General features: G+C 61.3%; 48 protein-coding genes (1 of these 48 running past the window's edge). 22 read left to right on the plus strand and 26 right to left on the minus strand.

Features of this window, described 5'->3' with window-relative positions:
- Both purL and ACQ7C1_RS19180 read left to right on the plus strand, forming a co-directional pair.
- Nucleotides 1-2143, plus strand: partial view of a phosphoribosylformylglycinamidine synthase subunit PurL gene (gene purL, locus ACQ7C1_RS19175; protein WP_430959444.1) — the 3' portion only. Its footprint begins 89 nt before the window's first position; the window shows 2143 of its 2232 coding nt (coding positions 90-2232); the start codon falls outside the window, past its left edge; its stop codon occupies nt 2141-2143.
- A 19-nt stretch (nt 2144-2162) separates the two neighbouring features.
- Nucleotides 2163-2396 carry a BolA/IbaG family iron-sulfur metabolism protein gene (locus ACQ7C1_RS19180; protein WP_004676237.1) on the plus strand — a complete coding sequence of 78 codons (234 nt, stop codon included), beginning with the start codon at nt 2163-2165 and terminating at the stop codon, nt 2394-2396.
- Between the two features lie 255 nt (nt 2397-2651).
- On the opposite strand, the gene ACQ7C1_RS19185 is transcribed toward ACQ7C1_RS19180, so the two are convergent.
- From ACQ7C1_RS19185 to ACQ7C1_RS19230, 10 genes are read right to left on the minus strand one after another with little or no spacing between them, the layout of a single operon-like run.
- A complete protein-coding gene (locus ACQ7C1_RS19185; RefSeq protein ID WP_430959445.1) occupies nt 2652-3689 on the minus strand; it encodes a Gfo/Idh/MocA family protein in 1038 nt (345 codons plus the stop codon).
- A gap of 2 nt (nt 3690-3691) precedes the next feature.
- Nucleotides 3692-4141 carry a type II 3-dehydroquinate dehydratase gene (gene aroQ, locus ACQ7C1_RS19190; RefSeq protein WP_064712615.1) on the minus strand — a complete coding sequence of 150 codons (450 nt, stop codon included), beginning with the start codon at nt 4139-4141 and terminating at the stop codon, nt 3692-3694.
- Between the two features lie 31 nt (nt 4142-4172).
- The gene (locus ACQ7C1_RS19195) at nt 4173-4541 is read right to left on the minus strand and encodes a 5-carboxymethyl-2-hydroxymuconate Delta-isomerase (protein ID WP_430959446.1); all 369 of its coding nucleotides are present in this window, start codon (nt 4539-4541) and stop codon (nt 4173-4175) included.
- Between the two features lie 15 nt (nt 4542-4556).
- Nucleotides 4557-5417, minus strand: a complete 861-nt coding sequence (locus tag ACQ7C1_RS19200) for a shikimate dehydrogenase (RefSeq protein WP_430959447.1) — start codon at nt 5415-5417, stop codon at nt 4557-4559.
- Between the two features lie 17 nt (nt 5418-5434).
- On the minus strand, nt 5435-6208 hold the full coding sequence (locus ACQ7C1_RS19205; RefSeq protein ID WP_430959448.1) for an amino acid ABC transporter ATP-binding protein: 774 nt from the start codon (nt 6206-6208) through the stop codon (nt 5435-5437).
- 7 nt (nt 6209-6215) lie between these two features.
- Nucleotides 6216-7040, minus strand: a complete 825-nt coding sequence (locus tag ACQ7C1_RS19210) for a transporter substrate-binding domain-containing protein (RefSeq protein WP_430959449.1) — start codon at nt 7038-7040, stop codon at nt 6216-6218.
- 43 nt (nt 7041-7083) lie between these two features.
- Nucleotides 7084-7734 (minus strand): amino acid ABC transporter permease, encoded by a 651-nt coding sequence (locus ACQ7C1_RS19215; RefSeq protein ID WP_430959450.1) that lies wholly within the window; start codon nt 7732-7734, stop codon nt 7084-7086.
- A gap of 9 nt (nt 7735-7743) precedes the next feature.
- Nucleotides 7744-8412: an amino acid ABC transporter permease gene (locus ACQ7C1_RS19220; protein WP_430959451.1), complete on the minus strand. Its 669-nt coding sequence runs from the start codon at nt 8410-8412 to the stop codon at nt 7744-7746.
- A 48-nt stretch (nt 8413-8460) separates the two neighbouring features.
- The gene (locus ACQ7C1_RS19225) at nt 8461-9282 is read right to left on the minus strand and encodes a sugar phosphate isomerase/epimerase family protein (protein WP_430959452.1); all 822 of its coding nucleotides are present in this window, start codon (nt 9280-9282) and stop codon (nt 8461-8463) included.
- A complete protein-coding gene (locus tag ACQ7C1_RS19230) occupies nt 9282-10016 on the minus strand; it encodes a GntR family transcriptional regulator (protein WP_430959453.1) in 735 nt (244 codons plus the stop codon). Before ACQ7C1_RS19230 ends, ACQ7C1_RS19225 begins: the two co-directional genes overlap by 1 nt.
- Nucleotides 10017-10270: 254 nt before the next feature.
- Here ACQ7C1_RS19230 and ACQ7C1_RS19235 point away from each other — a divergent pair, with 254 nt between their 5' ends.
- From ACQ7C1_RS19235 to ACQ7C1_RS19250, 4 genes are read left to right on the plus strand one after another with little or no spacing between them, the layout of a single operon-like run.
- On the plus strand, nt 10271-11164 hold the full coding sequence (locus ACQ7C1_RS19235) for an intradiol ring-cleavage dioxygenase (protein ID WP_430959454.1): 894 nt from the start codon (nt 10271-10273) through the stop codon (nt 11162-11164).
- Nucleotides 11165-11185: 21 nt separating this feature from the next.
- Nucleotides 11186-11968 carry a 2-oxo-hept-4-ene-1,7-dioate hydratase gene (hpaH, locus tag ACQ7C1_RS19240; protein ID WP_430959455.1) on the plus strand — a complete coding sequence of 261 codons (783 nt, stop codon included), beginning with the start codon at nt 11186-11188 and terminating at the stop codon, nt 11966-11968.
- 7 nt (nt 11969-11975) lie between these two features.
- Nucleotides 11976-12740 carry a 4-hydroxy-2-oxoheptanedioate aldolase gene (gene hpaI, locus ACQ7C1_RS19245; protein WP_430959456.1) on the plus strand — a complete coding sequence of 255 codons (765 nt, stop codon included), beginning with the start codon at nt 11976-11978 and terminating at the stop codon, nt 12738-12740.
- Nucleotides 12741-12752: 12 nt separating this feature from the next.
- Entirely contained in the window at nt 12753-13433 is a 681-nt protein-coding gene (locus ACQ7C1_RS19250) for a transporter substrate-binding domain-containing protein (protein ID WP_430959457.1), read from the plus strand.
- Between the two features lie 90 nt (nt 13434-13523).
- Here ACQ7C1_RS19250 and ACQ7C1_RS19255 read toward each other — a convergent pair whose 3' ends face one another.
- Nucleotides 13524-14714, minus strand: coding sequence for a hypothetical protein (locus ACQ7C1_RS19255; protein WP_430959458.1), 1191 nt, complete (start codon nt 14712-14714; stop codon nt 13524-13526).
- Between the two features lie 161 nt (nt 14715-14875).
- Between ACQ7C1_RS19255 and ACQ7C1_RS19260 the strand changes: the two genes are divergently transcribed.
- From ACQ7C1_RS19260 to ACQ7C1_RS19280, 5 genes are all read left to right on the plus strand, one after another.
- Nucleotides 14876-15100 (plus strand): hypothetical protein, encoded by a 225-nt coding sequence (locus ACQ7C1_RS19260; protein ID WP_097599236.1) that lies wholly within the window; start codon nt 14876-14878, stop codon nt 15098-15100.
- A gap of 168 nt (nt 15101-15268) precedes the next feature.
- Nucleotides 15269-15604, plus strand: a complete 336-nt coding sequence (gene grxD, locus ACQ7C1_RS19265; protein WP_011425564.1) for a Grx4 family monothiol glutaredoxin — start codon at nt 15269-15271, stop codon at nt 15602-15604.
- Between the two features lie 137 nt (nt 15605-15741).
- Nucleotides 15742-16947, plus strand: a complete 1206-nt coding sequence (locus tag ACQ7C1_RS19270; RefSeq protein ID WP_430959480.1) for a multidrug effflux MFS transporter — start codon at nt 15742-15744, stop codon at nt 16945-16947.
- Nucleotides 16948-16982: 35 nt separating this feature from the next.
- Nucleotides 16983-18260 (plus strand): multidrug effflux MFS transporter, encoded by a 1278-nt coding sequence (locus ACQ7C1_RS19275; RefSeq protein ID WP_430959459.1) that lies wholly within the window; start codon nt 16983-16985, stop codon nt 18258-18260.
- 34 nt (nt 18261-18294) lie between these two features.
- Complete coding sequence (locus ACQ7C1_RS19280) at nt 18295-18768, plus strand: GNAT family N-acetyltransferase (protein WP_430959460.1); 474 nt, start codon at nt 18295-18297, stop codon at nt 18766-18768.
- Between the two features lie 43 nt (nt 18769-18811).
- Here the strand turns inward: ACQ7C1_RS19280 and ACQ7C1_RS19285 are convergent, their stop codons facing one another.
- The 10 genes from ACQ7C1_RS19285 to ACQ7C1_RS19330 all read right to left on the minus strand — a co-directional run bounded on the left by ACQ7C1_RS19285 (nt 18812) and on the right by ACQ7C1_RS19330 (nt 29227).
- Nucleotides 18812-19636 carry an inositol monophosphatase family protein gene (locus ACQ7C1_RS19285; RefSeq protein WP_430959461.1) on the minus strand — a complete coding sequence of 275 codons (825 nt, stop codon included), beginning with the start codon at nt 19634-19636 and terminating at the stop codon, nt 18812-18814.
- A gap of 33 nt (nt 19637-19669) precedes the next feature.
- Nucleotides 19670-20497, minus strand: coding sequence for an inositol monophosphatase family protein (locus tag ACQ7C1_RS19290; RefSeq protein ID WP_430959462.1), 828 nt, complete (start codon nt 20495-20497; stop codon nt 19670-19672).
- Between the two features lie 48 nt (nt 20498-20545).
- Nucleotides 20546-21418, minus strand: a complete 873-nt coding sequence (ttcA, locus tag ACQ7C1_RS19295) for a tRNA 2-thiocytidine(32) synthetase TtcA (protein WP_430959463.1) — start codon at nt 21416-21418, stop codon at nt 20546-20548.
- 58 nt (nt 21419-21476) lie between these two features.
- Nucleotides 21477-22406, minus strand: a complete 930-nt coding sequence (locus ACQ7C1_RS19300) for a glutaminase (RefSeq protein WP_430959464.1) — start codon at nt 22404-22406, stop codon at nt 21477-21479.
- 71 nt (nt 22407-22477) lie between these two features.
- A complete protein-coding gene (gene rpsD, locus ACQ7C1_RS19305; RefSeq protein WP_064685423.1) occupies nt 22478-23095 on the minus strand; it encodes a 30S ribosomal protein S4 in 618 nt (205 codons plus the stop codon).
- Between the two features lie 225 nt (nt 23096-23320).
- Nucleotides 23321-24832, minus strand: coding sequence for a helicase HerA domain-containing protein (locus tag ACQ7C1_RS19310; protein WP_430959465.1), 1512 nt, complete (start codon nt 24830-24832; stop codon nt 23321-23323).
- Between the two features lie 128 nt (nt 24833-24960).
- Nucleotides 24961-25761, minus strand: a complete 801-nt coding sequence (gene murI / locus ACQ7C1_RS19315; RefSeq protein WP_430959466.1) for a glutamate racemase — start codon at nt 25759-25761, stop codon at nt 24961-24963.
- Nucleotides 25742-26572 (minus strand): RNA methyltransferase, encoded by an 831-nt coding sequence (locus ACQ7C1_RS19320; protein ID WP_430959467.1) that lies wholly within the window; start codon nt 26570-26572, stop codon nt 25742-25744. The genes murI and ACQ7C1_RS19320 overlap by 20 nt, the downstream gene beginning before the upstream one ends.
- A gap of 4 nt (nt 26573-26576) precedes the next feature.
- The gene (locus ACQ7C1_RS19325; protein WP_430959468.1) at nt 26577-28610 is read right to left on the minus strand and encodes an FUSC family protein; all 2034 of its coding nucleotides are present in this window, start codon (nt 28608-28610) and stop codon (nt 26577-26579) included.
- 74 nt (nt 28611-28684) lie between these two features.
- On the minus strand, nt 28685-29227 hold the full coding sequence (locus ACQ7C1_RS19330; RefSeq protein ID WP_430959469.1) for a hypothetical protein: 543 nt from the start codon (nt 29225-29227) through the stop codon (nt 28685-28687).
- A gap of 188 nt (nt 29228-29415) precedes the next feature.
- Between ACQ7C1_RS19330 and ACQ7C1_RS19335 the strand changes: the two genes are divergently transcribed.
- The 3 genes from ACQ7C1_RS19335 (at nt 29416) to ACQ7C1_RS19345 (ending at nt 31833) form a co-directional block, all read left to right on the plus strand.
- A complete protein-coding gene (locus ACQ7C1_RS19335) occupies nt 29416-30627 on the plus strand; it encodes an NADP-dependent isocitrate dehydrogenase (protein ID WP_020921416.1) in 1212 nt (403 codons plus the stop codon).
- Nucleotides 30628-30692: 65 nt separating this feature from the next.
- Nucleotides 30693-31139: a GNAT family N-acetyltransferase gene (locus tag ACQ7C1_RS19340; RefSeq protein WP_085778341.1), complete on the plus strand. Its 447-nt coding sequence runs from the start codon at nt 30693-30695 to the stop codon at nt 31137-31139.
- Nucleotides 31140-31206: 67 nt separating this feature from the next.
- On the plus strand, nt 31207-31833 hold the full coding sequence (locus tag ACQ7C1_RS19345; protein ID WP_085778342.1) for a glutathione S-transferase family protein: 627 nt from the start codon (nt 31207-31209) through the stop codon (nt 31831-31833).
- A gap of 46 nt (nt 31834-31879) precedes the next feature.
- Here the strand turns inward: ACQ7C1_RS19345 and ACQ7C1_RS19350 are convergent, their stop codons facing one another.
- The 3 genes from ACQ7C1_RS19350 to recA form a co-directional block, all read right to left on the minus strand.
- Entirely contained in the window at nt 31880-32731 is an 852-nt protein-coding gene (locus tag ACQ7C1_RS19350) for an AraC family transcriptional regulator (protein ID WP_430959470.1), read from the minus strand.
- 140 nt (nt 32732-32871) lie between these two features.
- Nucleotides 32872-35526 carry an alanine--tRNA ligase gene (gene alaS, locus ACQ7C1_RS19355; RefSeq protein ID WP_430959471.1) on the minus strand — a complete coding sequence of 885 codons (2655 nt, stop codon included), beginning with the start codon at nt 35524-35526 and terminating at the stop codon, nt 32872-32874.
- Nucleotides 35527-35681: 155 nt separating this feature from the next.
- A complete protein-coding gene (gene recA / locus ACQ7C1_RS19360) occupies nt 35682-36770 on the minus strand; it encodes a recombinase RecA (protein WP_085780083.1) in 1089 nt (362 codons plus the stop codon).
- A 229-nt stretch (nt 36771-36999) separates the two neighbouring features.
- Between recA and ACQ7C1_RS19365 the strand changes: the two genes are divergently transcribed.
- Complete coding sequence (locus ACQ7C1_RS19365) at nt 37000-37944, plus strand: carbohydrate kinase family protein (protein WP_430959472.1); 945 nt, start codon at nt 37000-37002, stop codon at nt 37942-37944.
- 89 nt (nt 37945-38033) lie between these two features.
- Nucleotides 38034-38960 (plus strand): pseudouridine-5'-phosphate glycosidase, encoded by a 927-nt coding sequence (locus tag ACQ7C1_RS19370; RefSeq protein ID WP_430959473.1) that lies wholly within the window; start codon nt 38034-38036, stop codon nt 38958-38960.
- A gap of 78 nt (nt 38961-39038) precedes the next feature.
- On the opposite strand, the gene cckA is transcribed toward ACQ7C1_RS19370, so the two are convergent.
- Nucleotides 39039-41639, minus strand: a complete 2601-nt coding sequence (cckA, locus tag ACQ7C1_RS19375) for a cell cycle histidine kinase CckA (RefSeq protein ID WP_430959474.1) — start codon at nt 41637-41639, stop codon at nt 39039-39041.
- A gap of 306 nt (nt 41640-41945) precedes the next feature.
- On the opposite strand from cckA, the gene ACQ7C1_RS19380 reads away from it, so the two are divergent.
- Nucleotides 41946-42965, plus strand: a complete 1020-nt coding sequence (locus ACQ7C1_RS19380) for a flagellar biosynthetic protein FliO (RefSeq protein WP_430959475.1) — start codon at nt 41946-41948, stop codon at nt 42963-42965.
- A 405-nt stretch (nt 42966-43370) separates the two neighbouring features.
- On the plus strand, nt 43371-44006 hold the full coding sequence (locus ACQ7C1_RS19385) for a DUF1062 domain-containing protein (RefSeq protein ID WP_430959481.1): 636 nt from the start codon (nt 43371-43373) through the stop codon (nt 44004-44006).
- A gap of 91 nt (nt 44007-44097) precedes the next feature.
- Here the strand turns inward: ACQ7C1_RS19385 and dksA are convergent, their stop codons facing one another.
- Nucleotides 44098-44517 carry an RNA polymerase-binding protein DksA gene (gene dksA / locus ACQ7C1_RS19390; protein WP_008525884.1) on the minus strand — a complete coding sequence of 140 codons (420 nt, stop codon included), beginning with the start codon at nt 44515-44517 and terminating at the stop codon, nt 44098-44100.
- 275 nt (nt 44518-44792) lie between these two features.
- On the opposite strand from dksA, the gene ACQ7C1_RS19395 reads away from it, so the two are divergent.
- The 4 genes from ACQ7C1_RS19395 to ACQ7C1_RS19410 all read left to right on the plus strand — a co-directional run bounded on the left by ACQ7C1_RS19395 (nt 44793) and on the right by ACQ7C1_RS19410 (nt 48675).
- A complete protein-coding gene (locus tag ACQ7C1_RS19395; RefSeq protein ID WP_430959476.1) occupies nt 44793-45287 on the plus strand; it encodes a SixA phosphatase family protein in 495 nt (164 codons plus the stop codon).
- 75 nt (nt 45288-45362) lie between these two features.
- Nucleotides 45363-46838: a YcjX family protein gene (locus ACQ7C1_RS19400; protein WP_183700224.1), complete on the plus strand. Its 1476-nt coding sequence runs from the start codon at nt 45363-45365 to the stop codon at nt 46836-46838.
- Complete coding sequence (locus tag ACQ7C1_RS19405; RefSeq protein ID WP_183700222.1) at nt 46835-47914, plus strand: YcjF family protein; 1080 nt, start codon at nt 46835-46837, stop codon at nt 47912-47914. Before ACQ7C1_RS19400 ends, ACQ7C1_RS19405 begins: the two co-directional genes overlap by 4 nt.
- Nucleotides 47915-48123: 209 nt before the next feature.
- The gene (locus ACQ7C1_RS19410) at nt 48124-48675 is read left to right on the plus strand and encodes a hypothetical protein (protein WP_430959477.1); all 552 of its coding nucleotides are present in this window, start codon (nt 48124-48126) and stop codon (nt 48673-48675) included.
- Nucleotides 48676-48720: the final 45 nt, after the last annotated feature.

Consider the following 48720-nt stretch of genomic DNA (forward strand, 5'->3'; position numbering starts at 1 on the left):
GATCGGCCGCGAGCCGACCTTCACCGAGCTCGGCATCTTCTCGGCCATGTGGAACGAGCACTGCTCCTACAAATCCTCGAAGAAATGGCTGCGCACGCTGCCGACCAAGGGGCCACGCGTCATCCAGGGGCCTGGCGAGAATGCCGGCGTCGTCGATATCGATGACGGGGATTGCGTCGTCTTCAAGATGGAAAGCCACAACCACCCCTCCTATATCGAGCCATACCAGGGTGCTGCGACCGGCGTCGGCGGCATCCTTCGCGACGTCTTCACCATGGGCGCGCGCCCGATCGCCGCGATGAACGCGCTGCGTTTTGGCGAACCGGATCATCCGAAGACCCGCCATCTCGTCTCCGGCGTCGTTTCCGGAGTCGGCGGTTACGGCAATTCCTTCGGCGTTCCCACGGTCGGTGGCGAAGTCGAGTTCGATGCGCGTTATAACGGCAACATACTCGTCAACGCCTTTGCCGCTGGTATCGCCAAATCCAACGCCATCTTCCTCTCCGAAGCCAAGGGCGTCGGCCTTCCGGTCGTCTATCTCGGCGCCAAGACCGGCCGCGACGGCGTCGGCGGCGCGACAATGGCATCGGCCGAATTCGACGAATCGATCGAAGAAAAGCGCCCGACAGTTCAGGTCGGCGACCCCTTCACCGAAAAATGCCTGCTCGAAGCCTGCCTCGAGTTGATGCAGACCGGCGCCGTTATCGCCATCCAGGACATGGGTGCGGCCGGCCTCACCTGCTCGGCTGTCGAAATGGGCGCCAAGGGCGATCTCGGCATTTTGCTGGAACTCGACAAGGTGCCGGTCCGTGAAGAGCGGATGACCGCCTATGAGATGATGCTGTCGGAAAGCCAGGAGCGCATGCTCATGGTGCTGCAGCCGGAAAAGGAAGAGCAGGCCAAGGCGATCTTCGTCAAATGGGGCCTCGACTTCGCCATCGTCGGCAGGACGACCGACGACCTGCGCTTCCGCGTCATGCATCAGGGCGAAGAAGTCGCCAACCTGCCGATCAAGGATCTCGGCGACCAGGCGCCGGAATATGACCGCCCCTGGCGTGAATCCGGCAAGCCTGCGCCCCTGCCCGCCAATCTCGTCGCGGCGCCTAAGGATTACGGCCAGGCGCTGCTCCAGCTCGTCGGCTCCGCCAATCAGTCGAGCCGCCGCTGGGTCTATGAGCAGTATGACACGCTGATCCAGGGCAACTCGCTGCAGCTCCCCGGCGGCGACGCCGGCGTCGTGCGCGTCGATGGCCACAAGAGCAAGGCGCTTGCCTTCTCCTCCGACGTGACGCCGCGTTATGTCGAGGCCGATCCCTTCGAGGGCGGCAAGCAGGCGGTCGCCGAATGCTGGCGCAACATCACCGCGACCGGCGCCGAGCCGCTTGCCGCCACCGACAATTTGAACTTCGGCAACCCCGAAAAGCCCGAGATCATGGGCCAGTTCGTGCAGGCGGTGAAGGGCATCGGCGAAGCATGCCGCGCGCTCGACTTTCCGATTGTCTCCGGCAACGTCTCGCTCTACAACGAGACCAATGGCGTCGCCATCCTGCCGACGCCGACGATTGCAGGCGTCGGCCTGCTGCCGGACTGGCGCAAGATGGTCCGCATCGGCAGCGCCAATGACGGCGACAAGGTGATCATGATCGGCGTCGACGGCAGCCATCTCGGTCAGTCCGTCTATCTCAGAGACCTGCTCTCCAGTCGTGAAGGGCCGGCGCCAGAAGTCGATCTCTTCGCCGAGCGCCGCAACGGCGATTTCGTCCGCTCCGTCATCCGCAACGGCCAGGCGACCGCCTGCCACGACATATCCTCGGGCGGTCTGGCCGTCGCGCTCGCCGAAATGGCCATGGCCTCGGACAAAGGCATGAAGATCGATCTGGGCGAAGGCAAGGGTGCTGCGCATGCGCTGCTCTTCGGCGAAGACCAGGCCCGTTACGTGCTGACTGTGCCGGCCGATGTCGCCGATTTCATCTGCGTCAATGCAGAAGGCGCCGGCGTTCCCTTCCGTCGCCTCGGCACGGTCGGGGGCGATACACTTGATGTCGGCGATCTTATTTCACTGCCGATTCAGCAATTGCGCGATGCCCATGAATCGTGGTTCCCTGACTTCATGGAAGGCCGCGGCGAGCTTGCCGCGGAATGATGCGCAAGGAGTAACGATCATGGCCATGAAACCCGGCGATATCGAAGACATGATCAAGGCTGGGATTCCCGGTGCCAAGGTGACGATCCGCGATCTGGCGGGCGACGGCGATCACTACGCCGCCGAAGTCGTCGCCGAAGCCTTCCGCGGCAAGAGCCGCGTACAGCAGCACCAGATGGTCTACGAGGCGCTGAAGGGAAACATGGGCGGCGTATTGCACGCCCTCGCTTTGCAGACCTCCGCACCGGATTGACATGCCGGCTTCGGCCGGTCGAAGCTTTGAAATAAAGAGGCCCGGGTGGAAGGATTCTTTCCTTCCGGGTCTTTAGTTCTCTGCAAAGCGGTTTCTGCATGACAACGGTCTCCGGCCTCGCATGCGCCGTGCTTCAACCTCCCTAATTCCTGCCCTCGGGCTTGACCCAAGGGACATCCCAGGAATGCCGCCACCGCGCTTCAGCTCGGTGAAATGACTAATGCTCCCCGACCGCCGTAACCTGGCGCGAACGATTTAGGTCAGGCTGATATGCTTGCCCGCCGCGGCGGATCGCTTCAGGGCGTCGATAACTTTTAAGGTTTCTAGTCCCTCACGTCCGCTGACCAGCGGCGCTTCTTCCCCTCTGATGACCCTGCAAAGCTGGCGTATCTGAAGGACTAGCGGATCCTCGTTCTCGATTTCGGCGCGATGGCATTCGAACGGTTCCGTCCAGCCCCTGTTGCCGGGATTGCTCCACATGTTGAGCGACGGCACCGACAGCGACCCGTGGGTGCCGCCGATCATGTAGCAGGCCTCCTCTGTTTTAGGATAGGCGGGGTTTTCTCCGGTCGTCATCTCCCAACTCCATGGCGCGACGACGGAGTCCGAAACGGAAGCAGTCCCGAGAATTCCGTTCTTGAACTCGATAAGAATCACCGCGGTTTCCTCAACGGCGTTTCCGCGAACTGCGTTGGATTCGCACGCCTGGACGGCAGCGACATCTCCAAACAGGTAACGAAGGTTGTCGATGTCGTGGATCAGATTGAGAAAGACTGGTCCCGCGCCGCGTTCGCGCCGCCAGGAAGTGTCGAAGTATTCGTCTGGTTTGAATAGCCAGAACATGGCATTCACGACCAGTATTCGCCCGAGCTTTCCGCTTTCGATAATCTGTTTAGCCATTTGCATCATCGGATTATGTCGGCGATGGTGTCCGGTCAGCAGCGGAACGCCTTTGGCCTCGGCTATCTGAACGAGCTTCTCGCCAGCGGCAATATCGTCGGCGATTGGCTTCTCGATCAAGGCCGGGATGCCGGCCTCTACGGCCTCAAACCCGTTTCTGACATGGATCTGGTTGGGCGTCGCGACGATGACGCCGTCGGGGCGCCCCGTGGCGACCATCTCAGCGAAGCTCGAAAACCATCTGGTGCCGACCTCGCTTGCGATCGCCTCTCCAGCCGGGGTCGGATCGACGACGGCGACAAGCTCCGCCATCGGTTCGTCCAGCACATGTTTGATGTGACGCCTTCCGATAAGCCCCGCGCCGAGGACCGCCAGTTTGACTGCGGGAGCCATGGTCAGTCCTTCTTCGGCGCCTTGAGCATCGTCGCGACGCGGCGAATTCCGAGCTGATAACCTTCCGTACCAAGACCGGCGATGACGCCGTCGGCGCGATGGGAAACGAAGGAATGATGACGGAAGCTTTCGCGCTTATGCACGTTGGAGATATGAATCTCGATGACGGGACCCTCGAACGTGTTCAAGGCGTCGAGGATTGCAAGCGATGTGTGCGTGAATGCGGCCGGATTGATGACGATGCCGGCTCCGTCTTCGCGTGCTTCGTGGATCCAGTCGATGATTTCATATTCACGGTTGCTCTGGTGGAAACGGATCTCGTGGCCGAGTTCAGAGGCCAGTTTCCGGCAGTCTGCCTCGACGTCGGCCAGCGTCTCGTGACCATAGATGTGAGGCTGACGCTTGCCGAGCAAATTGAGGTTTGGGCCATTCAGAACGTAGATCAGGCTCATTGCAATTGTCCTTGTGAGGGCGTTGCCAAGTTTAGGCGAACGCTATTTCCTGGAATGCGAAATCCGGATCGGATTCGTAAAGGTCGGCCCGCAGGCCCAGCCGTCCCGCTTGCAGCGCGGGGGCCGCTACATCGCGCCCGGCTTCAAAGACAGCCTTCAACAACTCCCGCTTCGTTTCTGCCGGCCGGCCAGGCGCCATGCGCACAATTATCTGGATGAAGTGATTGTCCGGGTGCTCGTCGCCGACGCAGGAGAAGGTCGCCTCCCTGGCGAAGGTCCGCACGGCAGTGGGCTTCACCAGGCCTCCGTCGCGCACCCGATAGTGGACGGCTCTGGTCAATTCATCAATCGCCACCCTTTCGGCAGCACCCCGGCTATAGTCGATGATGATGTGCGGCAAGACATGTCCTCCCGGTCAGGCTGGAGCTCGACACAATTCTTCGAAGTGGCGCGACATGCGTTCCGCATCCGGTTTTACACCCGTGAACAGTTCAAAGGCCGCCGCGGCCTGGAACACGGTCATGCCGCCGCCCGGCAAGGTCCTGCACCCCTTCTCCTCCGCCAGGGCCAGAAGTTCGGTCACGAGCGGCATGTAGACGATATCGGCGACCCAGTGATGTCGGTGAAGCCATTCCGGGTCGATCGGGAGACCCGGGTGACTTCGCATGCCCGTCGGGGTAGCGTGGATCAGCCCATCCGCAGAATCGAGCGCCGCGCCGACGTCTCTGATCGGCTGCGCGCAGGTTCTTGAAAAGCGCCGGTTGAGCTGATCGGCAAGCGCGGCGGCGCGATTTGTGTCCTGGTCGAAGATCGAGAGCATCTCGATACCGAGCTTGATGGCCGCGTGCGCGACGGCGACTCCTGCGCCGCCTGCGCCGAGCAGGACAGCATGCGTTTTGGCGACACCGGGCATACCCCGCTCGAAATTCTTATAGAAGCCATACCAGTCCGTATTGTGCCCGATCCGCTTTCCGTCCCGAAGCACGACTGTGTTGACCGCTCCGAGCATCTCGGCGTCCTCGGACAGGCTCGTAAGATGAGCGATGACCGTCTGCTTGCACGGGTGCGTGATGTTGCTTCCTGCGAAGCCGCGGTCTTCGAGTTCTACGAGCAATTCAGGCAGCGCAGAAGCGGGTAAACTGCGCTCCGCGAGGTCGACGAGCTCGTAATGGTAATCCAGCTTCAGGTGCCGCGCCTCGGTTTCATGGATCGCGGGGGACTTCGACATCTGGATGTCGGCCCCGATGAGACCGACGAGGAATGTGTTGTTGTTCATTTGGAGACCCAATCGGCTCAGTGATGTGCGAGGATCTCGCCAAGGAAAGCCTTGGTGCGCTCATGCGTCGGAGACTTGAAGAAGACCTCGGGCTCGGCCTCCTCTATGATCTCGCCGGAAGCCATGAAGATGACCCTGTCTGCAACTTGACGGGCAAAACCCATTTCATGGGTCACGCAGATCATGGTCATGCCGTCGCGTGCGAGGCCGATCATCGTGTCCAGCACTTCCTTGACCATTTCCGGATCGAGCGCCGATGTGGGTTCGTCGAACAGCATCGCCTTGGGCTCCATGCAAAGCGCCCTGGCAATAGCGACACGCTGCTGCTGGCCACCGCTGAGCTGCGCGGGATACTTCTCCGCCTGATCAAGGATTCGAACCCGTTCCAGGTATTTTCTCGCCAGCCCCTCGGCGTCAGCCCGGCTGGTTCCGCGGACCCTCATGGGCGCAAGCGCGCAGTTCTGCAGAACGGTCATGTGGGGGAACAAATTGAAGTTCTGGAACACCATCCCGACTTCGCGCCGAATGGCGTCAACCGCCTTGCTCGTGCCGTCGAGCGATTGTCCGTCGACGACGATCCTGCCTTCGTGGATCAACTCGAGAGCGTTGATGCAGCGGATTAACGTCGACTTGCCGGAACCCGAAGGCCCGCAAAGGACGATCTTCTCGCCTTTGCGGACCGATAGGCTGATGTTTTTCAACGCATGGAAGGAGCCGTACCATTTCTCCACCTTCTCAAGGGATATCAATGTCGACTGATCATTAGCGGAACTGAGCACGGCGCCCTCCATGTATGCTTTACTTGACGGTGAACGGGATGTTGGGGATGGATTCCGGGAACTTCGGCAGATCGATCTTCATCCACTTCTTGGTAATGGCTGCAAGTTCGCCATTGGCCTTGATCTTGTCGAGGAACGCATTGACGGCCTCGTTCCAGTCCTTCTCGCCCAGTCGTGTTCCGACGCCATTGTAAGTCGTCAGGAAGTCGATCTTGCGCTCATAGGTGCCTGGGCTGGCGGCATCGAGCCGCTGTCCGTAGAACATGTTGCCTCCGACGGCCTTGACCTGTCCGGAGACCAGCGCCTGAATGGTCGAGGCGTCGTCGTCGAAGCGGCGGACGGTCGCCGTCGATCCCACGGCGTCGGTAATGGCCTTGTCCTGCGAGCTGGACTTCGGCACGCCGATTTCCCAGCCGGCAACATCGGCAGGCGTTTTCGCGGTATCGGCCTTTGCCGCATAGAGCGAGATCGTGTTCGCCGCGTATGGCTTGCTGTACTGGATTGATTTGGCGCGCTCTTCCGTCATCGCCATCGTGGCGAACAGGATATCGACCTTGCCAGTGGTCAGGGCCGGAATGCGATTGGCGACGGCGAGCGGCTGGAACTGGACCTTAACTCCGAGTTCCCTAGCGAAGAGTGTCGCGACATCGGCATCGAACCCGTCCTGCTTGCCGCTCGTGTTGACGAAGCCCCATGGCGCATTATCGCCCTGAATGCCGACGACGATCGTGCCCTTGGCCTTGATCTCCTCGACGGTCGCCGCGGAAGCCGCTGCCGCCCCTACTGTGGCGAAGGCGGCCGTAGCCAGGGCCATTCCAAGAAATTGTCTGCGATTGCTATACATTCCATTCTCCTCCTCTGTGGTCTTTGCTTCGGGCGAAGCAAGGTTAGCGGGCGGCTTTCGCCATCCGTTTTTCGAGGCCGCTCCCGATGTGGGAGAGAGGCCAACAAATGATGAAGTAGACCATTCCGACGATCCCGAAGACGAGCAGCGGGCGGTAGGTCTGGTTCGAAATGATCTGTCCGGCACGGGTCAGCTCGATGAAACCGACGATTGCTGCAAGCGATGTGCCCTTGATGAGCTGAACGAGAAATCCGATGGTTGCAGGCATCGAAATCTTCAGTGCCTGCGGCAGGACAACGTCCTTCATTCGGGAGATGTAATGCAGCCCGAGTGCATTCGCGGCTTCGGTCTGGCCCTTCGGAACGGCTTCGATCGAGCCGCGCCAGATCTCGCCCAGGAAGGCGCTCGCATGGAGGGTGAACGCGATGGCCACAGCGATCCATGCATTGACGTCGACTCCCAATAGCGCGACGCCGTAGTAGACGACGAAGAGCTGCATCAGGAGCGGTGTGCCCTGGAAGAGCGCGATGTAGCCCGACGATACGAAACGTGCGAAGCGGTTCTTCGACGTGCGCACCAGAGCGATCAGAATTCCGAATACACCTCCTCCGACGAAGCCGATGACGGCCAGCAGCACGGTCCACTTCAGACCCTGCAAGAGGAAAAACAGCTCGTTTTCGCCGATGGGACCCATGAACGCCTCCTATCGGGTCGGGTAGTTGAAGTAGGACCGAGAGATAAGGGCGAAGATGCCCATCATCAGGCTCGAGATGACGAGGTAGATTGCAGTCACGCTGAAATAGACCTCGAAGCTTCGGAAGGTGTCGGATTCGATCCGCTGCGCCGCCGAGGTCAGCTCGTAGGCGGCGATCGAAGTGCAGACCGAAGTCGTCAAGGTCAGCATCACGAACTGGCTGGTCAGGGACGGATAAATCGCTCGCAGAGCCGGCTTCAAAACGATCAGCCGGAACACATCGGCCTTATGCAAGCCCAACGCGAAACCTGCCTCAACCTGGCCCTTGCTCACGCTTTCCACGCCGCCTCGAATGATCTCAATCGCATAGGCGCCGCCATTGATCCCCAGCGCGATAATGGCGGTAGCGGTGGGGTTCAGCCGGATGCCCATGAGCGGAAGGGCGAAATAGATGAAGAATATCTGTACCAGGAATGGTGTATTTCGAACGATCTCGACGAAGGCAATCACCGGAGATCGAACGAGTTTGTTCCTGGATGTTCTTGCAGCGACGCCGAGAATACCGATGGCGAGCGCAAGGATCATTCCGGCAACCGCGAGACCGAGCGTCCCAAGCGAACCCCAAAACAATTCCGGGGCGCGGTCAAAGACCGCACCAAAATCGAACGTATAGCCCATATGTTGACTTCCTCCCTCCGGCGCGGCTCACACCTTGCCGGCGCCGGATCAGCGATCCGGCCCGAATAATTCTTCGGCCCTGTCGTACAGATGTTTCAAATGCGTCTCGGGCGCGGCAGACCCTGCGAGTGGGACTTCCACCGAGATCGCCGTGGAGCGATCGACCGCTGCAACAAGCTCCTTCAACGGCAATTCGCCCTCCCCCGGTGCGAACCGCCCGCCTCTAGCTTCAGTGATCATCTCCTCTGGTGTCACCGGCGCTGGCCCAGTGACATCGCACAACTGAACGTGCTTTACCCGGTCAATCTCGGTCCGGAGCGAGGCGAGCGTGCCGCCATTCCTGAAGAAATGTACTCCGTCGACGAGGGCGCCGGCATTGCGGGCGCCACTCGCCTTCACAAGACCGACGCTGTCCTGGAAGGTTCTAGTCACCCGCCAACCCATGTTCTCGATGTCGACAGCCAAGCCGTATCGGTCCGCGAGGCTGCAGAAATCCGAGAGGTTCGATACCAATCTGGCTTGATCAGGATCATCTCCGCAGACACTGAGCCGGCGTGCCCCAATGTTCGCAGCCGCGGCGACTGTCGCCTCCATCGACGGCGCGTCGAACGAGGGGTCGATTACGAAGAACTCGATATCGAAAACCTCGACGCCCTCACCGGCAAGCACGGATTTCAACTCGCCTGCAGCCGAACCACCGACAGGCAGCTCGTAGTAAGGCGCACCGGGGAACGCCGGATGCAGCCTGAGCCCGACCCTGGAGAACCCCGCACGCGCTGCGGCCTTCGCAAACTCCGCGGGAGGCAGCAATATCGATGAGAAGTGCGCGACGCCAATTGGGGGCGCCGATTTCGCTGTTGCGGCGGCCATCACACGATTCCCTTCGTCGCGAGATGGTTGCGCAGATTGGTGCCGGTCCGATGAATGTGCTGGCGGAGCTTGTCGCAGGCATAGTCGACATCACGCGCGACTGCGCCCTGGGCAATCTCGCTATGTTCCTGCCCGACGTTGCGATCGCCCGACGTACGGATCAGGAAGACGCGGCGATATCGGTCGTTGAGATTGAGCAGAAGACTGCAGAAATGAAGTAGCAGAGGTTTCCCGCAGCCCGAGATCAGTGTCAGGTGGAACTCGCGGTGAAGCGCTTCCCAGTGCTCCAGCGTTTCTGGATGCGCGGCGTCGCGCTCCGTGCGGTTGAGACGATGAAGTGCACGCATGACGTTGCCCTCCCAATCGACGTCTCCGAGACGCATGGATTCACGCAGCGCGAACACTTCGAGTTCCTCGCGTAGGCTGGTGACCTCTTCGAGATTGGCCAGGGAGATCGGCGCGACGCGATAGCCTCTGTTGTCCTGAAACTCGACCAGACCGTCTGAAATGAGCCTGGCCAAGCCCTCCCGCAACGGGCTCAGACTGACATTGAAAGTCTTCCGCGCCTTGTCGAGATTGATCTTGCTGCCCGCTTCCAGTTCACCGGAAATGATCGCCTCCCGAAGGCGCGATGCGAGCTGACTGCCGATGGTGTTCTTGCCATCGTCCAGGAAGCCGGCCGACGGCGCGTCTTCTGTCAACGGCGCAAGAGAGCTGTCGTCGGCCGAGTCCATCTTCCCTCCCAAAGCAACCTGCCAAAGTTTCGATAATCGATATGATAAACGATTATTGATGTCAACATGAATACGCCAGAAACCACCAGACGTCTGCGTCAGCGCCCTAATCGAAACACATTTATCTATTTATTTCCGCATGTTCACTCGACATAAATCACGAACCCTCCCCTGCCGATAGTATGGATCGCTCGGTCGTCGGTTGACAGATAATCGATTATTCTGATAGTCGAACCTCATTGGGAGGTAGCCCTATGGCAATTAGAACCGAAAGCGAGTTGACGCCTGCCGTTCTCGCCGTGATGAACCGCACCGCGGATCCACGGCTCCGGGAGATACTCGTTGCAATGGTGAAGCACGTCCACGCATTCGTGCGGGAGGTCAGGCTGTCGGAAGTCGAGTTTCGCGAAGCGACCGCCATCCTCAACGAAATTGGGCAGTTGCAGACCGACAGCCACAATGAGTTCGTGCTCATGGCCGGATCGCTTGGCGTCTCGTCGCTCGTGTGCCTGCTCAACAACGGCGACAACGGGCAGACCGAGACGTCACAGTCGCTGCTCGGGCCCTTCTGGCGGCTCAACTCACCGCGGGTCGAGAACGGCGGAACCATCATCCGCTCGGAAACGCCCGGAACACCCCTGTTCGTCCACGCGAAGGTGGTTGATCGAGGAGGCAAGCCCATCCAAGGCGCCGAGATCGACGTATGGCACGCCTCGCCTGTCGGCCTCTACGAGAACCAGGATCCTGATCAGGCGGAAATGAACCTGCGCGGCAAGTTCACTACGGACGACAAGGGTCGGTTCTGGTTTAGAACGGTCAAGATGGTGGGCTATCCCATCCCTGTCGACGGGGTCGTAGGTCGGCTTCTCCAAGCGCAAGGCCGCCACCCTTACCGACCGGCGCATCTGCACGCCCTGATCTTCAAAGAGGGATACAAAACCCTCATCTCCCAGGTCTTCGACCCGAGCGATCCGAACATTGATTCCGATGTGCAGTTCGGCGTCACCGCGGCTTTGACGGGCGATTTTGTCCGTCATGACGAGCCGCACCCATCCGACACGGACGTCAGTGGGCCCTGGTTCTCGCTCGACTACACCTACGTCATGGTGCCGGGCGAGGCCATCCTGCCGCGTCCCCCGATCAAATAGCGAAACCAACAGAGCCACATCATGATTACGCAAAAGGAACGCCAGGCGGCAGCCGACGCACTGCTGAAGGCAGAAACCGAACGCAAGCCGATCGTCCAGCCGAGCAGGACATATCCGAATTTGGAACTTGAAGACGCCTACGAGATCCAAGCACTCTGGGCGCAGGCCCGGATTGCCAAGGGGGCGCGGATCGCGGGTCATAAGATCGGACTGACATCGCGGGCGATGCAGATGGCTTCGAAAATGACGGAGCCCGACTACGGCGTCATTCTCGACGATGCCCTTTTTAACGACGGCGCGCAGATCAGAGCGGAACTCTTTATCAAGCCTCGCCTCGAAGTCGAGCTTGCCTTCGTGATGGGTGAGGATCTCGAGGGGCCGGGCACTCGGATCTATGATGTCATGCGCGCGACGGAGTTTGTCGTCCCTGCGCTTGAGATCATCGACTACCGAACCGAGGTGCCCAGAGCGATCACCGATACGATCGCCGACAACGCTGCTTTTGGAGCGATCGTCGTGGGTGGTCGTATCATCCGGCCAATGGATCTTGACATCCGCTGGGTTGGCGCGACCCTTTCAAAAAACGGCATCATCGAGGAATCGGGTGTTTCAGCAGCTATCATGGGGCATCCGGCCGCGGGTGTCGCCTGGCTTGTGAACAAGCTTCATGCCGTCGGAGCCGGGTTGAAGAAGGGCCAGATCGTTCTTGCAGGCTCGTTTACTCGCCCGGTGGACATAGCCAAGGGCGATGTCATCCAAGCCGACTATGGTCCGGTCGGCTCGATCGGCGTCTCGTTCGTGTGAGGCGCCGATGGAACTTCCTATCAATCACTTCAAACGAAAATTGAGAGCCGGTCAGAGCCAGATCGGTCTCTGGTGCGGCCTTCCCGGAAGCTACGCGGCAGAAATCGTCGCGCCGTCGGGCTTCGACTGGGTGCTGTTCGATACCGAGCACTCTCCAAGCGACGTCCTTACCGTCCTGCCGCAATTGCAGGCGGTCGCGCCTTACGACGTTTCCCCAGTCGTACGCCCGGCATTCAACGATCCCGTGCTGATCAAGCGCTTTCTGGACATCGGCGTCCAGACGCTCCTCATTCCCTATGTGCAGAACGAGGAGGAAGCGAAGGCAGCGGTCGCCGCCATACGGTATCCGCCGCACGGGGTTCGCGGGGTCTCCGCCTTGACGCGCGCCACCCGCTTCGGGCGCGTGCCGAACTACGCGCGGGTTGCCGAACAGGAGATCTGCCTGCTTCTGCAGGTCGAGACCCGAGAGGCACTCGGTCGGCTGGAGGCGATCGCAGCGGTCGAAGGCGTCGACGGTGTCTTCATCGGTCCCGCCGATCTGGCGGCCAGCTTTGGCCATCCTGGACAACCGGGACACCCCGAGGTGGTCGCGGCGATCGAAGATGCGATCGGACGCCTGAAAATTCTCGGAAAGCCGGCAGGCATCCTCACGCCGGACGAGACTTTCGCCGCCCGCTGCATTTCGCTCGGGACGTTGTTCACCGCCGTTGGCGTAGACGTCGCCCTCCTTGCAAGAGGATCGGAGGCGCTCGCAGCCCGGTTTGCATCTTAGGAGTTCGCGCCGATGTCGACGCGCGAGAAAGTTCTGTCCGAGATAGCACCGGCGGGCATAATCCGGGCCGCCGTCAACATGTCGAATGCAGCGTTGGTCCGTTGGGACGATCAGGCCGGCGCCTTGGTCGGCCCAAGCGCTCAGATCGGTCACAAGATTGCCGAGCAACTGGATTGCGGCCTGTCGCTGATCCAGTACGGCTCAGCCGCCGACATCCTCGCCGCTTCCGATCGCGGCGAGTGGGACATTGCTTTTATTGCCTCGGATCCCTCGAGAGCCGACCGGTTCTCCTTTTCACCCCCCTACATCTCAGTCAGAGCGACCTATTTGGTGCCGGAGGGCTCGGCGTTCCGATCCGTCGGAGACGTCGATGCTGAAGGAGTGCGGATAGCCTCCGCAAAAAGCGCCGCCTATACGAAGCAGCTCGAGCGTATTCTTGAAAAAGCTACTGTCTCGCATACTGACAGTCCGGCAGCTGCAATCGATCGTCTTGTCAGATCGCAGTGCGACGCGGCTGCAGGATTGACCGAATTCCTCGTTCAGAGTTCGGAGCGAATTTCCGGCTTCCGACTGGTAGAGGGAGCGTTCTCTGAAATTCCCCAGACGATCGCCGTCCACCGAAGAGCCATTCATGCCTCAGCCTTCTTTGCGGATTTCGTACACCGTCTGAATGCAAGCGCTGGAGCGCCGTAACGTAACGTCCTCGGCTCTTGGACGCGTGCTGGCTGTGGCGGGATCAGATCGGCAATATCGTAACCAGCCAACAGCGCTGGAGGCCAGCCTTCAAGCCGGCAGCTTATTCTGCTCCGGAGAGGCAAAGACCGAGGCCGGCATCGGTCCTGACGTCATCAGGGTGAAATCAAAGGACGCCTTGAGATCTGGGCCTAGCACATATTGCCGATGGACCCGCAGCTGGTCCTTGCGGATCTTCCGGTAATGTTCGCTCGTCAGCATCTGCTTGACGCGGATAAGAAGGATTTTCGCCGGGGGCGCATCTGCATGGCCGGAGATGGCAACGACCGGCACCTTGTAGAAATTGATCGAATCCGTCAGGCATTGCACGTCAAGCCAGAAGATCTCCGGACAGCGGGCGATGAGGCCGACGCGGGCGCGAAGCGATGTTGCCGATGACAGCAGGGCGCATTGCAGAATGGCGCTGCCGAGTGTGGCAAACACGACGCGCCTGCCCTTGAATATCTCCGGCTCCCTTTCAAGCAATATGCCGATCACATGGGCGGCGACGCTCGATCCCATGCTATGCGAGGAGATCACGTACTCGTCCGCCTCCTCGGCGAGCGCCTTGCGCACCGCGGTCGCCCGCTCTTCTAGCCAGCCGTTGAAGTCGCCCCGATCCATACGGCCGAGCGCCACTGCCATTTCCCAATCGGCAAAAAGATGCAGCGTATGGAAACGCTCGGAAAAAGGCAGGAAGGCGAAGATGAAGAAGCAAAGCGCCAGTGGCCCACTCCAGAGCAGATGCCAGGCGGAGAGGCCGAGACTATAGGGCAGGATAACGATCTCTGCCGTCAGCGCGATTGCCAGCGCCGTCAGCAGGAATGGAAAGAGGAAGAACAGGCCAAAACGCCACGCATGCCTGAAATATCCCCGCATGCCACCTTCGAGCATGATCTCGGCGCAGCTTCGAAAGCCTGCAATGATCCGGCTCAGCGTGTTGCGGCTGCGCAGCCCGCGCACGAGCATGTCGTGATCAACCATATGAATCCGGCTCTTCGTCCGCCAGCCGGCGGAACTGGTCTCGGCCGCAGGCGCCGCCTCGTAGGCTCCCGCGCTGCCGGTCGTGACCTCGAAGCTGAGAGGATCGCTTCCCGCCTCCGGCGCGCCTGTTTCGACCGAGTAGCCCCAGACGGCAGCACTCTGTCTGGCTGAGCGTTCGTATCGCGCTCGGTGGGCAAGGCCGTCGAGCGGCTCGAAGCCCGGGAAATGCAGGACGACCCGCTTCTTTATCAATTTCATTTCGGTGTTCCGCCCGGCTAAGGCCGGTCTATTGCTGCGATACGGCTGCTGGTCTCTGATATCGGCAAAAAGCAGGCATGGTCTCAAGGGCGCCTTGCTAACCGAACTCTTCTGGAATTCAATAGCAGCCACGTTGTTTTCGCGGCGAATGGAGGGGTTTTGTGGCTGATCTTGTCAAAGAATTGATATCGGGCGTCGTCGATAGCGTTCTGAAGGAAATTCTGAAGAAAACCACCGGCCGCGTCACGACGAAGCGCAGGAGGCGCAAGGCGCGCCCTGCCGCGACCACGACGGCTGCCCGCAAGGCGCCCAAGCGCAAGCCGGCCCGCAAGCAGATCAGCAAGCGCAGAACCGCCGCCGGCCGCAGCCGTCAGCGTCGCGTCTGAGACACGCGGCAACACTTCGGCCGTAACGCGACGGCAACAATCCCGAAGTGGTCTCACCACATTGGTTTTTTTGGATCGGGCGGCTGGAATTCCTGTTGTCACATGCTATCTAAGGAAAACGATTGAAACGGCGGGCCTTTAACTCGCCTGTTGAAAGGATCAGATCCCATGAGCGGCATTCACGAATTCATCGACAACGAAATCAAGAGCAACGACGTCGTCCTCTTCATGAAGGGCACGCCGCAGTTTCCGCAGTGCGGGTTCTCCGGCCAGGTCGTGCAGATTCTCGATTACATCGGCGTCGACTACAAGGGCATCAATGTGCTCGCCGATTCGGAAATCCGCCAAGGCATCAAGGATTATTCCAACTGGCCGACGATTCCGCAGCTTTACATAAAGGGCGAGTTCATCGGCGGCTGCGACATCGTGCGGGAAATGTTCCAGGCCGGTGAACTGCAGCAGCATCTCCAGGAAAACGGCGTCACCGTTCGCGGCGCCGCCTGACCGGTCACCGGACGTCCGCCCGGTTTCCAAATCTGTTTCTCGAGTCCGAGGCGCTGCGGTGAGCAGCGCCTTGGCCTGTTTATGGGAATTTCATTGTGACAGATTCATCACAAGCCGTGTCCGCGGGCCGCCTGCCCATGGGCAAGCGTGAGTTCATCGCGCTTGCCGCCTTCCTGATGGCCATCAACTCGCTTGCCATAGACATCATGCTCCCGGCGCTGCAGCAGATCGGCGCGAGCCTCGGAGTCGAGAGCGAGAATCACCGGCAATTCGTCGTCTCCTCCTATCTGCTCGGTTTCGGCTGCGCCCAGCTTTTCTACGGTCCGCTCTCCGACCGCTTCGGCCGCCGCACGCCGCTGCTGATCGGCCTCGTAGTCTATATCACGTCCGCCATCGGAATCGTTTTCGTTCCCTCCTTCGCAGGCCTGCTGGTGCTGCGCTTCATCCAGGGCGTCGGCTCGGCCGCCACCCGCGTCATCACCATCTCCATCGTCCGCGACATCTATGGCGGCCGACAGATGGCCGAGGTCATGTCGCTCATCATGATGGTCTTCATGATCGTGCCGGTGATTGCGCCCGGCACCGGCCAGGTCGTCATGTTCTTCGGCAACTGGCACCTGATCTTCCTCTTCATCGCCACAATGGCGACGGCGATCGGCGTCTGGGCCTATGTCCGCCTGCCGGAAACCCTGCATCCGCGGAATGTCCGCCCCTTCACCGCCCGCTCGATATTCGGCGCCTTCAAGCTGGTGCTGACCAACCGCGTGGCGCTCTGCTATACCATCGCCAGCACCTTCATCTTCGGTGCGCTGTTCGGCTTCATCAACTCCGCCCAGCAGATCTATGTCGGCATCTACGGCCTCGGCGTGTATTTCCCGTTCGCTTTTGCCGGCGTGGCGATCTTCATGTCGCTGTCGTCCTTCTTCAATTCCCGTTTTGTCGGCAAGCTCGGCATGCGCCGCCTGTCACACGGCTCGCTCATCGGCTTCATCGCCATCAACACCATCTGGCTGATCGTCCAGATGGCAAGCTCCGAGCCTATGCCTTTTGCACTGTTCATCTCCTTCTTCGGGCTTGCCATGTTCCAGTTCGGCTGGATCGGCTCGAACTTCAATTCGCTGGCCATGGAGCCGCTGGGACACGTCGCCGGCACCGCTTCCTCCGTTCTCGGCTTCATGAGCACGGTCGGCGGCGCCCTTATCGGCGCCGGCATCGGCCAGGCTTTCGACGGCACGGCGCTGCCGATGGTCGCCGGTTATTTCATCGTCTCGATCATCGGCCTTTTCTTCGTGCTGATCGCCGAGAAGGGCCGGCTCTTCCATCAGCATAATCCGGCCGTTTGAACGGCCGGTCCCTTCCGCATCCAGGATTTCACCGCATGACGCCGCACAAACCGCACCAGGAAAACCAGGGGTCCCGCCGCATCGGCATGGGCTTCGGCGAATTCGTCGTCACCATCGCCGTCATGACCGCCAGCATTGCCATGGCGATCGACAGCATGCTGCCGGCATTGCCCAATATCGGCCATTCACTCGGCGTCACCAACACCAACGACGCCCAGCTCATCATCGGCGTGTTCTTCCTCGGCTTCGGCGTCTCGCAGATATTCTTCGGCAGCCTTTCAGACACGTTCGGCCGCCGCAATATCCTGCTCGGCGGCCTCGCCTGCTATGTGGTCGCAATGTTTGCCGCTGCCGCAACCGGTAGCTTCGAAATGCTGCTCCTCATGCGCTTCATTCAGGGCGTGGGCGGCGCGGCCGTGCGCATCACCACCATGGCCATCGTCCGCGACTGCTTCGGCGGCCGCGAAATGGCCCGCGTCATGTCCTATGTCATGATCGTCTTCATGATCGTGCCGATCGTTGCTCCTTCGGTCGGCCAGCTCATCATCCTCTATGCCAACTGGCACTGGATCTTCATCCTGCTCGGCGCCGTCGCCAGCATCCTGTTCGTCTGGGCTCTTCTGCGGCTGAAGGAATCGCTTCCCCCGGCAGAACGCCTGCCTTTGTCGATCGGCTCTGTCGCGGACGGCTTCAAGACCGTGCTCACCAACCGCATCACCTGCGGCTACATGATCGGTCTGACCATGTTCACCGGCGTCATCAGCGCCTATGTGATTTCCGTGCAGCAGGTTTTCGGCGAAGTCTATGGCCTTGGGGATTGGCTGCCGATTGCCTTTGCGGCGACTGCCGGCGGCATTGCCGTCGCCAATTTTGCCAACGGCTTCTTCGTCCGCAAATTCGGCATGCGTCGGATCTCGCACGCGGCGCTGCTGATCTTCACGGCGCTGTCGGCACTCGGCTTCGTCACCGCGTTGGCGGGCAAGCCGGATTTCGCCACCGCCTACAGCATCTTCACAATCGTTCTGATGATGTTTGCGGTGATCGCCACCAATTTCACCGCCATCAGCCTTGAGCCGATGGGCAATCTCGCCGGCACTGCGACCGCCATCACCGGCTTTGTCTCGACGACCTTCGGCGCCATCCTCGGCGGTCTGGTCGGGCAGATGTTCAACGGCACGGTGCAGCCACTCTTCGGCGGATTCGCGCTGTTCGGTCTGCTGACGATCGCAGCCACGCTATGGGCTGAGAACGGCAAGCTCTTCACCCATCCGGGCGACAGTCCGCAACTCGATCCGGGCGCCGCCCATTTCTGAGGCAGGTGAACCCGGTCAATTCAAGGCATCCTCGATGGACGAACGAATTCTGATCAGGCCTTATGCGCCAAGTGACGTGGACGCCACGGTCGAGATATTTCTGCGCTCCATCCGAGAAGTCTCGTCAAAAGACTATTCCGCCGCCGAGATCGAAGCTTGGGCAGAGGTGGAGGATCGCCGCCTGTGGGCGGAACGAAGGATGAGCAGGCCGGCCTGGATGGCAGAGATTGCCGGAAACCGCGTGGGTTTTTCGGATCTCACCAGCGACGGGTGCCTCGACATGATGTTCGTGCACCCTGGCTATCAAGGGATCGGCGTAGCAACCCGCCTATTGGGCAGAGTCGAAGAAGAGGCTCTCACGCTGGGGTTTCGCCGAATATATACAGAAGCAAGCAGAACTGCTCGCCCGTTTTTTGAACGCAAAGGATTTCGCGTGATAACCCGGCAAATCGTCAAAAAGCGCGGACAGGACCTGGAAAACTTTTTGATGGAAAAATTCTGCGCCTGAATTGTCATTTTGCGACCGGCTTGCGACGGCCGGTCGCATAGGTTTAGACGGTAACGACCTCACGCCGCAGCGTGTCCCAGGATGCCTTGTCCGGCGCAATCAGCAGTCCGCCGTCGAGATGCTGCGGCAGGTAGGGCGAGCCATCGAAGCGGGCCGCATAGGCGCCGGCCTCCTGCGAGATCAGCGTGCCGGCAAGATGATCCCAAGGCATCAGCTTGTTGTACATCAGGTAATGGACGTGCCCGCCGGCAAGGGTGCGGTATTCGTGGGCAGCACAGCGGTAGTTGGTGAGGAAACGCACCTTGGCGAGATTGCCAAGGACCTCGGCGCGCTTCTCCGCTGGCAGGTAGCCGGTTGAAGCCATGCCGACCATCTGGTCGAGCGCAACAGGCTCGGCTGCGCGCAATCGTTGCGCCTCGCCTTCCGGCCTGCGCAACCAGGCGCCGCCACCCTTCTCCGCCATCACCCAATCGTCCCCCATCGGGTCGTAGATCATGCCGGCAATGGTTTCGCCGCCTGATATGACCGAAGCCATGACACCGAAGGCCGGGATGCCGGCGGCGAAGTTGAACGTTCCGTCCACCGGATCGACCACGATCGCGAAATCGGCATCGGCAAGCCTCCCAAGCAGCGCCGGATCGGCCGCGACTGACTCTTCACCGACGAACAGCGCGTCCGGCCAGAGCTGTTGCGCTTCCGCCTTGATCATCCGCTCGGCCCGCTCGTCGGCCTCGGTGACAAGATCGGTCGCCTCGCTCTTGGCACGCACCTCGTCCCGGCCGAGCCGGCGGAAACGCGGCAGGATCTCGGCCTTTGCCGCGCGGCGCAAGAGATCGGCAAGAACAGTCACGTCAATACTGGTTGTCATATCAAATCCTCTCACTGCGGCCGAAGCCTCAACTCAGATGCCGACGATTTCGCGCCGGATCAGCTGCCAGCTTTCTTCATCAGGCGCCGAGATGATGCCGCCGACTGTCTCGCCCGGACGATAGGGCGTGCCATCGAATTTCGCCGTGTGGCCGCCCGCCTCCTGGTGCGCGAGCACGCCGGCCAGGTGGTCCCAGGGCATCAGCTTCGCATGCCCGATGAAGTGCATCTTGCCGGACGCGACCATCCAATATTCGTAGGCTGAGCAGTTGAAGGCGAAGGTCATCCGCGCCTTTGCCATGTTGGCGCAGATGCGCGAGCGATCGGGCTCTTCCATATGGCCCCACGACATGCCGCCCACCATCTGGTTCAAGGCGGCAGGCTCAGCCACCTTCAGCCTGCTCGATTGTCCATCCTGGCGAACCAGAAAGGCGCCCGCCCCCTTGATCGCCGTCACCGTGTCGCCAAGAGCGGGATCGTGAATGATGCCGGCGACGGTCTCGCCCCTGACGGTAACCGCAAGCATCGTTCCGAAAACGGGAAGCCCGGCAGCGAAATTGAACGTGCCGTCGACGGGATCGATGACAAAGGCAAGCCCGGCATCGGCAAGCGCCGGCACCACCGATCTGTCGGCGTCATAGGCTTCCTCGCCGACGACAAGCGCTGAGGGAAAGCGCTCTTTCAGGGCCGCGGTGATGCGGTGTTCGGCAAGCAGATCCGCCTGCGTCACCAGATCGGTTGCCGAGGTCTTTTCAGAAACATCCGTATCGCCGAGGTTGCGAAAGCGCGGCATGATTTCCGCGCGCGCCGCCTCCCTCACGCATTCGCCGAGAAAGAGAATATCCTGATCTGAAATAGTCATGCGAATTGCTGTCCTTCATGCAAAGAGCCAGCCTGCTTAGCCGGCCTTTCATGAAGGATCGGTGACACCAAGGCTGGAAAAGTCGAAGAGCTTCGGATCGAGCAGGTGCGACGGGTTCACATGCGAAAGCGCCCGCAGCATCGTGTCCTTGCGTCCAGGCATGCGCCGTTCGATATCGGCGAGCATGTGCTTCATGGCATTGCGCTGCAGCCCGTCCTGGGAGCCGCAGAGATCGCAGGGGATGATCGGGAACTGCATGGCGATGGCAAACCTGGCAAGATCGTCCTCGGCGGCATAGGCGAGCGGCCGAAGCACCATCAGGTCGCCCTCGTCGTTCAGAAGTTTTGCCGGCATCGAGGCAAGCCGCCCGCCGTGGAAGAAATTCATGAAGAAGGTTTCGAGAATGTCCTCACGGTGATGGCCGAGCACCAAGGCGTCGCAGCCCTCCTCCCGCGCGATGCGGTAGAGATTGCCGCGCCGCAGCCGCGAACAGAGCGAGCAATAGGTGGCGCCTTCGGGCACCTTCTCCTTCACGATAGAATAGGTGTCGCGATATTCGATGCGATGCCGGACGCCGATCTTCGTCAGATAATCCGGCAGCACATGCTTTGGAAAGTTTGGCTGTCCCTGGTCGAGATTGCAGGCGACGAGCTCGACGGGCAGCAGCCCGCGCCATTTGAGATCAAGCAGCAGCGCCAAGAGACCGTAGGAATCCTTGCCGCCGGAAAGGCCGACAAGCCAGCGCTTCTGCCCCTTCAGCATGTCGAAGTCATCGAAAGCCTGACGTACTTGCCTGAGCAGGCGCTTGCGCAGCTTGTTGAAGGAGACCGAACGTGGCGCATCGGCAAAGAGTGCAGGGCCGGCGCCGTCGTCGATTTCGCCAGTCCCCGGATCATCAGCGATGTTGGCTGCGATATTCATTGCTCCGTCCTATCGAAAGTCTGCCTGCCTTAGCAGAAAGTCATCCGGCAACACAGTCTCAATCGCCGAAAACCGACCAGCCGGTGCGGGCCGCAAGCATCTCAAGCGCCACGGCGCCAAGCTGTGAATTGCCGACCTTGTTCAGCCCCGGCGACCATACCGCGATCGAGGCGATGCCGGGCGCCACCGCAAAAATGCCGCCACCGACGCCGCTCTTGCCGGGCAGGCCGACATGATAAGCAAAGTCGCCCGAGCCGTCATAATGGCCGCAGGTCAGCATCAGCGCATTGATGCGCCGCGCCCGCTTCGGCGAGACCACGGAGTGACCGGTCATCGGATTGCTGCCGCGCGCCGCCAGGAACAGCCCCGCCCGCGCCAGTTGCTCGCAGCTCATCGACAGAGCGCATTGATGGAAATAGACGCCGAGCACGTGGTCGACGGGATGGTCGAGATTGCGATAGGCGCGCATAAAATTGGCAAGCGCCACGTTGCGGTATCCGGTCTGCGTCTCCGACCGCGCAACCTTGTCATCGATGGTGATCGACTCGTCATCGGCAAGATAACGCACGAAACGCAGCAGCTCGCCGATCGCCTCGCGCGGCGCATGGCCGGCCATGACGACGTCGGTGACGGCGATCGCGCCGGCATTGATGAAGGGATTGCGGGGAATGCCGCTCTCATGTTCGAGCTGCACGATCGAATTGAAGGCCGATCCCGATGGTTCGCGCCCGACGCGCTTCCACAGGCCCTCCCCGACCTTGCCGAGCGCCAACGTCAGCATGAAGACCTTGGATATGCTCTGGATCGAAAAGGCGATATCGGCATCGCCGACACGAAAGACCTGGCCGTCGACGGTGACGATCGCCATGCCGAACTGCCGCGGGTCCACCTTGGCTAGCTCGGGAATATAGTCGGCGACCTTCCCCTCGCCGATACGCGGCAGGATATCGCTGTAGATGCTATCAAGGGTCGCCTGCAAATCCGCCATCGCTTCTCTCCGGATAACAAAAAAGCCGCCCGAAAGAGCGGCTTTTCCATATGCGAAACGCCTGGGTTTTCTTAACGCGAATAGAATTCGACGACCAGATGCGGTTCCATGACGACCGGGAACGGAACGTCGCTGAGGGTCGGAACGCGGCCGTAAGTGGCGACCATCTTGTTGTGATCGACTTCGATATAGTCGGGCACGTCACGCTCAGCGAGGCTGACGGCCTCCAGAACGGTCACCAGCTGCTTCGACTTTTCGCGAACTTCGATGACGTCGCCAGCCTTGCAACGGTAGGAGCCGATGTTGACGCGGACGCCGTTGACGGTCACGTGGCCATGGTTGACGAACTGACGGGCAGCAAAGACCGTCGGAACGAACTTGGCGCGATAGACGATCGCGTCGAGGCGGGATTCCAGCAGACCGATCAGGTTTTCCGAGGTGTCGCCCTTGCGGCGGGCGGCTTCGGCGAAGATCGCGCGGAACTGCTTCTCGCGCAGGTCACCGTAGTAACCCTTGAGCTTCTGCTTGGCGCGCAGCTGCACACCGAAGTCCGACAGCTTGCCCTTGCGGCGCTGGCCGTGCTGGCCCGGGCCGTATTCGCGGCGGTTCACCGGGGACTTCGGACGGCCCCAGATGTTTTCGCCCATACGGCGGTCAATTTTATACTTGGACGATTCGCGCTTGCTCATCGTATTTCCTTTCAAAGGTTTATGCCGGCTTGTTGCCAAACCGCGCGAAGGAAACACGCCCTCCTCTGACCTCTTCCGAGGCCTGACAGGATGTTTCGGTTACGCGAACAGAAACGATCCACGGGACATGTCAAATGAAACACCGGACATTGCTGCCCGGTGCTTGGGGCGGTCTTTAGAGGCCCGTCATGAAAATGTCAACAGCGCCGAAGCGCGGTAAGGCTACTATTCCGCAGCCAGAGGCTGATCGCCCGTATCCGGCGCGTTTGCGTCGCCAGGCGCCGTCTGGCAGTTCATGTCGGGGAAAGCGACGATGCGCTTGCCGGAAAAATCCGTATGCACGACCACGATGCCCTGCTCCTCGAAATAGCCGAGCAAACGGCGGGCGCGGCGTGCGGAATGGGTGCCATAGGCGCGGGCGATGCGTGCGTCCGACGGGCACGGCTCATCGCAGACCGCGGCCTTGGCGAGCATCAGGAAGACGCCCTGCAGGTCGTCGGTGACTCGCGCCGATAGCGACAGTGCCGTTGCCCAGGCCTCCGTTCCGGCCGTCGCCGCATCGACTCCGGAGCGGGAGATCGCCACGCGCCTTCGAAAATCCGGCAGCGCGATCGGCGGTCCCGGAACACGACGCATGCGCAGCCGGACGAGAAAATCCTGGTAGAGTACGGAGTCGGTGCGAAAGCCGGATGCGGGATCGTCAAGAATTTCGGCAAGCACGCCGGCCAGGCGCTCCTCCCGTTCCTCGGGGGAGATCTCCGCCTGGCTCGCCCTCGCCTCCACCGGCACTGGGGATGCGGCCGGCGTCGAGCGCGAGAGTTCCGCCAGGATATCGGTCGTCGGCCGCGGCGCCGGCGGCGCGCGGCGCACGAGAGGGCGCTGGAACTCCTCCGGGTCGGGCGTGAAGATCAGGTCTTCGACATCCTGCGGCGCATCCGGCAGCGGCATCAGCTTGGGGCTCGATGAGCGCGCCGAGGTCTCCACCGCGCCGATCTGGATCGGCAGCGGCCGGCGCGACAGGGCCGGCCCGAGGGCGACGAAATTGCCGCGCTTCAGATCCCGGAACATTTCCGCCTGGCGCCGGTCCATGCCGAGCAGATCGGCGGCGCGCGCCATGTCGATATCGAGGAATGTGCGGCCCATCAGGAAGTTCGAAGCTTCGGCCGCGACATTCTTTGCGAGCTTGGCGAGCCGCTGCGTCGCGATCACCCCGGCAAGACCGCGCTTGCGGCCGCGGCACATCAGGTTGGTCATCGCGCCCAAGGACATCTTGCGCGCATCTTCCGAGACGTCACCGCCAACCGACGGCGCAAACATCTGCGCCTCATCCACGACGACCAGAACGGGATACCAATATTCGCGATCGGCATCGAACATGCCGTTGAGGAAGGCAGCGGCAGCTCGCATCTGCTGCTCGATATCCAGGCCTTCGAGCGTCAGAACGCAGGAAACGCGATGCTGGCGGATGCGGTTGGCGATGCCTGCCAGTTCCGCCTCGGTGCGTTCGCCGTCAACGACGATATGACCGAACCTGTCTGAAAGCGTGACGAAATCACCCTCGGGATCGATGATGACCTGCTGCACCCATTGGGCGGATTGCTCGAGCAGGCGGCGCAGGAGATGCGATTTGCCGGAGCCTGAATTGCCTTGCACGAGCAGACGGGTCGCCAGCAGCTCCTCGATATCGAGCGTCGCCGGAGCGCCGGACGCCAATCCCATATCGATGCCAACCTGCAATGCTGATCCTCGCGGCGAAGAGACTCACATGAATGAAGTGCCATTCTTCCGAAACGGCAGCGCCCCGTCTATCAAAGAATCTGCTGATTTTCAGGGCCGGATTTCGCCAACCCACAGGACAATTCCGCTCATGCCCTCAAGCCGAATCCCTGCATCAGCCGCCGCGTGGCAAAATCGGGATTGCCTGATGTGAAGAGTGCAAAGTCGAAATTATCCGGATGCACGGCATCGGCAATCAGCGGCACCAGCGTGCGGGCGCGGCGCGCGATTGCCTCGGCCGGATCGAGCCAGTCGACCGGCCAGGGTGCAAGCCGGCGGAAGAGGTTTGCCATGAAGGGATAGTGCGTGCAGGCAAGCACCACGATATCGGTCTTGTGACCCTCTTTCTCGACGAAGCACTGGTCGATCTCGGCGAGCACGGCCTCGTCGGATACGGCGTCGCCGCGAATATAGGCTTCGGCCATGCGGGCAAGGTTTTCCGAGCCGACAAGACGCACATGACATTGCTGCGCGAAGGACTGAATGAGGTCGCGCGTATAGGCTCGCTTCACGGTACCCGGGGTTGCCAGCACCGAGACCAGGCCCGAACGCGTCCGCTCCGCCGCCGGTTTGATCGCCGGTACGGTGCCGACGAAGGTCATCTGAGGAAAGGCCGCGCGCAGTTCGGCGCCGACGAGCGTGAAGGCGGTGTTGCAGGCTATAATGCAGACTTCGGGATCGTGCTCCTGAAGCAGCTTGCCGAAGAGCCCGATGATGCGCTCCTTCAGCGCCTGCTCTTCCCAACCACCATAGGGAAAGCCGGCATCGTCGGCGACATAGATGAAGCCCCGCTCCGGCATCAGGACACGCGCCTCGCGCAGCACGGTCAGCCCGCCTATGCCTGAATCGAAGACGAGGACGGGCTTCAGCTCATTGGTCGGCGCTGTCATCGGTTGGCGCTTCCTTGCCGGATCTGGTGGAACCGCCTTTGCGCGGAGTGTTACGCGAAAAGCGATCGAGGGAGGAGATAACGCCGCGCAACACGCTGATTTCCTGTTCGGTGAAGGCCCGGCGGGAGAGAACAGCGCGAAGGTTGTCGACCATTTTCGGCTTTTTCGAGGGCGGATGGAAATAGTTGCGCGAATCGAGCGCTGCTTCCAGCTGGTCGAACAGGCCGAAGAGCTGCTCCTTGGTGGAAGGCCGCTGCTCGATCGCTTGGAACGGCACGGCCTCCAGATCTTCCATGCCGGACTTCATCCATTCATAGGACATCAGAAGCACGGCCTGAGCAATATTCAGCGAGGCAAAGGCGGGATTGACCGGAAAGGTCACGATCTCGTCCGCCAGCGCCACTTCCTCATTGGTCAGGCCCCAACGCTCGCGGCCGAAAAGAATACCTGTTGCCTCGCCTGCCCGGAACCTTGTGCGCAGCGTCTGCGCGGCAAAAACCGGTGAGCGCACCGGCTTGTAGTTGTCGCGGCTGCGCGCCGTCGTCGCATACACGAAATTGAGGTCGGCGATCGCTTGCTCCAGCGTGTCATAGACCTTCGTCGCTTCTATCACGTGATCGGCCTTGGAGGCAGTCGCCTGCGCCTTCTCGTTTGGCCAGCCGTCGCGCGGATTGACGAGGCGCAGTTCCGCAAGGCCGAAGTTCGCCATGGCGCGCGCCACCATGCCGATATTTTCGCCCATCTGCGGCTCGACCAGAATGATGGCCGGTCCCTCGGCCAAAAGTTGACGCTCGCTGTTTGTGCCTGCCATGCTCTTATCCCTGTTTCGAGCGCGCAATAGCCTCGCCCGGCGCAAACGGCAAGACGTCAGGCTGCGGATAGAGCCTCTCCAGCGCCGAACCGATCATTTCGAGCCCCATCCTGGCGCCCTCGCGCGACACCAGCAAATGCCTTCCCGTCGTTCGCGACGCCTTGCGCTTGATGAAGAAACAAGCAGAGCCGCGTGGCGCCGCATCAGCGATCAGCGCCAGATCCGCAGCGATCAGCTTCTCCTGATCAGTGACAGCCGTCGCTTCGTAATTCTTCGCCAGGATGCGTGCCCAATAGGTGCAGGAGAGGAAGATCGCCAGCGTTTGGCGGATTTGGCCCGGCCGCGTCACCACCGACCAGGAGGAGCCGAGCGGGCGGGCTGCCACCGTCACATCGCGGTAGCAGGCATCGATCCTCTGCGACAGGGCGATCAGCTCGAAGCCGCTCTTGCCCTCGCCGATCGCATCGAGCAGGGCGCGCAGCGCTAGGAACCAGCGGTCGAGCGCCGTATCGAGCGCGCCGCGCGTGCGGGTGGGGAAAACGAGGAAAGCGACCGCCGTTCCGGCCGCCGCCCCAATCATGGTCTCGCCGATACGCAGCTTCAGGAGATCGAGCGTCAGCACACCGGTCATGCCGTAGACCAGACATAGCACGATCGAGATGAAGAAGGTCATCGTCGCGTAGGAAACCTGCAGGAAATAAAAGGCGAGGAAGATGCAGATGACCGCGACTGGAATGGCGATCGCCGACTGGCCTGAAATGAGCGTTGCAAGCACGAGGCCCATGGCAATTCCGAGCACGGTGCCGAGTGAACGCGACAGCGCCTTCATCGCCGTATCACCACGCGAATTGGTGTTGGTGAAGACCAGAAAGGAGGCAAGCACTGCCCAGAACCAACGCTCGCGCGACAAAAGCAGGCCGAAACTCATGGCGATCGCCGCGGCGATCGTGATCTGCAACGCTGCTCTCAGCAGCGGGTTGGCCAACGAAAAATCGACCACCGGGGATTGTCCAGTGTCCTCGGCCGCATCGATACTGGAAAAAAAGTGGGCCTGACCCTGGTTGATCACTTCGCTCAGTTGCTGCCGCGCCTCACCGAGCCAGAGAAGCGCCCGCATGGTTTCACCCTGCGGCTGATCCTTGATGGCGTCGGCCATACCCTCATATCTTGCCAGCTCCGCCGTATCCGCTTCGATCACTGCGTGGACGAGTGCAAAGGGCGGCGGGCTCTGAACGCTCAGCACGATTGCGCTTTCAGCGGCAAGATGGGCATCGAAGAGCCGGATCGCCAGCTCCGCGGCCGGATCTGCGGCGCCGTCGAACACGCCCCCGGGCGGACGCGGGATGAAGGTCTCGGCCATCAGCACCGCCTCCTTCAGCCGATCTTCCAGTTGGCGCAGCTCCTGCCGGTCGTCGTCGCCGACATCGCCGCCGGCAAGGGCAGCAAGCTTGAAGAGGATCTGGTTGATCCGGCCGCGGACGCTTTCGAGCGAGCGCAGCAGATCGCGCCGCCAATCGTCCGGCAGCAGCACCGCCCTCACCACATGGCCGACAAGCACCGCGACAATAGGACCGAACGCCACTTCAGGCAGCTCGGCAAACGACGGCTGGAAATAGGCGCCCATGAAATAGGAGGTGAAAGCGAACATGCCGATCGCAAAGCCGCGGGGCCCGAACACCCGTGCGGCTGACGCCAGCGCGATCACTGCCAGAAAGACGAGATCGGAGAAAAATCGGTGATCCTCCAGCCCGGCCGCGATGCCCACAACTGCAATGCTTGCGCCACAACCGAGAAGCCGCGTCACCAGTTGGCGCGAATTGCCCTTGTCGCGCACAGCCACCCCGCCCTCGATCGACAGAACGATACCGAGGCCGAAGGCGGCCCTCGGCAGTGGTGCGATCAGCGCCTGGATGGCAAGCAGGATCAAGACCGAAAGGACGATCGTCAATGTCACCCGCGTCGCCATGTGAAGGCGTGACAGCGCCGGATCGTTGGCAAGCAGCCAGTCGCGGAACTGAAACTTGGAAGACAAATGCATGAGCCCCTCATGCCATGACGATCGAAAGATACCGCCGCGGGAGCGGAAATCAAACCGCCGCTCGAATGTCTCGCTTACTGGCCGTTGGCAATCTGCGCCATGGTAGCCTTGAGCGAGATCGGCCCCTGCCCCTCCTCACCCTGAACCATGATGTCGTCGACGACGGATTTGCCATTCTCCTCGATTACCTCGAAACGCACCGTCGTAAAGTCATCTCTGTTGGGGGCGCCTTCCAGGCAAGTCGCTGCCTTGAATTTCACAGTCACCTCTGTCGTGCCGTTTGCCGGCTGGCCGTTTTCGATAGAGAGATCCTGCAGCGGGCAGGCATCCTGCCCGTTGACGATCACGTCATAGTCGAAGGGAGAAATGCCATCCTCGTCCGCAGCGGGGTTCTGAGCGGCTGCTTTGTACTTGTCGCTGAAATCCTTGCTGTAGAGCCGGCCGAGCATGCTTTCCTCGAAGACATCGATCCAGTCGCTGGCGTCGCTCGCCCAGTTCGTCTGCATGTCCTTCATGATTTCCTTCACCGGCGCAGCCGCGTCAGCTGCAAGCGAGAGGCCAGGTGCGGCAGACCCGGCGGCAAGCAGGCCGGCAAACAGAACGGCGATCTTCTTCATGGTAAATGTCCGGGACTCGGGGCTCAGGCGGCGGAGGGTAGCCATTTTCCAGCACTTGGCAATGGAGGCAAAAACGTCATGTCCCTGCCCGTTGCAGCTTTGCGTTCCCGGCTCACAATGCTATAGCGCTCCGGATTACATCACCCAGCCGGGACAATATCCCCTTCCAAGCTTAACGAGGCAGATACATGAAGAAGATCAAGGTCGCTAATCCCGTCGCCGATCTCGACGGCGATGAAATGACGCGCATCATCTGGCAGCTCATCAAGGATAAGCTGATCCATCCGTATCTCGACCTCGACATCGACTATTACGACCTCTCGGTCGAAAATCGCGACGCCACCAACGACCAGGTCACGGTCGACGCCGCCAACGCCATCAAGAAGTACGGTGTCGGCATCAAGTGCGCGACCATTACGCCTGATGAAGCCCGCGTGAAGGAATTCAACCTCAAGGAAATGTGGAAGAGCCCGAACGGCACGATCCGCAACATCCTCGGCGGCGTCATCTTCCGCGAGCCGATCATTTGCCGCAACGTACCGCGCCTCGTTCCCGGCTGGACGCAGCCGATCGTCGTCGGCCGCCATGCATTCGGCGACCAGTATCGCGCCACCGACTTCAAATTCCCCGGCAAGGGTAAGCTGACGATCAAGTTCGTCGGCGAAGACGGCACCGTCATCGAAAAGGAAGTCTTCAACGCGCCGGGCGCCGGGGTTGCCATGGCCATGTACAACCTTGATGAATCGATCCGCGAATTCGCCCGCGCCTCGATGATGTACGGCCTGATGCGCAAGTGGCCGGTCTATCTTTCGACCAAGAACACCATCCTCAAGGCCTATGACGGCCGCTTCAAGGACATCTTCGAGGAAGTCTACGAGACCGAATTCAAGGATCAGTTCAAGGAAGCCGGCATCACTTACGAACACCGCCTGATCGACGACATGGTCGCTTCGGCCCTGAAGTGGTCCGGCGGTTATGTCTGGGCCTGCAAGAATTATGACGGCGATGTTCAGTCCGATACCGTCGCCCAGGGCTTCGGCTCGCTCGGCCTGATGACCTCGGTTCTGCTGACGCCCGACGGCAAGACGGTCGAAGCCGAAGCGGCTCATGGCACGGTCACCCGCCACTACCGCCAGCACCAGAAGGGCCAGGAAACCTCGACGAATTCGATCGCGTCGATCTTCGCCTGGACCCGCGGCCTCGCGCACCGCGCCAAGCTCGACGACAATGCCGAACTTGCCAAGTTCGCCTCGACGCTGGAAAAGGTCTGCGTCGACACCGTCGAATCCGGCTTCATGACCAAGGACCTGGCGCTGCTGATCGGCCCCGATCAGCCGTGGCTCTCGACCACCGCTTTCCTCGACAAGATCGACCAGAACCTGCAGAAGGCAATGGCGTAAGCCCGTCTTTTCGCAATAGCATTGAACGGCGGGGATTTCCCCGCCGTTTTCATTTGGGAGAGAAAATGACGGTGACCGTGCACCCGCTCAAACCTTCAGATCGTGCCGCCTGGGAGCCGTTATGGGCAGCTTACCAGCGGTTCTACGAAGTGGTTATCCCGGCCGAGACGACCGATCTTACCTGGGCTCGCTTCCACGATCCCGACGAACCCATGCATGCGCTTGGCGCCTTCGACGAAGACGGCCGCCTCGTCGGCATCGTGCATGCCATCTTCCATCGGTCCTGCTGGCTGCCGCAATGGACCTGCTATCTGCAGGATCTCTATGTCGAAAACAGTCAACGCGGGCTCGGCACCGGAGCCGCGCTGATCGAAGGCGTCGCCGAGCTTGCCCGCTCAACGGGTGCCGGCAGGCTTTACTGGATGACTCATGAAAGCAATGCGACCGCGCGGCGCCTCTACGACAGGATCGCCGAGCGCTCGGGTTTCATCCAGTACCGCAAAGCGCTCTAGCTCCGGGCTTGCACAAAGACTTCGCCGCGCTATTGATTCCGCACAACAGCGTCACGAGGAGGACGTCATGAGCGAAGAGCTGGTATTCTATACGAACCCGATGTCGCGCGGCCGCATCGCGCGTTGGATGCTGGAGGAGATCGGCCAGCCCTATCGTACCGAGCTGCTGACTTTCGGCGAAACCATGAAGGCGCCGGAATATCTTCGGGTCAATCCGATGGGCAAAGTGCCGGCAATCCGCCACGGCGACACCGTCGTCACCGAATGTGCAGCGATCTGCGCCTATCTGGCAGAAACTTTCCCGGAAAAGAGCCTGGCGCCGAGGCCGGAGGAACGCGCCCGCTATTACCGCTGGATGTTCTTTGCTGCCGGCCCCCTGGAATCGGCGGTGACGATGAAGGCGCTCGGCTTCGAAATCCCTGCGGAACGCCTACGCATGGCCGGTTGCGGCGGTTTCGGCGACGTCATGAATACACTTGAGATGGCGGTCTCCCAATCGACCTACGTCACCGGCGAGCGCTTTACCGCCGCCGACGTCTATGTCGGTGCGCATATCGGCTGGGGTCTGGGTTTCGGCAGCATCGAGAAGCGCCAGGCCTTCATCGACTATTTCGGCCGCATCAGCGAGCGCGAGGCCTACAAACGCGCGAACGCATTGGACGACGAGGCCGGCAAGACGATGCAGGCTGCCTGACTGTGAATCCGGCGCGACGTCCGGAACGCCGCGCTGGGATCAGCCGTCAGGCAAGCGGCATGTGAATATCCGTCATCAGTTCTGTCGGCGGCACATCGCGCGGATTGTTGAGATATTCCTCGAACATGACACTGTCCTTCAACTGTCGTCCCGAGTTCGACAGCCATTCGGAATAAAGCCACTGATAGGCCCTATACATGTCCGCATAAGGACCCTTATGGCGCAGGACGGCATAGTTGCCACCCTCGATCGTATGTCGCTCGAACGGCGCTTCGGTGGGAACTCCTGGGGTGCTGGTGACGCAGGCGATGGAGCGCAGTTTTTCGGCCGGCACGATGTCGGGATCGTCGAGATAGACGCCGATCATCCGCATATCCGGCTTGGCAAGGCCGCGGGCGTAAAGCGTGCCGAACAATGTTTCGAAGGCTTTGCCGATCTGCATGTAGGAACCGGTGTGGGCGACGCCGATCAGTTCGATCGGCTCGATCTGCCGCAAGGTAACATCAAACATGGCTTTGGACTTTCCGTTAGGTGAGGGTTGGAACGCTGCATGGCTTCCCTCTTTCCGGTAGCGCGCCGGCGGCATGCCATAGACCGATTTGAAGATGCGGTTGAAAGATTGGAGATTGGGATAGCCTGATCGCTTCGCAATATCACTGACGGCAAGCTCCGTGCGGACGATCTCGCCCGCGGCGCGATGCAGCCTGAGCCGCTTGACGGTGGCCGCCAGCGTCTCGCCATAGATCGCCCGGTAAATCCTGTGCCAGTGATAGCTCGACAAACAGGCGATCTCGGCCAGACGTTCCATATCCAGTTCTTCATCGAGATGGTCGTGAATGTAGGCCGAAACCCGTCTTAGACGGGTCTCGTAAAGCGCCCATGCCGTGCCGCCGTTCATGTCAAAGCCTTATGCAAAACCGAATGACCACAGACAACCATATATCGAATTGACAAATCCTGCGGACCTGCTGCGGAAGCTGAAACGAAAAAAGGCGGAAGCCGAGCCTCCGCCGTTTGAAAATCCCGCAGATCTGATGATCAGCCGGCGAGCGCCAAAGCCACGGCCTCTATGGCGTCATCAGCCTTCGATCCGTCGGGGCCGCCGGCCTGGGCCATGTCGGGGCGGCCGCCGCCCCCCTTGCCGCCGAGAGCAGCCGAGGCGATGCGGACGAGGTCGACAGCGCTGTAGCGCTGAACGAGATCCGACGTCACCGCAACCACTGCGCTCGCCTTGCCGTCGTCGGACACGCCGACGAGGGCGACGACGCCGGAGCCGATGCTGGTCTTGCCGTCGTCGGCCAGGCCCTTCAGATCCTTGGGGTCGACGCCCGATATAGCCTTGCCGAGGAACTTGACGCCGGCAACTTCGCGCACGGCATCGGCCGAGTTGCCCTGCCCGCCGCCCATGGCGAGTTTACGCTTGGCGTCGGCCAATTCCCTCTCGAGCTTGCGGCGCTCGTCGATAAGCGCTTCGACGCGCGACAGGACTTCCGACGGCTGCACCTTGAGCGACGCCGCGAGCGTCTTTACGCGCTCGTCCTGCTCGGCAAGATATTCACGCGCCGTTTCACCGGTCACGGCTTCGATACGACGGACGCCGGCGCCGACTGCACTTTCGCCGAGAATACGGACGAGTCCGATCTGGCCGGTGGCCGACACATGCGTACCACCGCAAAGTTCGACCGAGTAAGGCTTGTCGGTCTTCGCGCCGTGCAGACCCGTGCCCATCGAAACGACGCGGACCTCATCGCCGTATTTCTCGCCGAAGAGCGCCATTGCGCCTTCGGCGATCGCGTCATCAACGCTCATCAGGCGGGTCGTGACGGGGGCATTCTGCAGAACGATCTCGTTTGCCATGTCCTCGACGACCTTCAACTCCTCGGCCGACATCGGCTTGGGGTGCGAAACGTCGAAGCGCAGACGCTCGGGCGCAACCAGCGAGCCCTTCTGCGCGACATGGGTGCCGAGCACTTCGCGCAGTGCCTCGTGCAGCAGGTGGGTCGCCGAATGGTTGGCGCGCAGGCGCGAACGGCGGGCATGGTCGACAGTCAGAACGACAGCATCGCCGGTCTTGAATGCACCTTCGACGACCGTGCCGGAATGCACGAAGAGGCCCTCGCCCTTCTTCTGTGTGTCCGATATCTCGATCTTGCCGTGGTCAGAGGAGATGACGCCGGTATCGCCCATCTGGCCACCGGATTCTCCATAGAAAGGCGTCTGGTTGACGACGATCTGCACCTTGTCGCCGGCCTTGGCTTCGTCGGCCACGGCACTGTCTTTGACGATCGCCTGCACCACGCCTTCAGCACTCTCTGTGTCGTAACCGAGGAACTCGGTTGCGCCATGCTTTTCCCTAAGCTCGAACCAGACGGTTTCAGTTGCCTTCTCGCCGGAGCCGGCCCAGTGCGACCGGGCTTCGGCCTTCTGGCGCTCCATGGCATCGGTGAAACCAGCTATGTCGACGCCGATCTCGCGAGCGCGCAGGGCGTCTTGCGTCAGGTCGAGCGGGAAGCCGTAGGTGTCGTAAAGCTTGAAGGCGGTCTCGCCATCCAGCATGTCGCCCTTGCCGAGATCAGCGGTCGCATCCGACAGCAGCGACAGGCCGCGCTCCAGCGTCTTGCGGAAGCGACCTTCTTCGAGCTTCAGCGTCTCCGAGATCAGCGCCTCGGCCCGCACGAGCTCCGGATAGGCGCGGCCCATCTCCTGCACCAGCGTCGGCAGCAGCTTATACATCAGCGGCTCCTTGGCGCCGAGAAGCTGGGCGTGCCGCATGGCGCGACGCATGATACGGCGCAGCACATAGCCGCGGCCCTCATTCGACGGCAGCACCCCATCGGCAATCAGGAAGGCCGAGGAACGCAGATGGTCGGCGATGACGCGGTGGCTGGCGCTGCCTTCCGCCTTGACTCCTATCGTATCCTCGATTGTGCCGGTCAGCGTGCGGAAAAGATCGGTATCGAAGACGCTCTGAACGCCCTGAAGGATGCAGGCCATGCGTTCCAGACCCATGCCGGTGTCGATCGACGGACGCGGCAGCGGATTGCGAACCCCCGGCTCGGTCTGCTCGAACTGCATGAAAACCAGGTTCCAGAATTCCAGGAACCGGTCGCCGTCCTCCTCAGGCGAACCGGGAGGGCCGCCCCAGACATTCTCGCCCTGGTCGATGAAGATTTCCGAGCAGGGTCCGCAGGGTCCGGTATCGCCCATCTGCCAGAAATTGTCGGAGGTCGGGATGCGGATGATCTTGTCGTCGGAGAAACCGGCGATCTTCTTCCACAAAGCCGCTGCTTCCTCGTCCTCGGAATAGACGGTCACCAGCAGGCGATGTTTCGGCAGGTCAAAGCCTTCGGTCACGAGCTTCCAGGCCAGCTCGATCGCATTCTCCTTGAAATAGTCGCCGAAGGAGAAATTGCCGAGCATCTCGAAGAAGGTCAGGTGACGCGCGGTATAGCCGACATTGTCGAGGTCGTTATGCTTGCCGCCGGCGCGCACGCATTTCTGCGAGGTTGTCGCGGTTGCATAAGGACGTTTTTCCAAGCCGGTGAAGACGTTCTTGAACTGCACCATGCCGGCATTGGTGAACATCAGCGTCGGGTCGTTGCGCGGCACGAGCGGACTGGACGGAACGATCTCGTGGCCGTTCTTCTTGAAATAGTCGAGGAAGGTCGACCGGATGTCGTTTACGCCGCTCATTCTATGCCCTTCAATGCTGCCGTAGGCAGATAAATTCAAATCCATCGGCTTTTAACGTTCGCCTCCGCCACTGTCCAGCCGACAAACAAAACCGGCCGCATTCTGATGAGGGAATGCAGCCGGCTGAGATATCGGATCAAGTGCAAGCGCGAAAATTACATTTCCGCGGCGGCATCGCCGTCATCGGCATCCGGACCGCCGTTCTGCAGGAAACGATCGGCGATCAGACCGGCATTCTGGCGCAGCGCCAGCTCGATTTCGCGGGCGAGATCCGGATTGTCGCGCAGGAAGGTTTTGGCGTTTTCGCGGCCCTGGCCGAGACGCTGGCTGTTATAGGAGAACCAGGCGCCCGACTTCTCGACGATACCGGCCTTGACGCCGAGATCGACGAGTTCGCCTGTCTTCGACACACCTTCGCCGTACATGATGTCGAACTCGACCTGCTTGAAGGGAGGCGCCATCTTGTTCTTGACGACCTTGACACGGGTCTGGTTGCCGACCACCTCTTCGCGCTCCTTGACCGAGCCGATACGGCGAATGTCGAGGCGCACGGAGGCATAGAATTTCAGCGCATTGCCGCCCGTCGTCGTTTCCGGAGAACCGAACATGACGCCGATCTTCATGCGAATCTGGTTGATGAAGATCACCATGCAGTTCGACTTGGAGATCGACGCAGTCAGCTTGCGCAGCGCCTGGCTCATCAGGCGGGCCTGCATGCCCGGCAGGCTGTCGCCCATCTCGCCTTCGATTTCGGCGCGCGGCGTCAGCGCGGCGACCGAGTCGACGACGAGAACGTCGACGGCGCCGGAGCGCACCAGCGTGTCGGTGATTTCGAGCGCCTGCTCTCCGGTATCTGGCTGCGAGATCAGCAGATTCTGCAGATCGACGCCAAGCTTACGGGCATAGACTGGATCGAGCGCGTGTTCGGCATCGACGAAGGCGCAGATGCCGCCCTTCTTCTGCGATTCCGCAATGGTCTGCAGCGCAAGCGTTGTTTTGCCCGAGCTTTCCGGCCCATAGATTTCAATGATGCGGCCCTTCGGCAAGCCGCCAATTCCGAGCGCGATATCGAGACCAAGCGAGCCCGTCGAAACCGTCTCGATCTCGACGACGTTCTCGTTGGAGCCGAGTTTCATGATCGAGCCCTTGCCGAACGACCGCTCTATCTGTGAGAGTGCCGCTTCAAGCGCCTTGCTTTTGTCCACCGATTTGTCCTCTACCAGCCGCAATGTATTCTGAGACATCCGATCCACCTTTAGGTTATTGAAGCCGCTCAAGCAATGTCGAGTTTGTACCCTATTTGTTCCATTCCCGCAATAGGCGCACAAACATTTGAAAGAAAAAGGTAAAACGGCCCGTGTTCTACATTTGTTTTATCGATGCAAAGCAACGACTTAGGCCCTCTGCGCAAGCTTTGCCGCAGCCGGGCAAAGAGCATCGATTCGCCCTTCGCACTTTATGATCCCGGGTAAGTTGATGAAAAAGATCCTCGTTCTCGGCGGTGCCCATATCGACAGGCGTGGCCGCATCTCCGGCGAAACGGCGCCAGGCGCCAGCAATCCCGGCACCTGGTTCGAGGAGCCGGGCGGCGGCGGTTTCAACGCGGCGCGTAACCTTGCAAGACTGGGTTTTCACGTGACGATGATCTCGCCGCGCGGCGGCGATCCCTTCGGCGAAATGGTCGGCGAAGCTGCCGATTTCGCCGGAATCGACGACCGGCCCTTCGTCTTCCTCGACCGCAAGACACCGAGCTATACGGCGATCATCGAGAAGAACGGCGACCTCGTGATCGCCCTCGCCGATATGGATCTCTACCGTTTCTTCGTGCCGCGGCGCCTGTCCATCCGCTGGGTGCGCGAGGCCTTCGCCACGCATGATTTCATTCTCGTCGACGCCAATCTGCCGGAAGAGACAATCGCGGCGATCGTCGCCAAGGCGAACTCCCTGGCCAAACCCGTTGCGGCCATCGCCATCTCGCCGGCCAAGGTGGTCCGGCTGAAACCCTGTATTAGGGATATCGACTATCTGTTCCTGAACGAGGCCGAAGCCGCTGCCGTTACCGGCTTGCAGCCGGAGGATTCGGGCGGTTGGCCGCCGCTCCTGAATGAGATCGGCATCAGAAACGCCGTCGTCACCCGCGGACGGCGCGAGCTCGTTGCGATTTGCAAAGACCGCGCCGTGGCGCTGCAGCCGCCAATCGCCGAAACCGTCCTCGATGTTACCGGCGCCGGCGATTCCCTTGCCGCCGGCACGCTCGCCGCCTTGATATCAGGCCTGCCGCTTGAGGAGGCCGTTCGCTACGGCGCGGCGGCGGCAGCGCTCACGGTGCAGTCACGGCACGCCGTCAACGAAAATCTGACTCCGGATCTCTTGAATGAGGCGCTTGCCCTTGTTCCCAAGGTCAGAATTCTGCATTGAAGCGGCTGAATTAAAGAGTTGAGCAAGATGCCGTTTCGAAAGCCGCCCACGCTTTTGGTATCATGCTCTGCCGATCACAGGACAAGACCATGACCAAGCCCATCTCCCCTCTTCTGCCGATCGCCTATTCGAAGGACGTCGCCAGCGCCAAGCAGCGCGGCGCGCCACTGGTGGCGCTGGAATCGACCATCATCACCCATGGCATGCCCTATCCCGGCAATATCGAAATGGCGCGCAGCGTCGAGACGATCATTCGCGAACAGGGCGCGGTGCCGGCGACGATCGCGGTCATCCACGGCACCCTTCATATCGGCCTTGAAGCCGCGCAACTGGAGCAGCTTGCCAAGGCAAAGGAGGTCATGAAGGTGTCACGCGCCGATCTCGCCTTCGCGATCGCCGAACGGCGCACCGGCGCAACGACGGTTGCTGCGACGATGATCGCGGCGGCCCGCGCCGGCATTCGTGTCTTTGCCACAGGCGGTATCGGCGGCGTGCATCGCGGCGCTGAGGAAAGCTTCGATATATCAGCCGATCTTGAGGAATTGGCGCGCACCGGCGTTATCGTCGTCTGCGCCGGCGCCAAGGCGATCCTTGACATTCCAAAGACGCTTGAAGTGCTGGAGACCCGCGGCGTACCTGTCGTCACCTATGAGAGCGAAGAATTCCCCGCCTTCTGGTCGCGTTCATCGGGTATCCGCAGCCCGCTCTCGCTGAACAGCCCGGCGGCCATCGCCAATTTCCAGACGGTGCGCGAACAGCTCGGCATCGACGGCGGCATGCTCGTCGCCAATCCGGTGCCGGAAGCCGACGAAATCGCGCGTGAGGAGATGGAGATCTATATCGAGCGGGCGCTTGATAGTGCCGAACGCGACGAAATCACCGGCAAGGCGGTGACGCCCTATCTGCTCTCGACCATTTTCGACCTGACGGACGGCCAGAGCCTGAAGACGAATATCGCGCTGGTGGAAAACAATGCGCGGCTTGCGGCAGAGATTGCCGTGGCGTTGGGTGAGTAATTGGTGGGTTCGTTTTATCGGCTTGAGGATTTTCAGAGAGGGTTGGCCGTGTGCCTCCCCGCAACCATCAAGCCGTAATCAGCTATCCAACGTTTCCTTCACCACCACGGCAAGCTGCTTCAGCGAGAACGGTTTCGGCAAAAACCCGAATTTCGCATCCGGCGGCAGATTGCGGGCGAAGGCGTCCTCGGCATAGCCGGAAACGAAGATGAATTTCAGGTCGGGATAGTTTTTACGCAACTCGCGCAGCAGCGTCGGGCCGTCCATTTCAGGCATCACCACGTCGGAAACGACGATGTCGACCTTGCCCTCGAGCTCCTCCATGATGCTCAGCGCCTCGACGCCCGAGCCAGCCTCATGCACGGTGTAGCCGCGCGTTTCCAGCATGCGCTTGCCGCCGCGGCGCACCGCTTCCTCGTCTTCGACGAGAAGGACGACGGCCGAGCCGGTCAGGTCCTCCGGCTGCTGCGCGGCCACCGCCGGCGCGGCTGGGACTTCATTGATGGCGTTGTCGATCGAACCCGCCTCCGCGGCAATCGCCGGTTCTGGGATGTGGCGCGGCAGGAAGACCCGGAAGGTCGTGCCTTTGCCGACTTCGGATTCCGGCTGGATGTAGCCGCCCGATTGCTTGACGATGCCGTAGACCATGGCGAGACCAAGTCCGGTGCCCTTGCCAACATCCTTGGTGGTGAAGAAGGGCTCGAAAATCTTGTCCATGATCTCGGGCGCGATGCCTGTACCGGTATCGGCCACCTCGACCAGCACCATGTCCTCGGCCGGCATGTAGGAATAATTGAAGGCCGCGACCTCGGCTGCGGTCAAATTGCGGGTGCGAAGCGTCAGCGTGCCGCCGTCAGGCATGGCGTCGCGCGCATTGACACAGAGATTGATCAGCACCTGCTCGAATTGCGAAAGGTCGGTTTTGACGGGCCAGAGATCGCGGCCATATTGCACATCGAGCTTGACATTGGTGCCGGAGAGCAGCCGGTCGACCAGCATGCGCAGGTCGCCGACGACATCGGTGAGGTTCAGAACCGAGGGCCGCATGGTCTGCTTGCGTGAGAAGGCGAGCAACTGGCGCACCAGCACCGCGGCGCGGTTGGCGTTGCGCTTGATCTCCATCAGGTCCGCGAAGCTTGCATCGGAAGGACGCGCCTGCAACAGCAGGTGATCGGAAGAAAGCAGGATCGCCGTCAGGACGTTGTTGAAATCATGAGCGATACCGCCGGCCAGCGTTCCGACAGCGTTCATCTTCTGCGTCTGCGCCATCTGCGCTTCCAGCGCCTTCTGCTCGGTCACCTCGACGGCATAGACGATCGCCGCCTCTTCCGGCGCCTCGTCGCTCTGGTCGATAACGGCGTTGACATAAAAGCGGAAATAGCGCGCCTCGTCTGTCGGCGTGCGGGTGTCGAGCGGCGGGATGTCGCTCTGCCGGTCCTTGGCGGCCGTCAGCGCCGCGGCCAGTTGCGGCCGATCGCTCTCCTGCACGATCGTTTCCAGATGTGGCGCCTTTTCCAGGTCGTCGCGCGAGACGATGCCGGAGAACAGCTTGAGGAACGGCGCGTTGGTGCGCAGGATGCGTCCGTCGCCGTCGACCGAGGCGATTGCCATCGGTGTATTGTTGAAAAAGCGGGTAAAGCGCATGGCGGCCGCCGAAGCCGACTGGCCGCTCTCGCTGCTTCTTTCGCGCGCCAGCACGATCGTCCGGCTTTCACCGGGCGCGCCGTCGCGCATTGAGGTGACGCTATGGATGATCTGCACCGGCAGGCTCTGGCCGTTGGTCTTGCGCAGATCAAGATCCAGCGTCACGGTCTTCTTCAGACCGGGCTCGGCCTGCACCGACTGGATCAGCGCCAGCCCCTCGCCCGCCACCAGGTCGCCGATCGACATCGAGCCCGGCAGGAACTTGGTTAGGTCGAGGCCCAGCCACTCTGCAAGCGTCGCGTTCAGGTAGAAGATCTCGCCCTTCCTGCCGGCGGAGAAGAAGCCGGCCGGCGCGTGGTCGAGATAATCGATCGCATTCTGCAGTTCCTTGAAGAAGCGCTCCTGATCGTCGCGTTCGGCGGTGATGTCAGTGATCTGCCAGATCTGCAGCGGCTTGCCGCCACCATCCTCCGGCTGCAGCAGCCGCACCTTCAGCCGGTACCAATGCGCGCCCGAGCTGTTGCTGCCGGGCCCGACGGCGCGCAGCAGGCGGAATTCCTCCCGGCCCTCCTTGCCCTCGCGCAGACCATTGATCAGCCGGTAGAGCGCCTCGTTGGATTCACGGTGCCGCGACAGCAGCGTTTCCAGCGTCTGCACTTCTGTTGCCTTGCGCGCGCCGGTGAGCGCGCCATAGGCGGCGTTGGCATAGATGATGCGGCCCTTTTCGTCGGTGATCAGCGTGCCGTCCGGGTGGCTGTTGAGGAAGGCGCGCGCCAGGCTGTCGGACTGGCGCTGCGGCATCACCTCGATGAAGCCGATAACGGAAGATACCAGGAAGAAGATGCCGACCATGGCGAGAACGCCGAGACCGCCGAGCACCATCTCGTTGTCGAGCGATCGCTTGAAGACGACAAAAGCCCCTGCGGCCGCAATCAGCACGAGCGCCAGGAGAAGAATGCGCAAAACCGTGCCAGAACGCCCCCCACGATCCACAAGCGGTGCGTTATAGTCGTCGACCTGACGCGGTTTCGTCATATATTCCTCGCATAAGCCTTTCCCACCTCGTAGCACGAACAAGAAGCGGGAATCAGGCGCTCTTTCCTTCTTAGCAATTTGCCACGCCGGCAAAAACACCGGTCGCCGGCAAGACCGCTTGAATTCACAGGCAAGAGCGCCATCTGCGCCGAATACTTCCGGCAGCGGCCCTCGCGAAGCCGGCAGCTGCAATTCGGCGCATAACACGAAAACGCGTTCGTGCGTGGCTGGACAGGACCGGCTGCCCTTGCCTAAGGAACGGAAAAGTCGTCAATATGTGCCGAATGTGAAATGGAGTGAGTGACCATGTTCGATGATCTTGTCGCAGCCTATGGCAGCCGTTTCCTGCTTGCGGCCGGTGGCGTCGGCCTGGCGCTCCTCCTGCTCATTCTCGCACTCTGGCTGATGCGAGGTCGCGCCCCTTCGCCCTTCGTACGCGGCGGCCGCAACCGTCAGCCCCGCCTGCAGGTGCTGGATGCGGCAGCCGTCGACGCCCGCCGCCGGCTGGTGCTGGTGCGCCGAGATGATGTCGAGCATCTTATCATGATCGGTGGCCCGACCGATATCGTCATTGAAAGCCGCATCCTGCCGGAGAAGTCCGAACAGCCGGAAAGCCTCTCACGCCCGGCGCCTGCCGCCGAGCGGCCGACCGCAGTCCCGCGGCCGGAAACACCGCCTGTTTCCGCCGCCCGTGCGCCGGTCACCCCCCGCGCCGAGCCGGCCACCGAGCCCTCCTTCGCTGCGCCCGCGTCGGAGCCGCGGCCGCGCCCCGAGGCCCCGCCCACCATGCCGCCGCCGGTGGCCACCAGCCCTCTTCCGCCAGAACCGGCGACGGCACCTCTATCGGCCGAACGCGACCAACCCCTGCGCGCTGCCTCGCCCCAGCCGCGCACCCCGGAGCGCCCCTCTGCTCCCGCCAGCGCGCAACCGGCATCGTTCCAGGATACCGCAAGCGCCGCCGAAATCCTGGATGCCGCCCGCCAGCGCGTGCTGCCGCAGCAGCGGATCGAGCCCGAGGTCTCCGCCCCGGATATGCCGGCGCCGCGCACCGCTGCCGCTACGGCCGAGGATGATGCGGCTGCGCAATCGGCAGCGGCGATCCGCCGTGATTTCCAACGGGTGTTGGAAGAGGAAATGTCGAACAATCTGACGGCCGAGCGGATCGTGCCGGCCCCGGCAAACCAGGCCCCTCGCCAGGCCGCACCGCAGCCGGCCAACCAGCCGCGCCGTGATCCCGAGCTTGCCCCCATCACCGGTGCCGACACCGACCTGCAGAAAGAAGTCGCCCGCATCTTCGGCGAAATGAGCGTCAATCGCGACAAGTAAGACAAACGCTTACATCTCGGTTGTCATCCGTTAGCTTCGTCATTAAGTTGCATAAAAGCCGCAATGCTGCGGCTTTCACCTCGCCGACGCCTTGGGGACTCCCTATCACGCCGATCATTTGCTATCGGTCAGATTGAAGAGCATTGGCGCATCCGAGGTAGACTTTGCCTAAGTAAATACCGGTCTCACCCCAGTTTCACCCGTGTAGCCGCAAGTGACGCGCTGGCGGCTTGCGAACATGTTCATCGGGTGGTGGCGAGAGACCGGTTTGGCATTGTTACAATGTGCCATGTGCAGCTCCGCTGTCTCAGCTCTTCAGCCGCCCCACAACATCGCCATACCGCGCCCACAAGGGTTTTCTCATGCACCATCTTGGTGGACTTCCGAACGGAAGACCAAGACGATATGTGCAAGACACTTCGGGTCCGATGGACCATCACTCCCAAAACGGCGCCCCAGCCATGGATTACCTGCGGTGGATGCGGGGGCCTCAGACCTTTCCGATCCAGCGGCAAGGTCCGGCTCAATGCCAACGGTCGCAAGCTCGACGCCTGGCTGATTTACAAATGCCTGATCTGCGAAAGGACATGGAACCGCCCGATCTTCGAACGCCGGAATATTCGAGACGTAGATCCGATGATTCTCGACGCGCTGCAGTCCAACGACCCGGACTGGATTCGGGCGGAAACCTTCAATCTTGATGCGCTGCGGCGCAAGTCACAGCGTGTGGACGAGTTCGCCGAATTCGACATCGCCAAGGAAATCCGGCACGAGACCGGAGGCTGGACGAGCTTGGAAATCGAACTGGCGGCTCCGTTTCCAACGAGCATACGCCTGGATCGGCTGCTGGCCGGCGAGTTGCAGATGTCACGCTCCCGCCTCCAGGCTCTTCACGATCGGGGCCTCTGTCGAACAGAGCCCGACCGGGCCGACATCATGCGACGGCGGATCATGAATGGCACCCTCGTCACAATCGATCTCCCCACGCAGGCGGAGCGGGAACCAATCTGGAAAGCTCTGGCGACCGACGCTCGCCCGTAACCTCTTCTTCGACACGCCGGGAGATGGCTCAACAAAAAGCGCCGCGATCGGATCGCGGCGCTGAATTTGTCTCATCTCTGCATGGGGATGGTCATTCGTCGCGGTAGACCTTTTCGCGACGTTCGTGGCGCTCCTGCGCCTCGATCGACAGCGTCGCGATCGGGCGGGCGTCGAGACGCTTGAGACCGATCGGTTCGCCGGTTTCCTCGCAATAGCCGTAGGTGCCGTCCTCGATGCGCTGCAGCGCCGCGTCAATCTTGGAGATCAATTTTCTCTGCCGGTCGCGGGCGCGAAGTTCGATCGCCCGGTCGGTTTCCGACGACGCCCTGTCGGCGAGATCGGGATGGTTTGCGCTTTCCTCGGCCAGATGGTCGAGTGTTTCGCGCGCTTCTCTAAGGATATCGTTTTTCCAGGCGACCAGCTTTGCCCTGAAGTAGGCACGCTGGTTTACGTTCATGAATTCTTCCTCTTCCGAGGGAACGTAATTGCTAAGATCGATCTTCTCACTCAACGCGATTCTCCTGAAGAACATCTCATCTGGCGGGGTGTATATCCCAAGCGCTAGCCGCGATTCAAGCCAAATACGACAGCTAAACAGATTTTTAAATCTGTTACAATTTTCAGCTAACGGACTATTTTCTCATGATTATTCGCCGCCGCAATTTTCGTCTCCTCTTCAAAACGCCGTGTTTTCGGCCACGTTTTGGGCCGTTGCGGCATGGCTGGCGGTTGACGGCGGAGGATCGCAACCGCTACTGAAAAGACCCGCCGATCCTGGATTTGCCCATGACCGTACCGCTGCCTCCGCCCAATCGCATCTATTTCCTGCGTCATGCCGAGGCCGCCTGGGCAGAACCCGGACAGCGCGATTTCGACCGGCCGCTCAACGAAAAAGGTTACGGCGATGCCGAGGTTATCGCCGACAAAGCCGCCGACAAGGGCTACCGTCCCGATCTTCTGATCAGTTCGACGGCGCTGCGCTGCCGCGACACCGCCGATGCCGTCCATCGGGCGATGGGTGTGGCACTGGACGTGAATTACATCGACGCGCTCTACAACGCCACGGTCGATACCTATGTCGAGATCGTCGATGCGCAGGATAAGGCCGCCGTCATGCTGATCGGCCACAACCCGACGATCGAGCAGGCGCTTGAGGCGCTGATCGGCCACGAGGCTATGGTGAACGCACTTCCCGCCGGCTTTCCGACGGCGGGCCTCGCCGTTGTCGATTTTGACGCTTCCGCAAGCGGCTGGCGCCTTATCGATTTCCTCGTCGTCTGAAGTCTTTCGCTGCGCTTCTTTTTCAGGCGACGCAGTCTTCCTATATTGCCGGCAGTCATCAACCGGAATTGCGCCTTGCCGCCACGCCTGACATCCCTCGCCGACGACGCGCGCATCGCGTTTGATAATCTCGCCGACAGGGCAAGCGGCCTCGTCAATCCGACCGTGCGGCTCGGCGTCACCGGCCTCTCCCGTTCCGGCAAGACGGTCTTCATCTCCTCGCTTGTTCACAATCTCCTGCATGGCGGCCGGCTGCCGCTGTTCGAGCCGGTGCAGTCGGGGCGCGTTTCAGCCGTGCGGCTGGAGCCGCAGCCAGATGACGCTGTGCCCCGTTTCCAATATGAGGATCATATCCGGGCGCTGGTGAAGGATCGCGTCTGGCCGGATTCCACTCGCGCCATTTCCGAACTGCGCATCACGCTCGATTATCAGAGCGCCAGCGGCTGGAACCGCCTGTTCTCGCCCGGCCGGCTGTCAATCGATATCGTCGATTATCCAGGGGAATGGCTGCTCGACCTGCCGCTGCTCGGCAAGGATTACCGCACCTTCAGCGAGGAAACGATCGCGCTTGCGCAAATCGGCGTGCGCTCCGAACTGTCGCGGCAATGGTTGGCGCTGACCCGTGCCGCCGATCTAAATGCCGGCGCCGACGAGATGGCTGCCCGCGCGCTTGCCACCGCCTTTGCGGATTACCTCAAGGCCTGCAAGGCCGACGAGCGCTCGCTATCCACCTTGCCGCCCGGACGCTTGCTTCTACCCGGCGATCTCGACGGCTCGCCGGCGCTGACTTTCGCCCCGCTCGTCCTGCCGCCGGGCACACGTCCCGATCGCGGCTCGCTCTGGACGATGATGGAGCGGCGTTACGAGGCCTATAAATCCGTCGTCGTCAAACCATTTTTCCGCGAGCATTTCGCCCGGCTCGACCGCCAGATCGTGCTCGTCGACGCGCTGCAGGCCATGAACCGCGGCCCCGAAGCCGTCCAGGATCTCGAGCGCGCGCTGACCGACGTGCTCGCCTGTTTCCGCCCGGGCACCAATTCGCTGCTCTCGTCGCTGCTGGGGCGCCGCATCGACCGTGTGCTGGTCGCCGCAACCAAGGCCGACCATCTCCATCATGAGAGCCATGATCGGCTCGATGCGCTGACCCGCCGCCTCGTCGATCGCGCCATCGCCCGCATCGGCATGGCCGGAGCCGGCATCGACGTGATGGCGCTCGCCTCCGTACGCGCCACGCGCGAGGCATCGGTCAAACGCGACGGCCATGAACTGCCTGTCATCGTCGGCACGCCGATGGAGGGCGAAACCATTGCCGGCGAACGATTCGACGGCCAGAGAAAGACCGCGATCTTCCCCGGAGACCTGCCGCGGGATCCGGAAAGCCTGTTCGACCGCATCGCTTCCGGCGAGACCGCCGATATCCTGCCCGACGTTAACGTCGTCAGATTCCGCCCACCCCATCTCGAGGAGACCGGCGGCGGCATCAAGCTCTCGGTGCCGCATATCCGCCTTGACCGCGCCATGCAGTTCCTGTTCGGAGACCGTCTCGCATGAGTAAGCCCCCCTCCGATTTGCCGCACCGCCCACCCGCCGCCTTCGCCTATGAGGATGAGGCTGCCGTGCCGCGCGACAATGGTCGGCAACAGCAAGGCCGGCGCAGACCGGAAAGCTTCTCGGACGACATCGTCTTGACGCCCGACGAGGAGGATCCCTTCATCAATCCGGACAAGGATGCGAGCGCAGTGCCGGTGGCAACACCGCGCAAGCGGCGCCCCTCCTTCGGCCAGATCGCACTAAGCGCCTTCGGGATCCTGCTGTCGCTCGGCATCGGCCTCTGGACCGACCGGCTGATCCGCGATCTCTTCACCCGCGCCGACTGGCTGGGCTATGCAGCTCTTGGCGTGCTGGCGATCGGCATTCTCGCCGTTCTCGCCCTCGTCATCCGCGAAACCGCGGGCATGATGCGCCTTGCCGCTGTTCAGGCGATCAAGGCGGAAGCAGAGGCAGCGATCCTCGAAACGCGGCCGGCGAAAGCGCGCGCCGTCGTTGCGCGCCTCACTACGCTTCTTGCGGCCAATCCCGAGACATCGAAGGGACGCGCGACGCTGAAGGCGACCGAGGGTGAGGTCATCGACCCCCCGCATCTGATCGCCCTAGCCGAACGCGAGCTGCTGGCCCCACTCGACCGCAAAGCGCGGGCGCTCATCGTCAACGCCTCCAAGCGTGTCTCGATCGTCACCGCCGTCAGCCCGCGCGCGATCGTCGATCTGCTTTATGTGCTCTACGAGTCCGTGCGCCTCATCCGCGCCATGGCCGAGCTCTACGGAGGCCGCCCCGGCACGCTCGGCATGTTCCGCCTCCTGCGTGACGTGCTGGCCCACCTCGCCGTCACCGGCTCGATCGCTGTCGGCGACAGTCTCGTCCAGCAGGTGCTCGGCCACGGGCTGGCCTCAAAGCTATCGGCCCGACTCGGCGAGGGCGTGATCAACGGTCTGATGACTGCTCGCATCGGAATCGCCGCGATGGATCTTTGTCGTCCACTTGCCTTTCGCGCGGTAAAGCGACCGGGAATCGGCGATTTTATCGGCGATCTCACACCTTCAATGTCGCCGCGCGGCAACAATCCTTAACTGACGAGGCGATTCCGCAGCTCTCACCTTCCCTCAGGTGAAGTTGGCGACGTTAAGTAGATTCAACACTGTAGCCGCCAGATCCTAAAATCCGCGCGGCATGACAGAAATCCAATCCCTCGCATTTCGACACAATCGAAACGAAGGATTAACCATTCTTCGGCAAAACTTGGCACCAGTTCGTGAGTGGTGTTTGCCAAGGAAAATCCATGTATTCGCGCCAGTTTCTCTTCTTATGCGGCCTCGCCGCCGCGGCATTGTCTCCTGTCGCAGACGTCGCTCCGGCAGCCGCGGCCGCAACCCGCGACAAGGCCTTCTTCGAATCCGTCACCGGCTCGTGGAAGGGCCCCGGCGAGATCGTCGCCGGCAAGTACAAGGGCACGAAATTCACCTGCAATCTGACCGGTGAACCCACTGGCGACGGCACTGCCGGCATCAAGCTCGACGGCACCTGCCGCGTCGGCGTCTTCAAGCAGCCGATGAGCGCCGTCATCTCGCAGTCGGGCTCCACCTACAAGGGAAAATTCCTCGACGGCGCCGCCGGAAAGGGTCTTGACGTTGTCTCCGGCGCCGTCACCGAGGATACCGTCGTGGTGGGCATCAACCGCGCCAAGCTGAACGGCGCAATGATCGCCCGCGTGCGTGATGACAAGACGATGAACGTCACCGTGTCGGTCAAGGTCGAGAGCCAGATGATCCCGGTTATCGGCCTGACATTGACTCGTCAGGTCGACGAAATGGCCGTCGGCTCCATCCAGTAGACGGTGCATGACGGATTTTCCTGAAGCGGCGGGTTTCCCCGCCGT

Source organism: Rhizobium sp. Nf11,1 (assembly GCF_050587665.1).
GTDB lineage: Bacteria > Pseudomonadota > Alphaproteobacteria > Rhizobiales > Rhizobiaceae > Rhizobium.

What these genes read in the sequence shown, in the direction of transcription:
- ACQ7C1_RS19235 (WP_430959454.1), top strand. Translation starts at nt 10,271, where the DNA reads ATGGCAATTAGAACCGAAAGCGAGTTGACGCCTGCCGTTCTCGCCGTG.
- ACQ7C1_RS19290 (WP_430959462.1), bottom strand. Translation starts at nt 20,497, where the DNA reads ATGACTATTTCAGATCAGGATATTCTCTTTCTCGGCGAATGCGTGAGG.
- murI (WP_430959466.1), bottom strand. Translation starts at nt 25,761, where the DNA reads ATGACAGCGCCGACCAATGAGCTGAAGCCCGTCCTCGTCTTCGATTCA.
- ACQ7C1_RS19200 (WP_430959447.1), bottom strand. Translation starts at nt 5,417, where the DNA reads ATGAACAACAACACATTCCTCGTCGGTCTCATCGGGGCCGACATCCAG.
- ACQ7C1_RS19280 (WP_430959460.1), top strand. Translation starts at nt 18,295, where the DNA reads ATGGACGAACGAATTCTGATCAGGCCTTATGCGCCAAGTGACGTGGAC.
- ACQ7C1_RS19180 (WP_004676237.1), top strand. Translation starts at nt 2,163, where the DNA reads ATGGCCATGAAACCCGGCGATATCGAAGACATGATCAAGGCTGGGATT.
- ACQ7C1_RS19380 (WP_430959475.1), top strand. Translation starts at nt 41,946, where the DNA reads ATGTTCGATGATCTTGTCGCAGCCTATGGCAGCCGTTTCCTGCTTGCG.
- ACQ7C1_RS19325 (WP_430959468.1), bottom strand. Translation starts at nt 28,610, where the DNA reads ATGCATTTGTCTTCCAAGTTTCAGTTCCGCGACTGGCTGCTTGCCAAC.
- ACQ7C1_RS19185 (WP_430959445.1), bottom strand. Translation starts at nt 3,689, where the DNA reads ATGGCTCCCGCAGTCAAACTGGCGGTCCTCGGCGCGGGGCTTATCGGA.
- ACQ7C1_RS19225 (WP_430959452.1), bottom strand. Translation starts at nt 9,282, where the DNA reads ATGGCCGCCGCAACAGCGAAATCGGCGCCCCCAATTGGCGTCGCGCAC.
- ACQ7C1_RS19285 (WP_430959461.1), bottom strand. Translation starts at nt 19,636, where the DNA reads ATGACAACCAGTATTGACGTGACTGTTCTTGCCGATCTCTTGCGCCGC.
- ACQ7C1_RS19275 (WP_430959459.1), top strand. Translation starts at nt 16,983, where the DNA reads ATGACGCCGCACAAACCGCACCAGGAAAACCAGGGGTCCCGCCGCATC.
- ACQ7C1_RS19320 (WP_430959467.1), bottom strand. Translation starts at nt 26,572, where the DNA reads ATGGCAGGCACAAACAGCGAGCGTCAACTTTTGGCCGAGGGACCGGCC.
- recA (WP_085780083.1), bottom strand. Translation starts at nt 36,770, where the DNA reads ATGTCTCAGAATACATTGCGGCTGGTAGAGGACAAATCGGTGGACAAA.
- rpsD (WP_064685423.1), bottom strand. Translation starts at nt 23,095, where the DNA reads ATGAGCAAGCGCGAATCGTCCAAGTATAAAATTGACCGCCGTATGGGC.
- ACQ7C1_RS19385 (WP_430959481.1), top strand. Translation starts at nt 43,371, where the DNA reads ATGTGCAAGACACTTCGGGTCCGATGGACCATCACTCCCAAAACGGCG.
- ACQ7C1_RS19210 (WP_430959449.1), bottom strand. Translation starts at nt 7,040, where the DNA reads ATGTATAGCAATCGCAGACAATTTCTTGGAATGGCCCTGGCTACGGCC.
- ACQ7C1_RS19205 (WP_430959448.1), bottom strand. Translation starts at nt 6,208, where the DNA reads ATGGAGGGCGCCGTGCTCAGTTCCGCTAATGATCAGTCGACATTGATA.
- ACQ7C1_RS19220 (WP_430959451.1), bottom strand. Translation starts at nt 8,412, where the DNA reads ATGGGCTATACGTTCGATTTTGGTGCGGTCTTTGACCGCGCCCCGGAA.
- ACQ7C1_RS19335 (WP_020921416.1), top strand. Translation starts at nt 29,416, where the DNA reads ATGAAGAAGATCAAGGTCGCTAATCCCGTCGCCGATCTCGACGGCGAT.
- hpaI (WP_430959456.1), top strand. Translation starts at nt 11,976, where the DNA reads ATGGAACTTCCTATCAATCACTTCAAACGAAAATTGAGAGCCGGTCAG.
- ACQ7C1_RS19300 (WP_430959464.1), bottom strand. Translation starts at nt 22,406, where the DNA reads ATGGCGGATTTGCAGGCGACCCTTGATAGCATCTACAGCGATATCCTG.
- ttcA (WP_430959463.1), bottom strand. Translation starts at nt 21,418, where the DNA reads ATGAATATCGCAGCCAACATCGCTGATGATCCGGGGACTGGCGAAATC.
- cckA (WP_430959474.1), bottom strand. Translation starts at nt 41,639, where the DNA reads ATGACGAAACCGCGTCAGGTCGACGACTATAACGCACCGCTTGTGGAT.
- ACQ7C1_RS19370 (WP_430959473.1), top strand. Translation starts at nt 38,034, where the DNA reads ATGACCAAGCCCATCTCCCCTCTTCTGCCGATCGCCTATTCGAAGGAC.
- alaS (WP_430959471.1), bottom strand. Translation starts at nt 35,526, where the DNA reads ATGAGCGGCGTAAACGACATCCGGTCGACCTTCCTCGACTATTTCAAG.
- ACQ7C1_RS19215 (WP_430959450.1), bottom strand. Translation starts at nt 7,734, where the DNA reads ATGGGTCCCATCGGCGAAAACGAGCTGTTTTTCCTCTTGCAGGGTCTG.
- hpaH (WP_430959455.1), top strand. Translation starts at nt 11,186, where the DNA reads ATGATTACGCAAAAGGAACGCCAGGCGGCAGCCGACGCACTGCTGAAG.
- ACQ7C1_RS19340 (WP_085778341.1), top strand. Translation starts at nt 30,693, where the DNA reads ATGACGGTGACCGTGCACCCGCTCAAACCTTCAGATCGTGCCGCCTGG.
- ACQ7C1_RS19255 (WP_430959458.1), bottom strand. Translation starts at nt 14,714, where the DNA reads ATGAAATTGATAAAGAAGCGGGTCGTCCTGCATTTCCCGGGCTTCGAG.
- ACQ7C1_RS19395 (WP_430959476.1), top strand. Translation starts at nt 44,793, where the DNA reads ATGACCGTACCGCTGCCTCCGCCCAATCGCATCTATTTCCTGCGTCAT.
- ACQ7C1_RS19330 (WP_430959469.1), bottom strand. Translation starts at nt 29,227, where the DNA reads ATGAAGAAGATCGCCGTTCTGTTTGCCGGCCTGCTTGCCGCCGGGTCT.
- ACQ7C1_RS19230 (WP_430959453.1), bottom strand. Translation starts at nt 10,016, where the DNA reads ATGGACTCGGCCGACGACAGCTCTCTTGCGCCGTTGACAGAAGACGCG.
- grxD (WP_011425564.1), top strand. Translation starts at nt 15,269, where the DNA reads ATGAGCGGCATTCACGAATTCATCGACAACGAAATCAAGAGCAACGAC.
- aroQ (WP_064712615.1), bottom strand. Translation starts at nt 4,141, where the DNA reads ATGAGCCTGATCTACGTTCTGAATGGCCCAAACCTCAATTTGCTCGGC.
- ACQ7C1_RS19350 (WP_430959470.1), bottom strand. Translation starts at nt 32,731, where the DNA reads ATGAACGGCGGCACGGCATGGGCGCTTTACGAGACCCGTCTAAGACGG.
- ACQ7C1_RS19345 (WP_085778342.1), top strand. Translation starts at nt 31,207, where the DNA reads ATGAGCGAAGAGCTGGTATTCTATACGAACCCGATGTCGCGCGGCCGC.
- ACQ7C1_RS19410 (WP_430959477.1), top strand. Translation starts at nt 48,124, where the DNA reads ATGTATTCGCGCCAGTTTCTCTTCTTATGCGGCCTCGCCGCCGCGGCA.
- ACQ7C1_RS19250 (WP_430959457.1), top strand. Translation starts at nt 12,753, where the DNA reads ATGTCGACGCGCGAGAAAGTTCTGTCCGAGATAGCACCGGCGGGCATA.
- ACQ7C1_RS19270 (WP_430959480.1), top strand. Translation starts at nt 15,742, where the DNA reads ATGGGCAAGCGTGAGTTCATCGCGCTTGCCGCCTTCCTGATGGCCATC.
- ACQ7C1_RS19405 (WP_183700222.1), top strand. Translation starts at nt 46,835, where the DNA reads ATGAGTAAGCCCCCCTCCGATTTGCCGCACCGCCCACCCGCCGCCTTC.